Here is a 42,423-nt window from a genome sequence, read left to right on the forward strand (position 1 = left end):
TCGATGTAGTGGACTTCCGAGCCCTCCTCGGCGATGATGAGCGTGTGCTCGAACTGGCCCATCCCCTCGGAGTTCATCCGGAAGTACGCCTGGACGGGCATGTCGACGGTGGTGTTTTCGGGGACGTAGACGAACGAGCCGCCGGACCAGATGGCGCCGTGGAGCGCGGCGAACTTGTTGTCGCTCGGGGGGACGCACTTGGTCATGAAGTGCTCGCGGACGAGCTCTTCGTGCTCTTGGACGGCCTCGTCCATGTTACAGAAGATGACGCCCTTCTCCTCCCAGCGCTCCTGCATGTTCTGGTAGACGACCTCGGACTCGTACTGGGCGCCGACGCCGGAGAGGGCGTTTTTCTCGGCTTCGGGGATGCCCAGCTTGTCGAAGGTGTCTTTGATTTCGTCGGGGAGTTCGGTCCAGTCGTCGACGCCGGCGCGGACGTCGACGTCCGGCCGAATGTACGGGATAATCTCGTCGACGTCGACCTCGGAGAGGTCGGGCTGGCCGGGCCAGTCGGTGGGCATCGGCATCTCCTGGAACTGCTCGAGCGCGCGGAGGCGGCGCTCGAGCATCCACTCGGGCTCGTCTTTGTCCTCCGAGATGACGCGGACCGTCTCCTCGGTGAGGCCCTTTTCGGTCTGGAAGGCGGACTTCTCCTCCTTCTTGAACTCGAAGCGGGCCTCGGTGTCTGTCTCNCGGACCGTCTCCTCGGTGAGGCCCTTTTCGGTCTGGAAGGCGGACTTCTCCTCCTTCTTGAACTCGAAGCGGGCCTCGGTGTCTGTCTCCCTGAGGTCGTCTTGTTTTGAACTCATCAAACTATTCTTCAGAGACCACGAAGATAAGTGTGATGCGTATAAACGACTGTTCGTAACTTATTATGGTTTCTTTAATAAATGAGGGTAACCTATTCAGATTTAATCTTCTAGTAATATTTGATGTATTATACTCCGATACTGGGCGCGCCGCGCTCCGTGATCGCGGCCGAAACGGGAATCTCGACGACCGCCCGCCGGGCCACATCTGCCGGCGCCCGGCACGCTGAAACCGAACGTCCTTCGAGACCGCGTCGCCGCGCGGCGGCGATTTCGCATACTGAGAGGATTTATATGGCTCCCGTCGGCCCGCTCATCCGTCCCCCGCGAGACCGGTTTATATATTTATGATCCGAACTTGTTCGGGCGCATTTCGCGGCCGTGGGAACCCGCGAAACCGGGTTCGGTGAGTCGTGCGTACTCCGGGTATGGTCGAGAAGACGGACCGAACCGGCGGATCGGACGGGGCACGCTCCGCGGACGGCCGGCGCTTCGAGGTGTTCGTCCGCGAGGAGGAGGCGGACCCGCTCCGGCACGTCGGCACCGTGGCGGCGCCGACGCCCGACGCCGCCCACGAGGAGGCGAGCAAGCTCTTCGCGTGGTACGCCCGCGACGTGTGGGTGTGTCCTGCCGAGGAGACGCACCGGTACTCCGCCGAGTCGCTCGCGAGCGACGAAGCGGACGCCGAAGCGAGCCGCGACGGGGGACCCGGCGGCGTCGACGCGGGGGGAAGCGATTCCGACGAGCCGCGCGTCTACGAGGAGACCGAGGGAACCCCGACCGTCTCGTGCGGCGGGGCGCCCGTCGACGACGCGGAGGAGTCCGAATGATCTCCGTCAGCAAGCTCCTCTGCGGCCTCGACGCCGAGAGCGACGGGCTCCGGTACGACGCGGCCGGCGACTCGAAGAAGCCGCAGATCACGGACGACAAACAGCGGCGCCCGGTGGTCGTCTGGAACACCACGAAGCGGTGTAACCTCTACTGCGAGCACTGCTACGCCGCCGCCGACCAAGAGGGGGCACCGAACGAGCTGTCGACCGCGGAGGGGAAGGCGCTCATCGACGACCTCGCCGCGTTCGGCGTGCCGGTGCTCCTCTTCTCCGGCGGGGAACCGCTCGTCCGAGAGGACCTTCCCGAACTGGTCGCCTACGCCGCCGACAGCGGGGTCCGACCCGTCCTCTCGACGAACGGCACCCTGCTCACGCGCGAGAACGCCCGCGAGCTGAAGGAGGCCGGGCTCAAGTACGCCGGCGTCTCGGTGGACGGCCTCCCGGAGCGCAACGACCGGATCCGGGGCGAAGACGGGGCGTTCGACGCCGCCGTCCGCGGGATCGAGGCGTGTCTCGACGTGGGGCTCAAAACGGGCCTCCGGTACACGATCACCGAACACAACGTCGACGACCTCGCTGGCGTCGTCGACCTGCTCGTCGACGTGGGCGTCGACCGGTTCTGCTTCTACCACCTCGACTACGGCGGGCGCGGCGCCGACATCTCCGACGTGGACCTGAGCCCCGAGGCGACGCGGAAGGCCGTCACCGACCTGTGCGATCTCACGCGAGAGTACCACGACGCCGGCGAGGAGATCGAGACGCTGCTCGTCGGCAACTACGCCGACGCGGGCCACCTCGTCGAGTACGCCGACCGCGAGATGGGGACCGACCGGGCGCGGCTCATCTACCGGTACCTCGAACGCAACGGCGGAGACCCGACCGGCGAGCGCGTCGCCGACGTCGACCCGGTCGGCAACGTCCACCTCACGCAGTTCTGGCAGGGATACTCGCCCGGAAACGTCCGCGACCGCTCGTTCGGCGCGATCTGGTCGGACGAGTCGAACCCGCTGCTCGGGGCGCTCCGCGACCGCGAGGACCACCTCTCCGGGAGGTGTGCCGACTGCGCGTACCAGAGCGTCTGCCGCGGCGGCTCGCGGCTCCGCGCGCTGGCGGCGCACGACGACCCGTTCGCGCCCGACCCGAAGTGCTACCTCACCGAGGCCGAACGCGACGGGGACGCCGCCCTGAGCCGCATCCGCGGCGGGACTGCGGCGGACGCGGACTGAGCTACCGGTCGGGTCGCTCGCCGTCGGCGGGCGTCGGATCGCGCTCGCCGGTCGGGTCGGTCGCGGTGCCGTACTTCTCCGAGAAGCGCTCGTCGGAGCGCTCTCCGCGGGCGACGCCGATCGCGTCGCGGACGAGTTCGACGGTCACGTCGTCGCGTACCGGGGGAGGGACGCTCCCGCCGGTCTCGTCCGCGGCGTCGCGTCCGCCGTCTCGCGTCTGCGAGGTCGGAGGTTCGGTGTGGGGGTCGCACATGCGTCGACGGACGGCCTCTATCCCCCTCCGTGTCGCGATTTATTACTGGAAGATTTTAAAACCGAACGGCGCGCAACTTAGCGGTCGGCCTCGTCGAACATGTCGGTGACGAGCTTCGCCTGCGCGCTCCGGAGCCGCTGTGAGAGCGCGGACTTGCTGATGTCGAGCTCGGCCGAGAGCTCGCCGAGCCCCACGTCCCGGTCGTCGTCGAAGTAGCCGCGGACCACCGCGAGTTCGAGCCCCTCCCGCTGTTTCGGTGTGAGCGCGGAGAGGTCGAACGTCACCTGCTCGGTCGCCTCCGGCCCCTCGACGACCGCGAGCCGGACCAGCCGAACGTGATCGAGCGTCTCCCTGAGCGCGCCGACCACGTCGCGGACCGTGTCCCGGTCGTCGACGTAGGTGGTCACGAGCACCGTGCCGTCCTCGACCCGTTGGACGTGCGGGACGCAGCCGAACCGCTGGAAGACCCGACAGAGGCAATCGTCGGAGACCTCGCCGCGAGCGCGAAGCACCCCGTCGCCGTCGCTCGGTTGCACGTCGACGATACACTCGCGACCCACCGCGTTGACGGCCACGTCTGTCGCGTCGGGGGTCTCGGCGACGATCGGGCAGTCCCAGTCGTCGCTCGGGTCGATGTCGAGATCGACGCGGAGCCGGCGCCCGTCCCCTGCGACTTGGGCCATGGCGTCGCTTGCCCCCACGCCGGCTTAGCCGCCCGGCGGATCCCCAGTGTTCGAGAACGCGCGGTGCGGGCGTCGGCTCGGCCCGCGTCCCCGCGTCTCCACCGGATCCCGCGCCGTTTATGTGCCGGGCCGCGGTGCACGGAGACGACGTGCGCGAGACAGCACGCGGAGCCCTCGAACTGGCACGCCCGGGAAACTGCGTCGCCGCCGCCGCCCTCACGGCGACCGGCGCGTTTGTCGCCGGCGCCGGCGACGCCCTCGCCCCGGCGGCGATCGCCGCGGCCACCACCGCCTTTGCGGTCGCCGCCGGCAACGCGATCAACGACTACTTCGACCGCGAGATCGACGCGATCAACCAGCCCGACCGTCCGATCCCGCGCGGCGCGGTCTCGCCGCGGGGGGCGCTCGGGACCGCGGGCGCCTGGTTCGCCGTCGCCGTCGCGCTCGCGCTGGCGCTCCCCGCGCTCGCCCTCGCCATCGCCGGCGTCAACCTCGTCGCCCTCGTCACCTACACGACCGTTTTCAAGGGGACACCCGGGCTCGGTAACGCTCTCGTCTCGTACCTCGTCGGGTCGACGTTCCTGTTCGGCGGCGCCGCCGTCGGCCGCCCCGAGGCGGCCGTCGTCCTCGCGCTGCTGGCCGGGCTCTCGACGTTCGCCCGCGAGGTGATCAAAGACGTCGAGGACGTGGTCGGCGACTGCGAGGAGGGGCTCCGGACGCTCCCTATCGCGATCGGCGAGCGGCGGTCGCTGTGGGTCGCGACCGGGTCGCTCGGCGTCGCCGTCGCCGCCAGCCCGCTCCCGTACCTCTCCGGGACGTTCGGCGGGGCCTACCTCCTCCTCGTCGGGGTCGCCGACGCGGTCATGCTGTACGCCTGCTACGAGGCGTTCGCCGACCCGACGGCGGCGCAACAGCGGTTCAAGTACGGGACGTTCCTCGCGGCGGCCGCCTTCGTCGTCGGGCGGGCGGCGCTGATCGCTTAAAAATCACCTAAAAATCGGTCGACGGTGCGGCGGCTCACCGGAGGAGGTCGCTGAAAAAACCCGCGACACGAACGCGCAATTCGCTCGACGACGGACGATTAGGTGACGGTCACGCGACGTTGAAGCCTTTGTCGCGGAGGAAGTCCTCCACGCGACCCGAGTGGTTCCCCTGCAGCTCGATGGCGCCGTCCTCGACGGTGCCGCCGCAGGCGAATTTCGACTTGAGGTCTGACGAGAGAGAGCTCATGTCGACGTCTTTCGGGTCGAATCCTTCGATGACCGTTACCTCCTTACCGTACCTGCGCTCGTCGATGCGGATGCTGATCTGCTGGGACTCTTTCGCGACGTCCTCGCAGACGCAGAGTTCCTGGGGCAGTCCGCACGTCGAGCAGACTTCCGACATTACGGCCGAAACTACAGGGTGCCCGTATTAAATAGTGTCGGGAGTGCGGGCGCCGTACACGGCGGGCGGCCCGCGCTCACTCCCCGTCGAACAGCCGGCCGAGCAGGGGCGTCCGCTCCAGCGCGAGCCGCCGGACCGTCCGCTGCGCCTCGTCCGCCTCGGCGCGACTCACCGTCCCGGCGTACGCCGCCCGCTCGTACGCCTCGCCGACGGTTCGTATCCGCTCGTCGGCGCCGCGGAGCGCGAGGGCGTCGAGGTACGCCCGCGGCGTCTCGCCGGGCCGCCGCTCGCGGTAGCGCCGCGCGAGCAGGTGTTCCAAGTCCGCGAACGCCCGCCTCACGTCGTCGACGGGCTCGCCGCCCCCCCAGGGGATCCGTATCCGGACGGCGCGGCGCGCGCGCCCGGCGAGGCCGAGCCGCCGGGCCCCGGCGACGCCGACGGTCGCGACGAACAGCCAGTACGCGACCGCCTCCCGCGACGGGAGTGGGAGCCCGTCGTCGCCGGCGCCCGGGTCGGCGCCGCCGGCCGGCGTCCCGTTCCGGACCAGCCGCTCCTGCGAGAAGCCCCCTTCCGTGACGGCCGTGTCGATCCCGGCGGCGTCGCCCGCGCCGTCCCCGGCGGTCCCGTTGCTCCCGTTCGCGTCCGACCGCGCGTCGTCGGCCGCGTCCGTCTCGGGGTCCGCGTCGGAGTCCGTCCGCGTCGGCTCGTCGGGCTCGTCGGTCGGCTCCGACGCCTCGGTGTCGACGCCCGCCTGGCCAGTCTGGCGGGCCTCCGCGAGGCGCTCGCTCCGGGCCTCGTCGCGCTCGCTCGGCGGGGTCGGGTCGAACTCGACCCAGCCGTGCTCGGGGAAGTACACCTTCACCCAGGCGTGGGCGTCCTGCCCCCGGACGACGTATCGGTCCTCGCCGACCCGCTCGCCCTCGGAGTACCCGGTCGCGAACTGCGCGGGGATCCCCTGCGAGCGCAACATCGCGACCATCGTCGTGGCGAAGTACGTGCAGTAGCCCGCGTCCATCTCGAAGAGGAACGCGTCGGCCACGTCGCCCTCGGGCTTCTCGACCGCGAGCGAGTAGTCGTACTCCTCGATCAGGTACCGCTCGATCGCGACGGCCCGATCGTAGGGGTTCTCGGCGTCCGCGGCCTCGACGATCGCCTCGGTGCGCTCGCCGACGCGGTCGGGCGTGCTCTCCGGGAGCTGCGTGTACCGGTCCTCGATCGCGGGGTCGTACTCCGTGCTGGCGTTCCGGAGTTCGGCGGGCTCCGCGTCGAGCACCCGGCTCTCGACGGTCGTCGCCTCGCCCGGGCGCAGCGCGGCGCCGAGCCGGAGCGTCCCGCGGTCGTCGACCTGCACCGTCGGGGCGCCGGCGCCGCGCACGGCCACGGCCTGCCAGGGCGCGGGCAGCGCCGTCGACTCCGTCCGCGCGGTGAGCGTGACGTTCACCGTCGTCGCCTCGCCCGGCGGGCCGTCGAGGGGGCCGTCCAACGTCGACCGCTCGCCCGATCGCACCCAGCCGTCGCCGGTGTAGGTGTCGTAGGCGGCGGCGTGCCAGTTCGACGCGACCGGGCTCTCGATCTCGTACCGCACCTGAGGGGAGAGCCGCGCCGGTCCGACGACCGCCACCTCGTCGCCGCCGCCGAGCGAGGACTCCAGCGTCGTGCCGCGGTCGGCCCCCCACGGCTGCGCCGCGCCGGCCGGTAACACGGTGACCGTCGCGCTCACGAGGATCATCGCCGCCAGCACCGCGGCGAGCCGGTCGCCGTGGGTCCGGAGCGCGTCGGGCGTCGAGAGCGTCGAGAGCCCGGCCGCGACCGCGGCGCCGATGACGCCGACCAGCGCGGCCGACCCTCCTGCGTCGCCGGTGGCCACGAGGAACCCGAGCGTCCCGCCGGCCACCGCGGTCGCGCCGACGTGGCGTCCCCGTCCGGCCAGGTACGCGACGAGGAACGTCGGCGCCGGCGCGACCGCGAGGATCCACGCGTCAGCGGACGCGAGTCTGAGGATCGAGAGCCCGGTCAGAAGCGACACCACGTCGACTGCGACCGTCTCGACCGAGAAGAGCGCGCGCCGGCTCGCGGGGACCGCGAAGTAGTAGCCGGCGAGCGCGGCGGCGAACAGCGCCCCCGTCAGCCGCACGGCGGTGCGCTCGGTGACGACGCGCGCCAGCGCCGCGCCGGCGACCCCCGCGACCGAGACGGCCGCCGCGGTCCGCACCGTCCCGCCGACCACGTCGGTCGCCGCGAGGAACACGCCGAGGTACGCCGTCGTGACGAGCGCGACGCCGAGGACCGCGGGGTCCGCGAACCCGCTCCAGTCGTCCGCGGGCTCGTCGGCACCCTCGCGGCCGAGGTCCGGAAGCTCCCCCGACGCGCGCCGCCCCGCGGCGGCGACCCGCCGCCGGTCGCCGCTGCTTCGACCGCTCATCGCCCGTTCACCTCCGGCTCGGAGGCGCGAGTGGCGTCCGGTCCGCTTCCCGTCCCCGGCCCGTCGTCGCCCGCGGACGCGCGGAGGTCGTCGACGGCGACGGTTCGGCCCCCGGTCCGGTACCTCGCGCCGTCGGCGTCGGCGATCACGGTCACGTCGGCGTCGTCGACGGCGACCGACCCGGGCCCGGTCACCGCGGCCAGCTCGAGGGCGTCGCGTCGCCCCTGCGGCCCCGGGCGGACCGACACGCTCCCCGCCGGCAGCGTCAGGTCCACCGGGACGCCGTCGTCGAGGAGGGCGAGCGCGAGGCTCGCGGCCGCGCTCGCGAGGGCGTCGGCCCCCTCGCGCTCGCTGGCGGTCTCGCCGGCGATCGACACCCGCCCGCGCCGCGTCTCGGCGGCGAACTCCTTGACCACGATCTCGTCGCGCTTCGCGGTCGTCGGCCAGTGCACGTCCCGGAGGGCGTCGCCGCGCGCGTACTCCCGCAGCCGGTCGAACTCCTCGCGCTGCCGGCTCACGCCGACCGCGTCGTCGGCGTACAGCTCCCGGCGGAACCGCGCCGGGACCGGGTGACACACCGGGTACGCGGTCACCGTGTCCGTGTCGTCGACGACGACCTCGCGGTCGAAGAGCCCGAACACGTCCGTCGCGGTCACCCGAGCGGGGCCCAGCCGGCGCTCGCCGCGCCGGACGTACCGGACGCGGTACGTCACCGGTCCCTCGCCGATCGACGCGCGGATAGGGGCGTCCGGGCCCTCCAGCCCGGCGTCGGTCTCGTCGACGACTGCCCCAAGATACGTCCCCGACGCCCCCGCGGTCGCCGACCGGAGCTCGATCCGGACCTCGTGTCGCTCGCCGACGAACCCGTCTGGGGGCGGCACCCGCCGCACGTCGGGGTCCTCGACCCGGGCGAGCTGGACGTAGCCGGCGACGAGCGCGACGACTCCCGGGAGGACGACCGCGTCGAGCGCGCGCCCGCCCGCCGCCAGCGCCAGCAGACCGCCGACCACGCAGGCCGCGCCGACGACGCGACCGCGCCGGGTGAGGGTCGCCTTCGGCATCGGCTCACTCCACGGGCACCCGGTCGAGGGCGTCGGCGACGATCTCGGCGCCGTCGGCGCCGCCGGAGTCGGACCGGATCCGGTGGGCGAACACCGTCGGCGCCTCGGTCTGTACGTCGTCCGGGATCACGTAGCCCCGTCCGTCCAGCGCGGCACGCGCCTGCGACGCCCGCAACAGCGCGAGGCTCCCGCGCGGGCTGACGCCGAGGCGGGCGTTCCGCCGGGTGTGGACCGCCAACCGCGCCACGTACCGGCGCAGCTCCTCGGTCGCCTCGATCGCGCCCACCGTCGCCCGGGCGCGCCGAACGTCGTCGATCGCCGCCACCGGCTCGACCGACTCGACCGGGTGGTCGCCGGCCATCCGCCCGATGATCTCGGCCTCCTCGTCCGTGTCGGGGTAGCCGAGCCGGATCTTCTTGGTGAACCGGTCGACCTCGGCGACCGGCAGGTCGTACGTCTGGCCGGGCTCCACGTCGTTCTGCGTCGCGATTACGCAGAACGGGTCCGGGAGCCGCCGGGTCTCCCCGTCGGTCGTCACCTGCCGCTCCTCCATCGCCTCGAGGAGGGCCGACTGCGTCTTCGGGGGCGCGCGGTTGATCTCGTCGCCGAGCACCACGTTCGCGAACACCGGCCCCGGCTGGAACTCGAACTCGTCGGTGCGCTGGTCGAACACGTTGACGCCCGTCACGTCGGAGGGGAGGAGATCCGGCGTGAACTGGACGCGCTTGAACGAGCCGTCGATCGAGCGCGCGACCGCCTTCGCGAGGGTCGTCTTCCCGACGCCGGGCACGTCCTCGACGAGGAGGTGGCCGCGGGCCAGCAGGGTGACGACGACGTGCTCGACCGCCTCCCGCTTCCCGACGATCACCGCCTCGACGTTGTCGGCGATCCGCTCCGCGAGTTCGGCCACCGCCGCGGGCTCCATCGCGGCGTCTCCGGCGGCGCCGTCGTCCGAGGCGACCGTCCCTGAGTCGCTCTCCCCGACGCCCGCCCCCAGCGGCCCCGACTCTCCCGGGTCAGTCATGGCGTCGCCCGTCCTCGCGGACCGCGGTCCGCGGTCCGCGCGTGGCGGCCCCGTCCGAGCGCGCGCCGGTCTCCGCGGCGGCGACACCGCGGTCCGAGCGCGCGCCGACCCGCCGGAGGGCAACCGTGCGAGTGATCCCCACAGTCATGGATATGGAGCGGGTTAGGGTGGAAGCGGCATATGCGTTCCGCCGAGGCGTCGGCAGCGCGCGTCTCTGACCGACCCCGACGGGTTTGGAAACGGCTCTCGGACCCGCGGCACTCGTCGTCGCGTGACTCGCTCCGGCCCGACGTGGTCAGTACGGACTCAGCGGTGAGCGACGGGGAGCCGATAAAGCGGATCGGTTTGGCTGTTGTGTATACGCGAACGAGCGGCGTCACTGTCGGTCGTTTATAAGCGAACGAGCGGCGTCACTGTCGGTCGTTTATAAGCGATCGTCGCCGTCGCTCACGACGCTTTCGGGAGGCGGATCGCGACCGTCGTCCCCTCGTCCCCAGCCGTCGTTTCGAGCTCGCCGTCGAGGCTGGTGACGATCCAGTGGATCAGCCACAGACCGAGGCCCTCGCCGTGAACCAGCGGCGTCTCCACGCTCGACCGCAGGACGTCCCGTTCCGCCTGGGGGAGTCCGGGTCCGTTGTCCCTGACGGCGATCGTCACGTCCGTCTCGGTGACGGTCACGTCGATGTCGACGACTGGCGGGTCACCGCCGTGCTTCGCGGCGTTTTCGACGACCTCCCACAGCGCCGTCTTCAGGCGCTCGTGGGTCTCCGCGACGACGGCGTCGGGCGCGTCGATGGTCACCGACGCCTCGGGGTGCTGCATCCGCAGCTCCGAGACGGTGTCCTCGAGCAGCGGGACGATGTCGACCGGTTCGAGTTCGGGCGACAGCTCCCGGTACTCCTCGAGACGCTGCGCCGACTCGGTCAGGTCGAGCAGCTGGTCGGCCGTGCCCCTGATCTTCGTCGCCTTCTCGGCGTCCTCGCCGCTGAGTCGGCCTTCGAGCATCTCCGCGTACCCGGTGATGATGCCCATCTTGTTCCGCATGTTGTGGCGCAGCACGCGGTTGATGACGCTGATGAGCCCCTCGCGCTCCCGGCGTTTCGTCGCGTCACGCACCATCAACTGGACGCCGACGATGTCGTCCGTCGTTCGCTCGGCGGCGGGAACGCTCCCCTCGTAAATGGGGACGCCTCGCACGTCGGTGAACACTGTGGTCCCGGCTTTCGTCTCCAGCGGGAAGTCCCGGACCGTGTTGCGCTCGCCGTCGAATATCGGCGCGATCTCCTCCCACGCGCGTTCGACCGTCGCCTCGTCCGGGAGCGTGACCGAAACCGGTTGCCCCTCGAGTTCCGCCGGCGAGTAGCCGAGGAACTCCTCCACGGACGGCGAGGCGAAGGTGAACCGGCCCTGCTCGTCGATCCGGAAGACGAAGCCGAAACTGACGTCGATGACGCCCCGGTAGAGCTCGTTCTGCTCGTTGACTTCGGCCTCGCGTTCGGCGAGCTGGCGGCGCTGGCGCTCCGTCTGGGTCACGTCCGACAGCAGCACGATCTGCGCTCCGGCGTCGCCGAGCGTGGCGGTGCTCGTCGAGACGAAGTAGTACCGCGGGCCGCCCGCCCGCTCGCGCTCGAGGATCTGGTCGTCGCTCTCGAGGGCCTCGACGACCGACGGAACGGCCTCGGCGAGGCGGTCGCCCGTCGACTCGCCGAGCTCCGGGAACACCTCCCCGACGCTCGCCGAGTAGTCGCGGACGCGCCCCCGTTCGTCGAGATAGATGGAGAGGCCGTCATCGAACGACGCCCGCTGTACCGCGAGGAAGCGGCGTTCGAAGACGAACAGCACGCCGACCGCGAACACCGCCACGCCGATGGGCGCGTAGATGATGTTGATGAGCAGCGGCGTGAACTGAGCGGCGATGTCGAACACGACCGGGAGCCCGATCAGGACCGACAGCGCGCTGAGGGGCCGGGTGTCGTACCCCGATTCGAAGAAGAGCTGGAAGATGATGAACAGCCCCACCGCCGACAGCACGTACGACAGGCCTGTCGCGGTCCAGTGGAGCACGTTGTGTTCCACTGCGAGGTGTACGAACGGCGTCGACACCTCACTCGCGGTGAAGTACGCCCCGTGGATGGGGTTCGTGGCTTTGATCGCGACCACGGTGAGAAAGACGGCCGCACTCGCTCGTCGTAGCGACGTGTCGCGGTGGTAGGTCCGTCCGGAGTAGGCGGAACAGAAGTAGAGCCACGCCCAGACGGTGCCGAACCCGATGGTGAGCCCGACGATGTACGTCGGCACGCGGAACGGATCGGGGAGCAGGAACCCGGCGGCCCTGAGGAGCGCCCACCCGCCGGACGTGACGAGCAACCCCACGAGCCCTCGGCGGACATCGGGGTCCTGAAACTTCTGCGCCCGACCGATAGCGGCGAAACAGACGATACCGCTGAGCGCGAAGACGCCGGTGTACAGTTGTCCGACGACACCGAGATCGTGGAGCATCCACACTGACTGACTCCGTTCTGACGGTAATAAACGTCGGTTCGCGGAACACGGATCGGTCCCGCGGGAGCGTCTCGCGGATATCCGACCGGCGGATGAGTTTCACACCGCGACCCTCGTCTCAAACCCCGATCGCGACCTACCGCTCCCGCACGTTCCGGCCGACGGGCTCGCCGAACGACTCCGCACCGGTGACCGGGTCGCGCTCGTAGACGACCTCGCCGCGGACCGTCGTCAGCTCCGGGAAGACGCCCAGCAGCCCCTCGAAGGGGGTCCAGCCGGCCGCGCCGTGGAGCGCGCCGGCCTCGATCTCGCGGGGGTTCGTCAGGTCGACGAGGACGAGGTCGGCGTCCGCGCCCGGCTCGATCCGCCCTTTCCCCTCGATCCCGAAGATCGACGCGGGGTTGGCGGCGACCACGTCGCGGACGCGCTCTATGGAGAGGTTCCCCTTCCGGACGGACTCTAAGAGAAGCGGATAGAGGGTCTCGACGCCCGGGACGCCGCTCGGCGCGTCGACGAGCCCCTGCCGCTTCTCCGCGACCGTGTGCGGCGCGTGGTCGGTGGCCACCACGTCGACGTCGCCGTCGCGGAGCCGCTCGAAGACGGCCGCGCGCCGCTCCTCCGAGCGGAGCGGGGGGTTCATGCGCCCGAACGTCCCGAGCCGGCGCGCGTCCTCGCGCGACAGGAAAAGGTGGTGCGGCGTCACCTCGCAGGTGGGCGGGGCGTCTCCGGTCGCGTCCTCTCGCGCCGCGACGACCGCGTCGATCCCCTCGGGCGTCGACGTGTGCGCGATATGCACCTGCGCGTCGCTCTCGGCGCCGGCGTCGAGCGCGCGCTCGACCGCCGCCGCCTCCGCCTCGGCGGTCCGATAAGCTGACCACGCGTCGGCGTTCGCCGCGGTGCCCGTCCCGCCGAGGTCGCCGTCGAGCGCGCCCTCGTCGAACAGGGTCTCGTCCTCCGCGTGGACCGTGACGGGGGCGTCGCGCGCGGCCGCCTCTGCGAGGGCGTCCTCGAACAGGTCCAGCGCGATCCCCATGTCTCCGGTGGAGTCCGCGAGGAACACCTCTCCGAGCGCGAACAGGGGTCGCTCGAAGAGGCTCTCGGGGTCCCAGTCGCCGGTGACGCCGCCGTTGATCCCGTAGTCGACGAGCGACGGGGCGGCGAGGTCGGCCTTCTCGTCGAAGGCGTCGCCGTCGACGGTCGGCGGCGACGTGTTCGGCTGGTCGACGACGGTCGTGACGCCGCCCGCGGCCGCGCCCCGCGAACCCGAGGTCCACGTCTCCTTGTGGCTCGCGCCCGGCTCGCGGAAGTGGACGTGAACGTCGACCGCGCCGGGCAGGAGGTGGCGTCCCCGCGCGTCGACGACGCGTTCGCCCGCGTCGGCGTCGAGTTCCGCGTTCGTCGGTTCGACCGCGTCGATCGTCTCTCCCCGGACCCGAACGTCGCGGACCCGCCCGTCGGCCAGCTCCGCACCCGTGATGAGCATGGGTACGCGCTCGCGTCGCGCCGATTAAACCGTGGTGATCCGGGCCACCGCAAATCGCTCTCGCACCACCACAAAGCGTTTGACACGTCCGGCGAGAGACGGCGTATGGTCCTCGGTCTCGCAAGCGCGGCCGGCGAGGCGACCGGCTGGCTGTGGACGATCGCCCTGCTCGCGCTCCCCGGGGTCGCCGCCGCCGTCCTCTGGACCCCGTTCCTGATCGCGGCGCGGTTCCGAGCGCTGTTCGTCGCGTTACCGCCCGCGGGCCGGCTCGTCCCCTCGTACGTCGGCGTCGCGCTCGCGCTGTCGGTCCCGTACCTCGCCGGCCTGCTGCTCACGGTCGGGCTCGTCAACTCGGCGGGCCCCGGCTGGAGCGAGGGGTTCCTCGACACCGCGCTGTTCGGCGGGGTCGCCGTCGGCCTCGTCGCCCCGGCGCTCGCCGTGGTCGGGCTCCCGCGTCTCGGCGTCGACTGGGACCCGACCGGGTACGGCCCGGGGACGTGGGCGCTCCTCGTCGCCGCCGGGCTCTGGTACGCGGTCGTCGCCGCCGTCCCCCTCGTCGCGCTCGCGATCGGCATGGCGCTGCCCGGCGGGTACTGACTGGGCGCGCTCGGCGCCGCCGGAAGGCCGGCCTCGCCGCTCGGCACCGCAAGTTTTTGTTGACACGCGCGGCGAACGTCCGGGCATGCTCCCCGCACCGTTCCGGCTGTTCTTCGTCGCCGTCCCCCTCCTCGTCGCCGCGGGCGCGCTGGCGATGGCGGCGTTCCCCCGACGGATGACCGCGTGGCAGCTGCGCTCCCCCGACGGCTCGACGCAGCGGATCGAGCCGAGCGAGACGCGGATCCTGCTGATGCGGATCATGGGCGTCGTCGTCGCCGGACTCGCGCTTCTCATGGTGGTCGCGAACTTCGCGTTCATCCCCTGACGGGGACGCCGCACTGTGCCATCCGGTGCCGACGCTCCGATACGGTTTTGGGTCGCCCCGCGGAACTCCAGGCAAATGCTGTCTCGACAGTTCGTCCGGGAGAACCCCGAGGTCGTCCGCGAGGCGCTCGCCAACAAGGGCGTCGACGTCGACCTCGACCGGATACTCGACGTCGACGAGGAGTGGCGGGACCTGAAGAGCCGCGGCGACGACCTCCGGCACGAGCGCAACGAGGTCTCCTCGAAGATCGGCGAGCTGAAAGCGGCCGGCGAAGAGGAGGCGGCCCAGGAGGCGATCGAGCGCTCCCAGGAGCTCAAGTCGGAGCTGCGAGAGATCGAGGAGCGCGCCGACGAGCTGGAGGCCGAGCTGGAAGAGTCCCTGCTCGAACTCCCGCAGATCCCCCAGGAGTCGGTACCGGTCGGCGCCGACGAGTCGGAGAACATCGAGCGGCGCCGCGAGGGGTTCGACGACCGCCGGGAGCTGCCCGACGACGTGGAGCCGCACTACGACCTGGGCGAGGAGCTTGAGATCCTCGACTTCGAGCGCGGCGCGAAGGTCGCGGGCGCCGGCTTCTACGTCGCGAAGGGCGACGGCGCGCGGCTGGAGCACGCGCTGATCCAGTTCATGCTCGACGTCCACCGCGAGCAGGGGTACGAGGACGTGTTCCCGCCGATTCCGGTCAACTCCGCGTCGATGCGCGGCACCGGACAGCTGCCGAAGTTCACCGAGGACGCCTACCGCGTCGAGGGGACCAACGAGGAGGCGTACGACGACGACGACCTCTGGCTGCTCCCGACCGCGGAGGTGCCCGTCACGAACCTCCACCGCGACGAGATCCTGCTCGGCGAGGATCTTCCCCTTAAATACCAGGCGTACACGCCGAACTTCCGGCAGGAGGCGGGCGAGCACGGCACTGAGACGCGCGGCATCGTCCGCGTCCACCAGTTCAACAAGGTCGAGATGGTGAACTTCGTGCGGCCCGAGGAGAGCGACGAGCGCTTCGACGGGCTGGTCGACGAGGCCGAGGAGGTGCTGCGCCGCCTCGAGCTCCCCTACCGCATCCTGGAGATGTGCACCGGCGACCTCGGGTTCACGCAGGCGAAGAAGTACGACATCGAGGTGTGGGCGCCCGCCGACGACATGGACGAGGGGCCCGATGAGGGAGGCCGCTGGCTCGAGGTCTCCTCCGTCTCGAACTTCGAGGACTTCCAGGCGCGCCGCGCTCAGATTCGGTACCGCGAGGAGCACCACGAGTCCGCGGAGTTCCTCCACACGCTGAACGGCTCGGGGCTCGCGGTCCCCCGGATCGTCGTCGCCATCCTGGAGTACTACCAGAACGACGACGGCACCGTCACCGTCCCCGAGGCGCTCCGCCCGTACATGGGCGGCGCGGAAGTCATCGAGGGCCACGACGCCGTCGGCGAGACGAAGCTGGGCGGGGAGTAGGCGACGCGGACGGCCTCCGACGTGAACGCCGCTGCGGCCTCCGACGTGAACGCCGCTGCGGCCTCCGACATCGAACGCCGCTACTGGTTCTCCAGGGCGTCGAGGACGCACGCGGCGGCGATCACCGCCTCCTTCGGCACGTCACTCGCGTCGTCGACGGTGACGGTGTAGGCGTCGCGCATCGAGAACTGCCCCTCGATGTCGCCGACGTGGCCGCCGTCGGCGTCGAAGATCTCGTACTTGTTCGGGACGAGGTTCGCGGCGCCGACGAGGTGGCGGAGCGCCGCCAGCACCTTGTTCTTCGATCGAATCGTCGCCAGCGCCTCGCCCGTCTCGGGGTCGCGGACCGTCCAGTTCTCGACGAACAGCGAGTAGTCCTCGTCCAAGACGACGACCTCCTCGCCGGTGCCCGCGTCGACGATGGCGTAGTTGCCCGCGATGTCCATGATCCCGCCCGCCTTCACCGAGAACGCGTCCTCGCCGTCGTCGGTGACGAACGGGAACTCCTCTTTCAGCTTGAACATCTTCTGTTTCCCGCGGACCACGGCGTCGCCGGCGCTGTCGCGGACGGTGTACTTGTTCCGGACCAGCGACTGTTTGACCTCGTAGCGGTCGTCGCTGAGGTTGACGGTCGAGATGTCGTACTCGCCCGACTCGGACGGGAACATGGAGGGATCGTCCATGGGTGGCGAACGGTGTCACCGCCGGAAAAAACCACCCGTTCTCCCGAGGACGCCCGCGTCCGGACGCGACGGTTCGAGGACCCGTCGTAACCTTCGACACCCCCTTTTGAACGGCCGGCCGTCGTAACGGCGCTGTCTCGGAGCGCGCTCGTCGCGGTCGGTTTTCTCGGCGGCGTTCTCGATCGCTTCCGGGGCCGCTCTATCGGCCGCCCCCGGTTTTTCAGCGCGGCTCCGGCTGCGGTGTCACATCGGCTCCGGCTCTCGCTGCTGCTGTCGGTGGTGACGTCGGAGGACTCCGACTTTGTTCGCGACCGTCGCCGCCAAGTCCCGGAACGCCGCCGCGGTGTCGCCCTCGTCGCTGGACACGATCGGTTCGCCGTCGTCGGCCCCCGCGCGGACGGCCGGGTCCAGCGGCAGCGATCCGAGGTACGGGACGTCGACCGCATCGGCGAGCGTCCGGCCGCCGTCCTCGCCGAAGATGTCGTGCGTGTCCCCGCAACTGGGGCAGACGAACCCGCTCATGTTCTCGACGACGCCCAACACGTTCGTCTGGTACTCCCCGAACATCTCGATACCCCTGCGGGTGTCTCCCACCGCGACGGATTGGGGGGTCGTGACGACGACCGTCCCCGTGACGGGGAGGTTCTGCAGCACCGTCAGCTGGACGTCGCCGGTCCCCGGCGGGAGGTCCACGACGAGGTAGTCCAGCGGTCCCCAGGCCACGTCGTCGAAGAGGTCCGTGAGCGTGTTCTGTGCCACCGGGCCGCGCCAGACGACCGGGTCGTCGTCGTCGATCAGCAGTCCGACGCTCATCAGTTCGAGCCCGTGAGCGGTCGGCGGTTCGATCCGGTCTTCGCCGTCGACCGTCGTCACCTCGGGGTCGGCGTCGGCGCCGAGCATCTGGGGAACGTTCGGGCCGTACACGTCGGCGTCGAACAGTCCGACGTTCGCCCCGCGGTCGGCGAGGCCGGCGGCGAGGTTGACGGCGACGGTGCTTTTCCCGACGCCGCCCTTCCCGGAGGCGACGGCGATCACGTTTTTCACGCCGGGCAGGACCGACGACTCTGCCGAGTCGAACAGCGGCACGTTCGCCGAGAGTTCGGCGTCGATCCCCGCGTCGTCGGCGACCTCGCGGACGCGGTCCGCGATGGCGGCCTCGTCCGGCGCGTGCGGCGCGCCGAGCGCGAGCTCGACGGCGGCGGTCCCGTCGTCGACGGTGACGTCGGTGACGAGGCCGGCGCTGACGATGTCGGTGTCGAGCGCCGGGTCGTCGACGGCGCGGAGGCGGTCACGGAAATCGGCGGCTGAGATGTCTGTTGTTGTCATTTGTTAGTTAGTTACGAGGGTGTTGTTTCGGACGGCTGTCGGTCAGCAGGGACGACTTCCTGTGCGTCCCACGCGGTGAACGTCCGAGCGAGGCGAGCGATCGCGGCGAAAACGCCTTCGACGGTGTCGCGGCTCGCGACGGCCTCCTCGAACCGGTCGATCCACCCCAGACGAGAGAGCGTCTGAGCCTGGAGTTCGCGGACCGCCTCGAGGGTCGTTTCGGGTCCGTCGCCGTCGAGCAACGCGGCCTCCCGCTCGCAGAGCGCGCGCATGAACTCGAAGCAGGCGGCGACGTGGTCGGGGATCTCGTCCCCGCGCTCTGGCGTGAACTCGGCGGCGGCGTACAACTGCGCCATGTCGGCGGCCGGATCGCCGAGGAGCTCCCCGGCCTCCCCGGCGGTGTGATACCGGGAGTCGGACTCGAACGCCTCGCTCGGATCGGTTGCGTGGGCGGACGCGAACGGCGGGACGTAGTGGGTCCCCGGCACGACGAACAGGTTGTCGTACCCGATCGCCAGCGAGTCGGCATCGTATCCGTCGCCGCGCAGGTCCGCCGTGTCGATGTCGATCGGGAACACCTCGGCGACGGCCGCGAAGGCCCCTCGATCGAGCGCGTCAGCGGCCGTTTCGGCCTCGCCGTCGAAGGTCGCGGCCAGCAGCCCGTACAGCCGGGCGCGGGCCGTCGCCATCGCCGCCTCGTCGCGGCCGGCGTCCGCGTCTGTGTCTGTGTGTCCGGACATACGGATCACCGCCGCTCCACGTCGACGAAGGCGTCGTACTGCGCGTTGCTCCCGCCGACCAGGTCCGAGAGGCCGGTGTCGCCGAGCTCCTCGTCAAGCGGCTGGATGTGATTGATCGCGAAGCCGGCGTCGCGCCCCTTCGCGTAGCCGGCCTCCTCGGTCATCGGCTCGTCGAACTGGTAGTCGCTGTGGCCGTCGGCCTCGACGGCCGACCGGGTTTCGCCGTCGACCGTCTCGGCCGTCGCGCCGCCGCCGGTCCGACCCCAGCCCCACATCGCGCCGACGACGCCGGGTCGGATCCCGCCCGTGACCATCGCGACCGCGTCTGCGGTCCCGCGACCCGCGTCGATGAGGATCTCGTCGCCGTTCTCGATACCGCGCTCCTCGGCGTCCTGGGGGTTGATCCAGACGGGGTTCTCCGGGCGCGTCTCGCGGAGCCACGGGCTGTTCTGGGTGCGGTGCATCCCCTGCGTCCGCGGCTTCCAGTTGATCAGCCGGAGCGGGCGCTCCGGCTCGTCGTCGCCGCTCACCGCGGCCTGGACGGTCCCGTCGTAGTGCTCGACGTCGTCGACCCGCGGGAGCGGGTCGAACCGCTCGCCGGTGAAGGAGTGTTTGCCCCTCGGGACGACCTCGCTGTAGAAGTCGACGCGCGATTCGAGCTTGTACCGCATGTGCTCGCCGTCGTAGGCGTTCGAGTCGTCTTCGCGCTCGGCGTAGTCGTACCCGTGACCGTGCTCGGTGAACGCCTCGTCGTAGCCCTCGGTCGGCTCCTCGAAGCGGCCGCCCCGGTTCAACACGGTGACGACTTTCGGCCACTCCTCGTCGGTGACGGCCGCCCGCCAGCGGTCGAGGTCGAACTGCTCGCCGAGGCCGCTCTCGTGGCTCTCGCGGAACACCCGCCGCTCGTCATCGCTCGCGTCCGCGACCGGGTCGCGAGCGTACGCGATGTTGGCGGCGAGCTTCAGGTAGAAGTCCTCGGCCTGTTCGAGCGGCCACAGACCGCCGTCTGCGTCGGGGATGGCGTCCTCGCCGACGCCCGGCAGGTCCAGCTCCGACCACAGCTCGATGAGCACGTCTTCGAACGGACGCGCGTTGGGGACGACCGAGACCGCCGGCTGGCTGATCTTCTCGTCGGCCAGCCGCTTGTTCGGGTACGTCCCGAAGTTCTCCCACCGTTCGAGGTAGGTCGGCTCGGGCAGGATGTAATCGGCGTACTGACTCGTTTCGCCGATGACCGTGTCCGAGGCGACGATCAGCGGGATCGTGTCGGTGTCTTTGAGGATCGCCGGGATCTCGTCGCCGCCGGCGACGGCCATCACGTGGTTGTTCGAGTACGGTCGGATGAACAGCGCCTCGACGCCGTAGGGGTACTCGTCGGCGGCGCTGCCGTAGAGCTCCTGGGTCGCCTGCGGCGGCGCGACGGGGAACCACGGGCGCTTCGCCGGGTAGCCGCCGTCGCGGTCGAACAGCGAGGTGTCCTCGTAGTTGACGCCGCCGCGAAGCAGCGGGATCCCCCACGGCGAGTGGCCGTCGGGGACCGAGCCGAGCTCGTACCGGCCGGACATGGTGTCGTAGCCCGCGTAGGGCGTGATCTGGCCGCCCTTCCAGTCGTAGTTCCCGATGAGGTGCTGCAGGGTGGCGATCGCCCGCGTGTTGTAGAAGCCGTTGGTGTGCTTCGCCGGACCGCGGTAGGCCATGATCGCCGCCCGCTTGCCGTGGCTGGTGAACTCGTCGGCGATCTCGGCGATCTGATCGGCCGGCACGCCGGCCATCTCGGCGTACTCCTCGACGGTGTGTTCGAAGACGCGCTCGCGGTACTGGCTCCAGACGCTGCGAACCGCCGTCCCGTCGATCGTCACGTCGACGTCGAGAACGGCCGTGTCGACCTCGCTCGCGGGTCTCGGCTCGCCGGTCGCCGCGTCGACGGCGACGAAGTCGTCGGCGGTCTCGGCGTCCTCCGCGACGAGCCCGAGATCGGCGGCGCGCGCCTTCGGTCCCGCCGGCTCGTCGACGAGGACCAGGTGCGTCGCGTCGCTCCACGTGGGTTCGTCGTCATCGCCCGCGGCCGACCGCGAGGGGTTCTGGAGGTACGCCAGGTCGTGGCGGTCGTTCTCGATGATCCACCGCGCCATCCCGAGCGCGAGCGCCCCGTCCGCGCCGGGTTCGACGGGCACCCACGTGTCGGCCTTCTCCGCGGTCTTCGACAGGCGCGGGTCGACGACGTCCATCCGCATCCCGTCCTCGATGGCGTTCGTCAGCTTCGGTGCGAGCCACGTCGGACCCTTGTTGGCGACCATGGGATTGGTCCCCCACGCGATGAGGTACTCGCAGTTCTCGATGTCGGGGTACTGCCGCTTCTTCTTGGCGCCGTGGGAGCGGACGTTGCCCATCACGCTCGAGACGCCGCAGGTCCCGGCGTGGTGGACGCTGTTTATCGACCCCAACCCTTGGTGCCAGAGCCGCGTCCGGATGAAGTTCCGGCGGAACCCGCCGACGTCGACGATCTGGTTGGACTTCGGGCCGAGGTCGGGGTGGTCGGTGTCGATGAGCTCGTCGGCGTACCGGTCGTCGAATTCCGACTTGGAGAGCTCGCCGTTCTGGACGGCCTCCCAGTCGCTCATCACCGCCTCCTGTGGGGCGTACCCCCAGATCTCCTCCAGTCCGGGGTGGCCGAGGTCCTCGTCGCCCTCGACGATGTCCCGGATCGCCTCGTCCCACGAGACGGTCTTCCACTCGCCCGAGCCGCGCGGACCGACGCGCTTCATCGGCTGTCGGACGCGGTAGCTGTCGAAAGCCGTCTGAATCCCCGCCTGTCCTTTTAAACAGATCCGGCCGCCGGAGAGCGACCAGCGGTCGGTGGCGACGTCGCCGCTCCCCTCGACGTCGCCCATCGCCACGTCCTCCGGGTCGCTCTCGTAGGGCACCTGCGAGAACGGCTGCGTGTTGAGGAACGAGTACGGGTTCCCGGCGAGCTTCCGGACGAGCGAGCTGTACTCGCCGGTGCCGCTCCCGTCCGCGAGCTGGACCTTGATCGGACAGAACGTGTTACACTGTCCGCAGGTGGTGTGTATCACGTCGCTCGCGCCGTACTCGCCGTACTCGTTCCCGACGTAGTGGTGTTCGTCGTCCGTCCACAGGTCGTCGACGTCCACGTTGACCGCGGCGTTGCTCGCCGCCGCGATGACTCCGATACTCCCGGCCGCCTTGACGAAGTCGCGGCGCGAAACCCTCGCGCCGTCCTCGCCCGAATCGTCAGTACTCATTCGTGGTCACCTCCGGTAAGCGGCGTCAACGGCAGCGTCTCCGCGCCGAGCGTGTACAACAGCAGGCCGACGCCGATCATGCCGACGCTCGTCCCCCACTCGACGAGCGTCGGGAAGTACGACCCGTGAGGGAGCCCCTCCATCACCGGCATGACCTGCGCCGGGACGACGATGTTGAACCGCACCGCGACGATCCCGACGACGACGCTCAGTCCGGCGAGCACCATCACCGCCGGCGTGCGCCGCCACGACTTCTTGCTCAGCAGGACCATCGGGAACACCCAGCTGAAGCCGATCATGAACCACCAGAACGACCAGGACATCGGGCCGTACATGATGACCTGCCAGGTCTCGATCTCGTGGGGGTGGACGCTGGCGATCGCGATGAACGTCTCGATGGCGGTCAGGGCGGCGTCGATGACGATGAAGCCGATCAGCAGCTGTGCGAGCCGGTCGAGCAGGTCCGGGTCGACCGACTCGCCGTCGAACAGCCGGGTCCGAAGCACGTAGATCACCATCACGAGCGCGGTCCCGCTGAGCAGCGCCGAGATGACGAATATCACCGGGAACAGCCCGCTGTTCCAGTACGGGCGGGCCTTCGAGACGGCGAACAGCACGCCGGTGCCGCCGTGGACCATGAAGATCGCCAGCGGGATACCGAGGACGCCGGCCCGTTTGAGCCAGCGCCGGTCGAACGCTTGGGACGCCTCGCTCGTGTCCAGTCGACCGAGCGCGAGCGCCGCGTAAAACCGCTTTCTGAGCCCCGACGTGCGGTCGGCGACCCGCGCGAGGTCGATCCGCATCGAGAAGTACAGCTCCGTGACCAGAATCCCGATGTAGGCCACATAGGCGTGGACCTCCCACGAGAGCGCCGAGGTCAGCTGGCGCCAGAGGAACGGGAAGTACATCCGGTCCATCCGGCCGAGGTCGATCCAGACGAACAGCAGCGCCACCGCCATGCTGATGACGGCCGCGAACAGCGCGTCGCGGTCGATCCGGTGCATCCCCTCGACCTCGAAGACGTTGGCCATCGTGCTCACGAGGAACGCGCCGGCGGAGAGGCCGACGAAGTAGATGTAGAAGGCGACCCACGCGCCCCACGGGACGATGCTCGTGAGGTTGGTACTCGCCATCCCGCCCGTGAGCCGCAGGTACGTCGCGTACGCGCCGACGGCGACGAGGACGGCGACGACCGCGTACCAGGCGGCGCGCAGCCGGTCGTCTTCGAACCCCGGGTCGAACTCGATGTGTGAACTCTGTGTCGCCATGGGTCTATTTGAGGTAGTAGACGTTGGGGTCGGTCCCTTCGTCTTCTTTCAGTTGGAACGCGCGCGACGAGTCGGCCATCTTCGCGACGTCGCTGTCGGGGTTCTCGAGGTCGCCCATGTTCCGGGCGTCGCCGACGCAGGTCTCGACGCACGCGGGCTCTTCGCCGCGCTCTAACCGGTGCGTGCAGAAGCTGCACTTGCGGATGTTGCCGATCGGCGACTTCCCCTCTTCGCGCGGGCCGCGGTCGACGCCGTACTCTGGGCTCGTGATTTCGCCCGCCTCGTCGACCTCGTCGTCGTAGTTCTCGCCGAAGTCGAAGTACCGCGCGCCGTACGGACAAGCGATGTTGCAGTACCGGCAGCCGATACACCGGTCGTAGTCGATGTTGACCACGCCGTCGTCCATCTTGTACGTCGCGGAGACGGGACACACCTGGACGCACGGCGGGTTGTCGCACTGCATGCACGGGCGCGGCACGTTCGTCCGCGTGACGTTCGGGAACTCGCCGTGTTCCTCCTCCATCACGACGTTGTACGAGACGCCCGGGGGCGTCCGGTTCTCGGACTTGCAGGCGACCGTACACGAGTCGCAGCCGACGCACTTCTGGAGGTCGATCACCATCCCCCACTTCTGGTCGCCCGCGCCGATTCCGCCCTCCGGCCCGTCGCCCTCGACCTGCGCCGACTCCGTGGAGACCGTGTCCATCGAGCCGACGGCGCAGCTCAGCGACTCGGCCGTCTCCGTCGAGACGGTCTGGTCGCCGGCGTCGACCGCCGGGTTCGGCGTCTCGCGGTACGCCTCGCCGAACTCCGCGGCGGCGGCCTCGTCGTGCTTCTCCCAGTACTCGTCGCCGGACAGCTCACCGCGCGCGACGCGCTGTGCGTCTTCGGCCATCTCGACGCCGAGGTCCGTGTCCGCCTCGACGTCCGCGAGCTCGTCTCGCGGGTCGGGTCGCTCGTTCTCCACCATCGCGTCGAGGTCGGCCTTCCCGACGTTCGGGATGCCGGGGAGGGTGTCTCCGTCGTCAGCGGTGCTCATCGCCACCACCCGTCGCCGGTCGTCTCGCCGACGAGCGGTCCGTTCCGCGCCGGCCGGTTGGTCCTGGAGGTCATACACGTAACTGTACGTAGAGACCGGTGGAAAGGGCGATACCCATACAGTTTGATTCGGGGTCTCCCCGGGGAGACACCCCATAGTGCGCGTACCAATACTGTTTGGATCGGGGTGATCGCCCCCCGGATCGGTCCGTTCCCCGCCGCGCGCCAGCGACCGCCGACATTATCAACGAGAACGGACACCTCTCGGGTATGAACGGGTCGCGCCGAGACGGACGAACGGTCGGCGGGCCGGCGACGCCGGTCCGCCCGGGGGGCAGAGCGGTCGTATGAACTGGATCATCGCCCTCTCGATCGGGCTCCGGCTGCTCGGCGTCGGCTACTCGATCCTGCTGCTGGCGAGCACCCGCGACCGGCGGTTCGGCTTCCTGACGCTGCTTCTGACCTTCATGACGCTCCGGCAGCTGCTCACCGTGCGGACGGCGACCACCGGGATCGAGGAGCTCCCCGGGCTCGTCGTGAGCGCGCTCACCCTGTTGACGGTGTATTACCTTTCCGAGTACGTCGACGAGGAGAACGCCGTCAAAACGCAGCTGCAGCGGGCGAACGAGCGGCTCCGGGGCTACCGAAAAGCCATCGAACACGCCGGGCACGCGATCTTCCTCACCGACCCGGACGGCACCATCGAGTACGCGAACCCGGCCGTCGAGACGGTCACGGGCTACGAGCCGGACGAGGTGATCGGAGAGAACCCGCGGCTCTGGCAGTCGGGGAAACACGACGAGGAGTTCTACGAGGGGCTCTGGGAACGGATCGCGTCCGGGTCCGTCTGGGAGGGCGAGCTGACGAACCGCCGCAAGTCGGGGGAGCTCTGCTGGATCGACGCGACGATCGCGCCGATCACCGAAGACGGGGACGTGGAACGCTACGTCGCGATCGAGCGCGACGTCACCGAACGGAAGGAGCGCGAGCTGCGCATCGAAGATCAGAACGAGCGGCTGACCCTCCTGAACAACACGAACGCGGTGCTCCGCGACGTCAACCGGGAACTCGTCGCCGCGTCGACGCGAGACGAGATCGAATCCGAGGTGTGCGAGCGGTTCGCTTCCTCCGACCTCTTCGACGTGGCCTGGACCGGCGGACGCGGGCTCGTCGACGGCACGGTCAGTCCGCGCTCGTGTGCGGGGACCGACCCCGACTCGCTCGACGCCCACATCGAGGCGTTGTGTGCGACCGATCCGACGCCGATCGAAGCGGCGCTCGACGGCTCTCGTCCGGTGTTCACCGAGATCGACGACGAGTTCGCCGGGGCGGCCGGCGGGGCGCACTGCGTCGTGGTACCGCTCGCGTACCGCGGCGCGGAGTACGGCGTGCTCGTCGTGATGACTCGCAACGCCGACGCGTTCGACCTGATCGAACGCGACATCTTCGCCGAACTGGGTCGCACCGTCGCGGACGCGATCAGCGCCGTCGAGAGCAAGCAGACGCTCGCCGCGGACAGCGTCACCGAACTGGAGTTCCAGCTGACGGGGATCGACGAGCCGTTGGCGAACATGGCGGCGCGGCTCGACTGCACGGTCGCCGTCGAGCACGTCGGCGGCGGCGACAGCGACCGCGTCCAGTACGTCACCGTCGCGGACGCCGAGTCGGACGCCGTCTCCGAGTACGCCGCCGAGGCCGACGGCGTCGACGCGGCACAGCACGTCTACACCCACGAGGGCCGCTCCCTGTTCCGGCTCTCGCTCCGTGAGCGGTCGATCGTCGCGACGCTGGCGCAGTACGGTGCGAGCGTCGAATCCCTCTCGCTCGCCGGTACGAGCGGGACGCTGGTCGCGCGCGTCGCCAGCTCGAACGACATCCGGACCGTCGTCGACGCGCTTCAGACGACGTACGACGGACTGACGCTCGTCGCGCAGCGCGAGCGCGAGCGAGACGTGCAGACCGAGGACGGCTTCCGGAAGCGGCTGGCAGGGGAGTTAACCGACCGACAGCGCGAAGCGGCGCGTACCGCGCACTTCGCCGGGTTCTTCGAGTGGCCCCGCGAACACACCGGGGAAGAGGTCGCGTCGATGATGGACATCTCACAGACGACGTTCACCCAGCACCTCCGTGCGGCCGAGAACAAGCTGTTCTCCGCGCTCTTCGACGAGAGCGTGACGGTGTCGTAAGCGGCGGGACGGACCTTCGGCGGGCTACGGCGTCAGCCGCCCGATCGAGAGCCACTCCACGTCGGCGTCGCGGGCCGCGCCTCCCTCGGCGGTCCCGTCGCCTCCGCCGTTCCCGCCCGCCGCCGCCGTCAGCGCGAACACCATCTCCTTGCGGACGCCGCCCGCGAGCCGCACGTCGAGCGAGAGCTCGCGGGGCGAAAAGCGGTGGTCGCCCTCGACGACGCGCACGAGGTGCTCGGAGTGCGGCAGGTCCTCGACCGTCTCCACGTCGAGGTACGTCCGGAAGTCCGCGCCGAACTTGAAGCCGGTCTTCGGCACGGCGTCGGCCTCGCGGAGACGCTGATAAACGGCGAGCCGACGGTCGAACCGATCGCCCTCCACCTCGCGCCCCCGGGCGACGATCGCGGCAGCGGGGCCGTCCGGCTCCGGTGTGCCCGCGTCGGAGGGGTCGCCCGCCTCGTCCGCCGCGCCCGCCGTCCCCACCGACGCCGACAGCGACAGCACGCCGTCGGCCGCGAGCGACGCGGCCTCGACGAGGGAGAGCTGGACCGCGCCCTCCACCGCCGCGGCGCGGCCGGTGAGGGGCTGGCCGTAGAAGCCGCGCTCGTAGAGCCCCTCGGGGGCGTCCCAGACGACCACGCGGTCGGCGAGGAGGACCCCGTCGAGCCGCGCCGGCGGCTCGTAGTCGGTGGCGCCGGCGATCGACCCCTCGGTCGCCGCGAAGTACGTGATGTCGGACTCCTCGTCGACGACGGCGAGGGTGCGCCCGGCGAGCCCGGCGGCCGGGAGCGACTCGCGCTCGCCGACGACCTGCACGGGGTACTTGACGTTCCCCGTGTCGGGCGTCGAGCCGCGCTCGTAGGCGACGAAGTCGACGGCCTCGGGCGCGTCGACGCCGCCGCCGGGCCACGGCTCGCGGGCGGGCGAGAGGTAGAAGCCGCGGTCGCGCAGGTCCGCGTAGACGAGGTACCGCACCGCGAAGCGGTCGGTCGCGGCCGCGCACTCGACGAAGAAGCGCTCGAAGCCGACGGGGTCGGCGTCGGGGGCGAGGGCGACGCCGGAGAGGTCGCCGCGGAAGAGGAGGTGGGCCGCCTCGACGCGCGAGAGCGCGATCTCGTTCCCGTCGAGCGGTCGCCCGTAGCCGCGGGAGTCGTGGAAGCGCTGGCGGGCGTCGCCGGCGACGCGGACCGCGTCGCCGCGCAGGTGCCCTGTCGGTTGCATACTCCAAGGCGGGCCCGGGCGGGGTAAGGGGGTTGCGGTCGGTACTCGCGCGATTTCGGAGTCTCTGGTCGTGGAACAGACTTTTATAAGTAAATCTGCGCGCTGCCGTCGCATATTTATAACGGATCGACGGCGCTGGGACGACCGACTTCAAAACCCACCGCACAGCACCGCACCTCAAAACCTCCCCAGCCTCGTCGCGCGTGCGACTCGCGACCCTGGGGGCCGCTCGCCGGCACGCGCCACCGCAACCGCTATTTATAAGCAATCGTCGCTACCCCTCCGACCGTTTGGACCACATCCACGGTTATGAACCGACTCCCGACGGCGCCGGACAAGGGTAAAGGGTTATCGGCGAGTACGAGACGTATGAACGACACCGCCGGCCTCCGGCTCACGGTGCGTGCCGCCGAGAAGCGGGACGCGGGCCGGGGCATCGCTCGGCTCCCCGAACCCTCCAGGAAGCGACTCGGCCTCCTCAGCGGCGACACCGTCGAGATCCGCGGCGAGCGCACCGCGGTCGCGAAGGTGTGGCCCGGCGGCGCGGGCGCCCGAGAGGGCTCCGTCCTCATCGACGCCGACACCCGCGCGAACGCCGGCGTGAAGGTCGGCGACACCGTCACCGTCGCGCCCGTCGACGTGGCGGACGCCGACAGCGTCGCGCTCGCGGCGCCCGCGGAGCTCGCCGACGTCGACGTGAGCCGCGAGGTGGTCGAGCGCGCGCTCGCCCGCGACCTCCGCGACCGCCCCGTCACCCGGGGCGAGGCCGTCCACGTCGAGCGGCTCGGCGGGATCCGGTTCGTCGTCGCCGAGACGGACCCGGCGGGCACGGTCCGCGTCACGACTCGCACCGACGTGTCGGTGCGATACGGGACCGACTCCGACTCTCGGGGGAGACGCGGCGCCTCCACGGACCGGTCCGGCGGGTCCGACGGGGCTGCCGGGTCCACCGGGTCCACCGGGGCCGACTCCGCCGGAAGCGACGCCGCACCCGCCGACGCTCCCGGAACCGACGCCCGTCCGACCGGCGGCGGGACCGAGCCCCCGGCGGAGCACACCGCGGGCGCGACCTACGAGGACATCGGCGGGCTCGACGAGGAGCTGGAGCTCGTCCGCGAGACGATCGAGCTCCCCCTCTCGGAGCCCGGCGTGTTCACCCGGCTCGGGATCGACCCCCCGAAGGGCGTCCTGCTCCACGGCCCGCCGGGGACCGGGAAGACGCTGATCGCCCGCGCCGTCGCCAACGAGGTCGACGCGACGTTCATCACGGTCGACGGCCCGGAGATCATGTCGAAGTACAAGGGCGAGTCGGAGGAGCGCCTGCGGGACGTGTTCGAGCGCGCCAGCGAGGACGCGCCGGCGATAATCTTCTTCGACGAGATCGACTCGATCGCGGGCAAGCGGGACGACGGCGGCGACGTGGAGAACCGCGTCGTCGGTCAGCTGCTCTCGCTGATGGACGGCCTCGACGCCCGCGGCGACGTGATCGTCATCGGCGCGACCAACCGCGTCGACACCCTCGACCCCGCCCTCAGGCGGGGCGGGCGGTTCGACCGCGAGATCGAGATCGGCGTGCCCGGCGAGACCGGCCGCCGGCAGATCCTCGACGTGCACACGCGTCGGATGCCGCTCGCGGACGACGTGGACCTCGACCGCATCGCGGCCCGGACGCACGGCTTCGTCGGCGCCGACATCGAGGGGCTCGCCCAGGAGGCGGCGATGACCGCGCTGCGGCGCGCCCGTGAGTCGGACGCCGCGGCCCTCGACGACGTGACCGTCGCGAAGGTCGACTTCGAGGCGGCCCACGCCAACGTCGAGCCGAGCGCGATGCGCGAGTACGTCGCCGAGCAGCCCGCCACCGACTTCGCGGACGTGGGCGGGCTGCCGGAGGCCAAGGAGAAGCTGGAGCGCGCCGTCACGTGGCCGCTGACGTACGGTCCCCTCTTCGAGGCCGCCGACGCCGACCCGCCGACGGGCGTCCTGCTTCACGGGCCGCCCGGAACCGGGAAGACCCTCCTCGCCCGGGCGATCGCGGGCGAGAGCGGCGTGAACTTCATCCAGGTGGCCGGTCCCGAGCTGCTCGACCGGTACGTGGGCGAGTCGGAGAAGGCGGTCCGCGACCTGTTCGACCGCGCACGGCAGGCGGCGCCCGTGATCGTCTTCTTCGACGAGATCGACGCGATCGCGGCCGACCGCGACGGCGCCGGCGGCGACGGGTCCGGGGTCGGCGAGCGCGTCGTCTCGCAGCTGCTCACGGAGCTGGACCGCGCCAGCGACAACCCGAATCTCGTGGTGCTCGCGGCGACGAACCGGCGGAACGCGCTCGACCCGGCGCTGCTCCGGCCGGGTCGGTTAGAGACCCACATCGAGGTCCCCGAGCCCGATCGCGACGCGCGTCGGAAGATCCTCGACGTGCACACCCGCTCGAAGCCCCTCGTCGACGGGGTCGACCTGGAGCACTTGGCCGACGAGACCGAAGGGTACTCCGGCGCGGAGATCGCGTCGCTGTGCCGCGAGGCCGCCCTGATCGCCATCGAACGTGTCGCCGACGAGCACGGGGAGGCCGCCAACGACCACGCCGACGAGGTCTCGATTACGACCGAGGACTTCGCGGCGGCGCTGGAGAGCGTCCGCCCGGCGACGCCGTAGGAGGGATCGAATGCCGGGAGACGTCGGCGACCCGACGGAGCGCGACCGAGACAGTCCCGACCCGCCCACCCTCCGCGGGCTGCTCGCGGGGCTCTTCGCCGCCGTTCGGTCGCGACCGCCGGCGGAGCTGGCGCTCGTCGCCCTCCCGCTGCCGGCCCTGCTCGTCGGCGTGAGCCTGCTCCCCGGCGTCGAGGCGTGGCGGCTCTCGCTGGCGACGGAGGGCGTGTTCGAGAGCCGGTGGGCGCTGTGGACCGCGTTCGCGTCGAGCTTCGTCCACACGGACCCGGCCCACCTCCTCGACAACGTCGTCAACTACTGGCTGCTCGTCGCGGTCGCGTACCCGCTCTCGGTCGTCGCCGGCTGGCGCCGGCGGCTCCTCGGGTCGGTCGCGACCTATCTCGCGGTCGTCCCGCTGGTCTCCGCGTGGGCGACCATCGTCGCGCTCGGCGGCCTGACCGACGCTCCGACCGCCGGCTTCTCGGACGTGAACAGCGCGCTCCTCGGCTACCTCCTGGCCGTCTGGTTCGCGGCGCTGACGGCGGAAAGCGAGCGGGTCCGAAGCGAGGGGTCGCTCGGCGTCGACCCGCGGTGGTCGGTCGTCGCCGTCTTCGCGTCGCTCGCGCTCGCGTACCTCGCCCCGAGCGGCGCCGGCTACTTTCCGCCGCTGCCGGCCGTGGGGTCGCTGTTCGCGGTCGGCGCCGTCCTCGCCGCGGCCGCGCTGTACGCCGCGGTCGGACCGCCGCGGGTGGCGGGACTCGATCTCGAGCCCGCCCGCGAACTGCTGTACGTCACCGGTGCGAGCGTCGCGCTCGCGGGCGTGATCGGGTCGCTCGTCTTGGTCCCGTTCGGCAGCAACGTGTTCGCGCACCTCGCCGGCTACGTCGTCGGGTTCGCGGTGCCGTTCGCGGGCGTCCTCGCGGACGGCGGAGCCGATCGGGCAGGCAAATAGCCGGAACGACAGCGATGCCGTTCGGTCGCCGCGGTCGCGTTGCCGTTCAGTCGTCGTGGTCGTGACCGTGGCCGCGGTCGGCCGCGGTCGTGAGGCCGCCGTCGCCGAACTCGTCGACCGGCGTCACGCTGTAGTCGACCGTGAGCGTGTCCTTCGTCGCGCGGATCTTCCCGACGAACGCCGAGATGTCCTCCAGGCGCCCCTCAAGCACGAACAGCTCCATGCAGTACCGCGAGCCGACGTGGCTGTGGAAGTTGGAAGCGACGAGCCCCTCGTGTTCGTGGCGGAGCCGCATCATCCGCTCCTCGACGCTCGTGGTCTCGTAGTCGAAGAGCACCGTCACCACCGCCATCAGGTCCCTGTCCTCCAGCTTCGCGTCCTCGAACTCGCCGAGGAGGTTCCGGGACGCCTCGCGGACGACCTCGCTGCGCCCGGTGTAGCCGTGTTCGTCCGCGAACCCGTCGATCCGCTCTAACAGCTCCTCCGGCATCGAGACGCTGACGACCGTCATATATTAACTAAACGAGCCGATCTTGTTAATCTTTGAGGTTCGGGTCGGCGTCGCCGGCCGTCGGGGGCCGGTCGGACGGTCCGCCGTCGATCCGCTCCGAGAGCCACGCGTAGTGGTCGAGCAGGGCGCGCTCGCCGGCGTCGGTGAGCGCGTACACGTCGGCGATCCCCTCCGTTCGGCGGTCGAGGAACCCCGAGTCGACGAGCGACCGCAGCGTGGCGTAGAACGACCCCGGGTCGATCCGCTCGTCGTAGTGCGATTCGAGCCGGCTCTTCAGCGGCTGGGCCCGCAGCTCGCCGGCGTCGTACAGCAGCGCGCACAGGTCGCGGCGGCGGCCGCTGTGGAGCCACTTCGTCATACGCCCGGTTCCCGCCGGCGCCTCAGGACCGTTTCGGTCCCGGACGACGGACGCGATTCGTTTTGGGGACCCGAGGTTATGTAAATATTTGCCTTTATTTGCTATGAACTCGTTAGCATCCAACTCTCAAGCGATTCGATTGACGATTGACGTGTATTATGTGTATAAATGTGTGTCTACGGTACTTTCTTCACTCGGGCCGTCGCTCGTCCCGATATGCACGCGTCGATCGAACACTTGGTCTGTCGACACCGGTACGAGCGCCGAGCGGTGGTGGTCAACCCCGACGAGGTCGTCGAGCGCTGTTCGAAGTGCGGCAAAGAGCGTATTCGGGGGGCTGCGGGCTCGTAGCGGTTCGACCGCGGTCCGTTTCCGTCGACCGCGGCCGCGACCCTCACGTCGGTCCGAGCAGTTCGTCGAGCCGGCTGACGCGGCGGTCGCCGAGGACGCACCGCCCGCGGTCCTCGTGGCCCACGCGCTCGACGTGGACGGCGTCGAGGCCCGCGTTCCACGCCGCGCCCACGTCGCTCTCGCCGTCGCCGGCGTAGTAGCCGCGGTCGGTCCGGGGGTCGACGCCGAGGTCCGTCATCGCCAGCTCGATGGGGTCGGGGTCGGGCTTCCACCCCGTCTCGTCGGTGCAGCAGACGACGGCGTCGAACCGGTCCTCGAGGTCGAGCCGGTCGAGCACGGGGTCGGCGAGGAACCGCTGGCAGTGGGTGACGAGCCCGGTCGGGCCGCCGGCGTCGTCGACGCGGTCGAGCAGGTGGGCGGCGTCGTCGTGGAGGTACGTCGCCTCTGCGCGGGCGAGCGGGTCCTCCTCCGCGTGGAACGCCGGCCAGAACGCGTCGGGGTCGACTCCGAGTTCGCGGAGGGTGTCGCCGCGGGCGCCCCCGAGCCCGTGCCAGAGGACGTACGCCTCCCGGTCGGAGAAGCGGCGACCGAGCCGGTCGCCGACGCGGTCGAAGACGCCGCGAGTGTACGACCACTCCGCGTCGACGAGGGTCCCGTCGAGGTCGAACAGGTGGAAGTCGTAGTCGGCGACGGGCATGGGCCCGCCCGTAGGCGGTCGGCCGATAAGTGCGTTGTGGGGCGGGCGCCCCGTTCGGATCGGGACAGGGCCGGTCTCACTCTTCCCGGACGTGGATCGACGACCCGAGGTACTTGTGCAGGACTTCGTCGACGGCGTCGGCGTTGAATCGGTCGAGGTCGTCGGCGATCGCCGAGCGCAGCGCGTCGAGGTGCTCTCGGTCGGTCCGGAGCTCCCGGAAGTCGGCGGCGACGACCTCGACGCCGAGCCGGTCGCTCGCGAGCCGCCGGAACGACGATTCGTCCCCGATCTCCGCGCGCCAGAGGCGGTCGCGGAAGAAGAGCCAGCCGTCGGTGTCGGGCTCGCTCGCGGGGACCTCCATCGTCGTCTCGAACCGGTCCGGGTCGACGACGGCGCCCTCGGGGGCGAGTCGGAACTCCACGCGGAAGACGTAGGCGGCGTCCATCGGCGGGGACTCGTCCCGTCAGAGGATAAAAGTACATACCCCTCGGTCGAGTCAGTTGTCACATATGTTGGACCGCCCCCGCGACCTCATCGAGCGTGCGTACCGCCGACACCTCCACCGGGAGATCGAGGACGTGCCGACGCACGTCGCGATCATCCAAGACGGGAATCGACGGTACGCGCGCGAGCGGGGCGACGACGCGCCCGACGGCCACCGCGCCGGCGCCGCCACCACCGAGCGCGTGCTCGACTGGTGCGCGGACCTGGGCGTCGCGGAGCTGACGCTGTACGCCTTCTCCACCGAGAACTTCGAGCGCCCGGACGAGGAGTTAGGGCCGCTGTTCGACCTGCTTGAGGACAAGCTCCGCGACTTCGCCGACGCCGACCGCGTCCACGAGCAGGGGGTCCGCGTCCGCGCGATCGGCGACGTCGACCGGCTCCCGGAGCGCGTGCGCGACGCGGTGGCGTACGCGGAACGCCGCACCGCCGACAACGACCGGTTCACGCTGAACGTCGCGCTGGCGTACGGCGGCCGGACGGAGCTGCTTGACGCCGCGAGGGCGATCGCGCGGGACGTCGACGCCGGCGACCTCCACCCGGACGACGTCGACGTCGAGACCGTCGAGGACCGCCTGTACGACCGGCCGGTCCGGGACGTCGATCTCATCGTCCGGACCGGCGGCGACGAGCGCACCTCGAACTTCCTGCCGTGGCACGCCAACGGCAACGAGGCGGCCGTCTACTTCTGTGCGCCGTACTGGCCGGAGTTCTCCGAGGTGGAGTTCCTCCGCGCCATCCGCACGTACCAGTCGCGCGAGGAGTCGTGGCGGCGGGCCCGGGCGGAGCGCGCGGTCGCGCTGGTCCGGGCGGTCGCCGAGGTCGAGATCGCCGAGGCGCACGCGGTCGCCGGGCGGCTCCGCGACCGGCTCCCGATCGACGCCGACGCGCTCGCCGCCGCGCTCCCCGGCGACGCGCAGCGGCGGACCGAGGCCGGAGACGACCCCGCCCCCGAGGCCGTCGCCGGGGATGCGTCCGGGAGTTCCGCCGGCGAGACGCAGGCGGAACCGGAGTCGGCGGACTAGGAACGGGCCTGACAGAACAGAAGGCGTTTCGTCCGCGCTACGCGGGGTTCTTCCGGGTCAGATCGCTTCCGCAGATCGGGCACCGCTCCTTGTTCTCGTCGAAGGTGCGGTTGCAGCCGACGCATTGGAACCGCCACTCGCGCTCCTCGGAGATGCCGTCTCTGGCGATCGGCTCGACGGTGAGATCGAGCCGCTCGGCGACGTTCTGCATCGCGTAGTCGTCGGTGACCAGCGTCGCGCTCAGCTCCAGCGCGGTCGCGATAAGCCGGGCGTCGGTGTCGGACAGCTCCGCGGCGTCGCCGGAGCCGCGCGCGGCGCGCCGCACGTTGTCGAGGACCTCCGGAGCCGGGACGTGGATCGCCATGCCGGACCCCTCCATTGCGTCGAAGCGGAGCGCGCCCTCGCCGGTGAGCTCCTCGTGCACTTCGGGCACCGAGACCACGTCGTCGTCGGTGGTGTACTCGTGGATGAACGCCGATGTGTCGAGGACTTCCATCAGCGGGCGACGACGATGTAGTCTTTCACCGCCTGCACGTTCGCAACCGGCACTTTCAGACGCCCCATCTCGTCGACGTCGAAGCCCGAGCGCTCCGGACTGAGGTGCTCGTGGGGGCTCACGAGGAGGTCGGAGAGCTCGCCCGACTTGAGGTCCATCGTGATGTTGTACAGGTCCCCGAGTTCGGTTCCGTCCGCGCTCATCACCGCCTTCCCGGAGAGGTTCTCCGCGAGGATGTCGACCATGTGCGCACGGTCCCGGGCAACGGTCTTAAACTCCACGGGGGCGTCCGACGGACGACGGACGCGCCGTTCAGCGGGCCCCGCTTCCGTCGCGGTCCGGACGGGCGCATTTTGAAAGGCTTAACTGACGTCCGGGCCGAACGGTAGACAACCGACCTTTTCGGGGCGATCACTGATGACCGACCACACAAACGCGGACACCCTTCGGACGCCGATCGTCGCCGTGCTGGGCCACGTCGATCACGGCAAGACCAGCCTGCTCGACAAGATCCGTGGCTCCGCCGTCAGCGAGGGCGAAGCCGGCGCGATCACGCAACACATCGGGGCGACCGACATCCCGCTCGACACCATCTCCGGGATGGCGGGCGAGCTCATCGACCCGACCGACTTCGACCTCCCCGGGCTCCTCTTCATCGACACGCCGGGCCACCACTCCTTCTCGACGCTGCGCGCCCGCGGCGGCGCGCTCGCCGACATCGCGGTGCTCGTCGTCGACGTCAACGACGGCTTCCAGCCGCAGACGGAGGAGGCGATCGACATCCTCCGCCGGACGGGTACCCCCTTCGTCGTCGCCGCCAACAAGGTGGACACGACGCCGGGCTGGAACCCGCAAGCGGGGCAGCCGATCCAGCGGAGTCTGGAGGCGCAGTCGGAGCGCGCCGAGTCGATGCTCAACGAGAACCTCTACGAGATCATCGGCCAGCTCTCCGACGCCGGCTTCTCCGCCGACCTCTACTGGCGCGTGCAGGACTTCCAGAAGAACATCGGCGTCGTCCCGCTCTCGGCGATCACGGGCGAGGGCGTCCCCGACCTGCTCACCGTCCTGATGGGCCTCTCTCAGCGCTTCATGAAAGAGGAGATGGCGATCGACGTCTTCGGGGCGGGCGAGGGGACGGTCCTGGAAGTGAAAGACGAGCGCGGTTTCGGCGCCACCATCGACACGGTCGTGTACGACGGAGTGGTGCGCAACGGCGACCGGATAGTCGTCGGCGGACAGGAGGACCCGATCGACACCGAGATCCGGGCGCTGCTCCAGCCGCGACCCCTCGAGGAGATCCGCACGGAGAAGCAGTTCGAGAAGGTGGCGGAAGTCGGCGCCGCCGCCGGGGTGAAGATCGCCGCGCCCGACCTCGACCGGGCGATGGCGGGCGCGCCGGTGCGGGTCGTCCGCGACCGCCCGGTCGAGGAGGTCGTCGAGGAGGTGAAAGCCGAGCTCGCGGAGATCGAGGTCGAGACCGCAGAGAACGGCGTCGTCGTCAAGGCGGACACGCTCGGCTCCCTGGAGGCGATGGCGAACGCCCTCCGCGAGGCGGAGGTCCCCATCCTGCGCGCGGAGGTCGGCGACATCGCGCCGCGCGACATCGCCGTGGCCGAGACCGCGAACCAGGACGAGCACAAGGCCATCCTCGGGTTCAACGTCGACCTGCTCACGAACGCCGAGACGGAGCTGGAGAACGCCGACGTGAAGCTGTTCACGAACGACGTGATCTACCAGCTGATCGAGGACTACGAGACGTACGTCGAGGAGAAGCAGCGCGCCCAACAGGAGACGGTGCTGGACAAGGTCGTCCGCCCGGCGCGCTTCCGCATCCTCCCCGACCACACGTTCCGGCAGAACGACCCCGCCGTCGTCGGCGTCGAGGTCATCTCGGGCACGCTCCAGAACAACCGCAACGTCGGGCTGTTCGAGGGCAACGAGTTCGAGCGCGTCGGCCAGCTCTCTGGCATTCAAAAGCAGGGCGACGACGTCGACGAGGCGCGCGCCGGCGAGCGCGTGAGCATCGCCATCGACGGCCCCACCGTCGGGCGCGGCATCGAGGAGGGCGACACGCTCTGGACCGAACTCCCCGAGAAGCACGCCAAGATCCTCGAACAGGAGCTGAAAGAGGAGATCACCGCCGACGAGCGCGAGGCGCTCGCGGCGTACTTGGAGACCAAGCGGAAGCGGGACCCCTTCTGGGGGAAGTGAGGCGGTCCGCCGTCACAGCGTCTTTTCGCAGCTCGGACACTCGGGACCGCGGTCGCCGGTGACCGGCTCGACCGCGATCCGACAGTTCTCGCACCACCGGCGTCCGCCGCCCTCGTCGCCGGGCACGTCGTGTGTCACGCCACTCACCGCGGCAGCGTCCAGTTCACGTCGACGCCGCGGTCCGGGAACGGCGGCGTGGAGACGACTTCGAACGTCCGATTCGCCGCGCCCTCGGTCGTCGGCGCCGCGGTCATGAGCCACGCCACGTCGGCCCGCGAGACGCTCCCCCACAGCTTCTCGCCCGGCTCGGCCGTCGTGACGAGCCCCGTCCGTCGACCGTTCGTCAGGACCCCCGGGCGGAGGATCGTGTGACGGATCGGCGCGTCGCGGATCGCGGCCTCCGCCTCCCCCTTGGCCTCTTGGAGCGGACCGATGAACGCGTCGAAGGCCGACGCGAGCGGGCTCGCCGGCTCGGGGCCGACGCCGATCGCCGACTCCATCACGAACGCGTCCACGCCGGCCTCGACCGCCGCCTCCAGCAGCGCGCGGTTCCCCGCCCCGTCGACGAACGGCGGCCCGGTTCTGACGGCCGATCGGGCGCTCCCAACGGCGCTTATCACCGCGTCCACGCCGTCCACGGCGGCGCCGAGGTCAGTCGGATCGAGGAGGTCGTCTACCACGACCTCGTCGGCCCCCGCCGCGCGGAGGTCGGCGGTGGCCCCCGGCGACCGGGTGAGCGCGCGAACGGTGTCTACCCGCGGCCCGGCTCGCCGGAGCGCCTCTTTGCCCGTTCCGCCGGTGGCGCCCGCGACGAGGACCGCGTCGATGTCGGTCGGTGTCATGTCAGACCATCGGCGTCGTAGCGCAAAGAGCCTCTGGGTCGCCACCGCACGATGCGGGCCGCCGGAGTGCGCTCCGACGAAGCGAACGGGGTTATGAAAAGGCGCCTTGCGGCGCGGACGGAACAGCGGCGGCTTTCAGCCCGCACCGCCCGAGACCGTCAGCCTGAGAGCGTCAGCCTGAGCTCCACTGCCCGGAGGTCGGCGGCGAACGCGGGGTGGTGCTCGGCCGCGCGCCGACGGACTGGCCGCGCTCCTTCTCGCCGCGATCGGCGCGAGGTCGCCGCGACTCCCCTACTCGCGCCCCGACGTCGTCGACTGACTGACGACCCGCGTCGCGGTCGCCTTCCAGCGGATCGCCACCGCGTCGCCCGCGTCCAGATCCAACCGCGCCGCGCTCTCGCCCGTGATCAGCACCCGAAACGCCACTCCGTCAGCCCCGCCCACCGCGACCCGTACCGTCGAAACGGTCTCGCCGGCCTCGATCCCGACCACCTCGCCGCGGAGCCGGTTCCGGGCGCTCGTGGAATCCGGGTCGACTCGCTCCCCGCCTTTATAAATCGTCACCGCGTCGGCGCCGATTCGCACCTGCACCGCGTCTCCGACCGCCGCGCCCTCGGGGTCGTCCGCCGTGCCGTCCACCCCGCCGTGCAGACCGCGCACCCGTCCGACCGCGGTGTCGACGTCGGCCAGCTCGCCGTCGACGCTCGCGACGGTCCCGTCGAGCACCGTCTCGGGGACGCTCGCGGTCGCGGCGAGCACGGCCTGGAGCCGGTCGTACCGGTCGAGGAGGGTGCGACCGCCCGACGAGAGCCGACTCCCGCCGCCCCCCGACCCGCCGCGTCGGCGCTCGACGAGTGTCCCGAACGCCGTCTCCAACGCCTCGATCCGCGAGAGGGCGCGGGCGCGGGAGCGACCCAACTCCGCGGCCGCGCCCGCCACCGACCCCGCCTCGTGGACCGCCCGCAGAAGCGCGGCGTCGCGGCCGTCGAACTCGACGCCGTCCTCGATGAGCGCGGCTCGCCCGCGCCCCGCGGCGCCGCCGGTCTCGTCCATACCCCGACGGTCGCCCCGCGAGGTGTTGGCGTTTTCCCTCCACACGCGGTCGTCCGGTACCGCCGGGGACCGCGCACGAAGCCGCTTCGGCGACGTAACCGGTTCCGGAACGTAACCGCCCCCGGACGTAGTCGGGCTCAGAGCGGGGCCGGCCGGCCAAGCGGATCCATCGCCGTCATCGCTTCCTCCGGACGCTCCCCACCACACGGTCCCGCGAACGCATAACCGGTTCTGGTTACCCCGCGACAGAAGCTATATCCGGTATCGCTCCGTCGGTGTATCTATGTCGATACATCGACGCCGGCTTCTTGCCGCGCTCGGTGCTGGCGCCGCCGCGGGCACCGCCGGTTGCGCACAGCTCGTCGGTGGGGGCGGCGGGAGCACCGGCGGCGGGAGCGCCGATGGCGACGGCCCCTCGGTCGCCGGCCAGACGCTGACGCTCACGACGACCACGAGCACGTACGACACCGGACTGCTCGACGAGATCCACGTCGACTTCGAGGAGATGTACGGCGTCACCGTCGACGCCGTGGCGAAGGGGACCGGCGCGGCCCTGGAGTCGGCCCGGAACGGGAACTCGGACGTGGTGATGGTTCACGCCCGCGGGCTCGAAGACGAGTTCCTGCGTAACGGATACGGCACCAACCGTCGGGACCTGATGTTCAACGACTTCGTGATCGTCGGGCCCGAGAGCGACCCGGCGGGGATTCAGGAGGTGAGTTCGGCGACCGAGGCGCTCACGACGATCGCCGCTGCGCAGGCAGAGTTCGTTTCTCGCGGCGACAACTCCGGCACGCACACCAAGGAGCTGAACCTCTGGGCGGCCGCGGGCACCGAGCCCGGCGGCGACTGGTACCAGGAGACCGGCTCCGGCATGGGCGAGGCGCTGAACATCGCGACCCAGCAGGGCGCCTACACGCTCGCGGACCGCGGCACGTTCATCTCCCAGCGCTCGACGATCGACCTCGCGATCCTCGTACAGGGCCCCATCGAGGACGGGCCGGAGATCCTCTCGAACCCCTACGGGATCATGGCCGTCAACCCCGGCGTCCACGACGACGTCAACTACGACCTCGCGATGGCGTACATCGGGTGGATCACGAGCCCCGGGACCCAGGACGCGATCGCCGACTACCAGACGAACGGCGAACAGCTGTTCTTCCCCGAGGCCGTCTCCGAGGACCCCGACTTCCAGCAGTACGTTCCGGAAGGTTGGAGTGGCGACTCGGCCGACGAGTGAGCGTGCCGATCGAACCAGTCGTCGGCCTGCTCTCCGGGGTCTTCGACCTCCCGTTCAGGGACGGCTACGTCTGGAGCGTCATCTACGTCTCGCTGTACGTGAGCCTCACCGCCGTGGCACTGAGCACGCTGTTCAGCGTCCCGGTGGCCGTTCTGATCGGGTTCGCCGACTTCCCGGGCAAGCGGTTCGCCAAGTCGGTCATCAACACCGGGATGGGCTTTCCGAGCGTGGTCGTCGGGCTCGTCGTCCTCTTCGCGGTCTCGAACCGGGGGCCGCTCGGACCGCTCGACCTCGTCTTCACGAGGGAGGCGATGATCATGTCCCAGTTCGTGCTGGCGACGCCGCCGATCACGGCGATCACCCTCGCGTCCGTCTCGGGGGTGGACGACGGGGTTCGCGACGCCGCGCGCGCGCTCGGCGGCACGCGCATCGACGCGGCGCTCGTGGTCCTGAAGGAGGCGCGGTACGGGATCGCCACCGCGGTCCTGGCCGGCTTCGGCCGCGCAGTCAGCGAGGTCGGGTCCGTGCTCATCGTCGGCGGGAACATCACGAGCGCCGACGGCATCTCGAAGACGCGGACGTTGACCACCGCCATCCAGCTCGAGGCCCGTCAGGGACAGTACGAGACGGCGCTCGTGCTCGGCGCGATCCTCGTCGCGCTCGTGTTGACCGTCAACGCCGTGGTCGTTCACTTCGGACACGGAGGGGTGAACCGCTGATGCTCCGGGCGACCGACGTCTCGCAGTCGTTCGGCGACGAACAGGTGTTCCGGGACCTCTCCGTCGCGGTCGACGGCGGCGAGGTCCTCGGCGTCATCGGCCCCTCGGGCGTCGGCAAGACGACGCTGCTCCGGACGCTCGCGCTCTCGCTCGAACCGGACGCGGGGACCGTCGCGCTCGGCGACACCGACGCGTGGGCCGCCGAGGAGGCCGCCCGGCTCGCCCTGCGTCGGCGGGTCGGGATGGTGTTCCAGGAGGCCAGCCTCTTCGACGCGTCCGTGGCCCGCAACGTCGAATACGGGCTCCGGGTGCGGAGCTCGTGGCCCGACCGGATCGCGGCGGCCCTGGGGCTCGCCGACAGGCCCGACGCGGTTCGCGAGTCGCTGGACGTCGTCGGACTGACGGACAAGGCGAGCGAGCACGCCGCCTCGCTCTCGGGCGGGGAGGCCCAGCGGGTGTCGTTCGCCCGCGCGCTGGCGTACGATCCCGACGCGCTGCTGCTCGACGAGCCCACGTCGGACCTCGACCCGCGGAACACGGCCGTCATCGAGGCGGCCATCGAGGAGGCTCGGGCCCGCGGCATCGGCGTCGTCGTGGCGACCCATGACATGCACCAGGCCGAGCGCGTCGCGGACCGCGTCGCGGTGCTGCTCGACGACGGCGTCACCGAGGTCGGGCCGACGGAACGGATCTTCGAGGACCCCGCCGACGAGCGCACCCGGAAGTTCATCTCGGGCGAGCTGGTGTACTGACGCGTACTTAGCGTCGGTGAACTACTGTGGTGGTGTGGATGCTTATAAATCGAATTGCGCTGTTGCTGTCGGCTGTTTATACGTCGTCGACGGCTCTGTGGTGACGACCTCTGAAGCCCCAGCCGCTCGCTTATAAATGGTTGTTGACGGCGGATCGACGGTGAACACTTCCAAAGCCCCAGCCGTGAGGACGGCGCACGCTCGTTGTGCTCCTCACTCACTCGCTCACTTCGTTCGCTCCTTCGTTGCGGTGCTTACGTCGCCTGCGCCGTCCTCACGGCTGCCCCTTTGAGTTCC

General features: G+C 70.5%; 40 protein-coding genes and 1 pseudogene. 15 read left to right on the forward strand and 26 right to left on the reverse strand.

The window, feature by feature from the left end; genetic code table 11:
* Positions 1-809, reverse strand: a pseudogene (locus tag C468_RS06470) (Fe-S cluster assembly protein SufB); the annotation flags it as partial.
* A gap of 428 nt (positions 810-1,237) precedes the next feature.
* On the opposite strand from C468_RS06470, the gene C468_RS06475 reads away from it, so the two are divergent.
* Both C468_RS06475 and C468_RS06480 read left to right on the forward strand, forming a co-directional pair.
* A complete protein-coding gene (locus tag C468_RS06475; protein WP_008848085.1) occupies positions 1,238-1,639 on the forward strand; it encodes an Htur_1727 family rSAM-partnered candidate RiPP in 402 nt (133 codons plus the stop codon).
* Positions 1,636-2,865, forward strand: a complete 1,230-nt coding sequence (locus C468_RS06480) for a TIGR04347 family pseudo-SAM/SPASM protein (protein WP_008848086.1) — start codon at positions 1,636-1,638, stop codon at positions 2,863-2,865. Before C468_RS06475 ends, C468_RS06480 begins: the two co-directional genes overlap by 4 nt.
* Position 2,866: 1 nt before the next feature.
* On the opposite strand, the gene C468_RS06485 is transcribed toward C468_RS06480, so the two are convergent.
* On the reverse strand, positions 2,867-3,118 hold the full coding sequence (locus tag C468_RS06485; protein WP_008848087.1) for a hypothetical protein: 252 nt from the start codon (positions 3,116-3,118) through the stop codon (positions 2,867-2,869).
* A gap of 77 nt (positions 3,119-3,195) precedes the next feature.
* A complete protein-coding gene (locus C468_RS06490; RefSeq protein ID WP_008848088.1) occupies positions 3,196-3,801 on the reverse strand; it encodes a helix-turn-helix domain-containing protein in 606 nt (201 codons plus the stop codon).
* Positions 3,802-3,920: 119 nt separating this feature from the next.
* Here C468_RS06490 and C468_RS06495 point away from each other — a divergent pair, with 119 nt between their 5' ends.
* Positions 3,921-4,784, forward strand: coding sequence for a geranylgeranylglycerol-phosphate geranylgeranyltransferase (locus tag C468_RS06495; RefSeq protein ID WP_008848089.1), 864 nt, complete (start codon positions 3,921-3,923; stop codon positions 4,782-4,784).
* A 109-nt stretch (positions 4,785-4,893) separates the two neighbouring features.
* Here the strand turns inward: C468_RS06495 and yciH are convergent, their stop codons facing one another.
* The 7 genes from yciH to C468_RS06525 all read right to left on the reverse strand — a co-directional run bounded on the left by yciH (position 4,894) and on the right by C468_RS06525 (position 13,679).
* Complete coding sequence (yciH, locus tag C468_RS06500; RefSeq protein ID WP_004046732.1) at positions 4,894-5,187, reverse strand: stress response translation initiation inhibitor YciH; 294 nt, start codon at positions 5,185-5,187, stop codon at positions 4,894-4,896.
* Positions 5,188-5,263: 76 nt separating this feature from the next.
* Positions 5,264-7,609 (reverse strand): transglutaminase domain-containing protein, encoded by a 2,346-nt coding sequence (locus tag C468_RS06505; RefSeq protein ID WP_008848090.1) that lies wholly within the window; start codon positions 7,607-7,609, stop codon positions 5,264-5,266.
* Entirely contained in the window at positions 7,606-8,670 is a 1,065-nt protein-coding gene (locus C468_RS06510) for a DUF58 domain-containing protein (RefSeq protein WP_008848091.1), read from the reverse strand. The genes C468_RS06505 and C468_RS06510 overlap by 4 nt, the downstream gene beginning before the upstream one ends.
* A gap of 4 nt (positions 8,671-8,674) precedes the next feature.
* Positions 8,675-9,694 (reverse strand): AAA family ATPase, encoded by a 1,020-nt coding sequence (locus C468_RS06515; RefSeq protein ID WP_008848092.1) that lies wholly within the window; start codon positions 9,692-9,694, stop codon positions 8,675-8,677.
* On the reverse strand, positions 9,687-9,842 hold the full coding sequence (locus C468_RS18360) for a hypothetical protein (protein ID WP_161609724.1): 156 nt from the start codon (positions 9,840-9,842) through the stop codon (positions 9,687-9,689). Before C468_RS18360 ends, C468_RS06515 begins: the two co-directional genes overlap by 8 nt.
* Before the next feature lie 299 nt (positions 9,843-10,141).
* Complete coding sequence (locus tag C468_RS06520; RefSeq protein ID WP_008848093.1) at positions 10,142-12,193, reverse strand: ATP-binding protein; 2,052 nt, start codon at positions 12,191-12,193, stop codon at positions 10,142-10,144.
* A gap of 139 nt (positions 12,194-12,332) precedes the next feature.
* Positions 12,333-13,679: a dihydroorotase gene (locus C468_RS06525; RefSeq protein ID WP_008848094.1), complete on the reverse strand. Its 1,347-nt coding sequence runs from the start codon at positions 13,677-13,679 to the stop codon at positions 12,333-12,335.
* Positions 13,680-13,784: 105 nt separating this feature from the next.
* Here C468_RS06525 and C468_RS06530 point away from each other — a divergent pair, with 105 nt between their 5' ends.
* The 3 genes from C468_RS06530 (at position 13,785) to serS (ending at position 16,047) form a co-directional block, all read left to right on the forward strand.
* Positions 13,785-14,276, forward strand: a complete 492-nt coding sequence (locus C468_RS06530; protein ID WP_008848095.1) for a hypothetical protein — start codon at positions 13,785-13,787, stop codon at positions 14,274-14,276.
* A gap of 85 nt (positions 14,277-14,361) precedes the next feature.
* Positions 14,362-14,601: a hypothetical protein gene (locus tag C468_RS06535; RefSeq protein ID WP_008848096.1), complete on the forward strand. Its 240-nt coding sequence runs from the start codon at positions 14,362-14,364 to the stop codon at positions 14,599-14,601.
* A gap of 75 nt (positions 14,602-14,676) precedes the next feature.
* On the forward strand, positions 14,677-16,047 hold the full coding sequence (serS, locus tag C468_RS06540; RefSeq protein ID WP_008848097.1) for a serine--tRNA ligase: 1,371 nt from the start codon (positions 14,677-14,679) through the stop codon (positions 16,045-16,047).
* A gap of 80 nt (positions 16,048-16,127) precedes the next feature.
* Here serS and C468_RS06545 read toward each other — a convergent pair whose 3' ends face one another.
* The 6 genes from C468_RS06545 to C468_RS06570 all read right to left on the reverse strand — a co-directional run bounded on the left by C468_RS06545 (position 16,128) and on the right by C468_RS06570 (position 24,366).
* The gene (locus tag C468_RS06545; RefSeq protein ID WP_008848098.1) at positions 16,128-16,730 is read right to left on the reverse strand and encodes a hypothetical protein; all 603 of its coding nucleotides are present in this window, start codon (positions 16,728-16,730) and stop codon (positions 16,128-16,130) included.
* Positions 16,731-16,973: 243 nt separating this feature from the next.
* On the reverse strand, positions 16,974-18,056 hold the full coding sequence (locus tag C468_RS06550) for an Mrp/NBP35 family ATP-binding protein (protein WP_008848099.1): 1,083 nt from the start codon (positions 18,054-18,056) through the stop codon (positions 16,974-16,976).
* An 11-nt stretch (positions 18,057-18,067) separates the two neighbouring features.
* A complete protein-coding gene (locus C468_RS06555) occupies positions 18,068-18,796 on the reverse strand; it encodes a TorD/DmsD family molecular chaperone (RefSeq protein WP_008848100.1) in 729 nt (242 codons plus the stop codon).
* Positions 18,797-18,801: 5 nt separating this feature from the next.
* Positions 18,802-22,059, reverse strand: a complete 3,258-nt coding sequence (locus tag C468_RS06560) for a molybdopterin-dependent oxidoreductase (protein WP_008848101.1) — start codon at positions 22,057-22,059, stop codon at positions 18,802-18,804.
* Complete coding sequence (nrfD, locus tag C468_RS06565) at positions 22,056-23,327, reverse strand: NrfD/PsrC family molybdoenzyme membrane anchor subunit (protein WP_008848102.1); 1,272 nt, start codon at positions 23,325-23,327, stop codon at positions 22,056-22,058. The genes C468_RS06560 and nrfD overlap by 4 nt, the downstream gene beginning before the upstream one ends.
* 4 nt (positions 23,328-23,331) lie before the next feature.
* Positions 23,332-24,366: a 4Fe-4S dicluster domain-containing protein gene (locus C468_RS06570; RefSeq protein ID WP_008848103.1), complete on the reverse strand. Its 1,035-nt coding sequence runs from the start codon at positions 24,364-24,366 to the stop codon at positions 23,332-23,334.
* 346 nt (positions 24,367-24,712) lie between these two features.
* Between C468_RS06570 and C468_RS06575 the strand changes: the two genes are divergently transcribed.
* Entirely contained in the window at positions 24,713-26,551 is a 1,839-nt protein-coding gene (locus C468_RS06575; RefSeq protein WP_008848104.1) for a bacterio-opsin activator domain-containing protein, read from the forward strand.
* A 24-nt stretch (positions 26,552-26,575) separates the two neighbouring features.
* Here the strand turns inward: C468_RS06575 and endA are convergent, their stop codons facing one another.
* On the reverse strand, positions 26,576-27,772 hold the full coding sequence (gene endA / locus C468_RS06580; RefSeq protein WP_008848105.1) for a tRNA-intron lyase: 1,197 nt from the start codon (positions 27,770-27,772) through the stop codon (positions 26,576-26,578).
* Between the two features lie 369 nt (positions 27,773-28,141).
* On the opposite strand from endA, the gene C468_RS06585 reads away from it, so the two are divergent.
* Complete coding sequence (locus C468_RS06585) at positions 28,142-30,421, forward strand: AAA family ATPase (RefSeq protein WP_008848106.1); 2,280 nt, start codon at positions 28,142-28,144, stop codon at positions 30,419-30,421.
* 10 nt (positions 30,422-30,431) lie between these two features.
* Positions 30,432-31,370 carry a rhomboid family intramembrane serine protease gene (locus C468_RS06590; protein WP_008848107.1) on the forward strand — a complete coding sequence of 313 codons (939 nt, stop codon included), beginning with the start codon at positions 30,432-30,434 and terminating at the stop codon, positions 31,368-31,370.
* A gap of 46 nt (positions 31,371-31,416) precedes the next feature.
* Here the strand turns inward: C468_RS06590 and C468_RS06595 are convergent, their stop codons facing one another.
* Both C468_RS06595 and C468_RS06600 read right to left on the reverse strand, forming a co-directional pair.
* Complete coding sequence (locus C468_RS06595) at positions 31,417-31,881, reverse strand: CopG family ribbon-helix-helix protein (protein ID WP_008848108.1); 465 nt, start codon at positions 31,879-31,881, stop codon at positions 31,417-31,419.
* Positions 31,882-31,906: 25 nt separating this feature from the next.
* Positions 31,907-32,239 carry a PadR family transcriptional regulator gene (locus C468_RS06600; RefSeq protein ID WP_008848109.1) on the reverse strand — a complete coding sequence of 111 codons (333 nt, stop codon included), beginning with the start codon at positions 32,237-32,239 and terminating at the stop codon, positions 31,907-31,909.
* A 216-nt stretch (positions 32,240-32,455) separates the two neighbouring features.
* On the opposite strand from C468_RS06600, the gene C468_RS19090 reads away from it, so the two are divergent.
* A complete protein-coding gene (locus tag C468_RS19090; protein ID WP_275039706.1) occupies positions 32,456-32,590 on the forward strand; it encodes a hypothetical protein in 135 nt (44 codons plus the stop codon).
* Between the two features lie 43 nt (positions 32,591-32,633).
* Here C468_RS19090 and C468_RS06605 read toward each other — a convergent pair whose 3' ends face one another.
* Both C468_RS06605 and lwrS read right to left on the reverse strand, forming a co-directional pair.
* Positions 32,634-33,287: an HAD family hydrolase gene (locus C468_RS06605; RefSeq protein WP_008848110.1), complete on the reverse strand. Its 654-nt coding sequence runs from the start codon at positions 33,285-33,287 to the stop codon at positions 32,634-32,636.
* A 76-nt stretch (positions 33,288-33,363) separates the two neighbouring features.
* Positions 33,364-33,732 (reverse strand): LWR-salt protein, encoded by a 369-nt coding sequence (gene lwrS, locus C468_RS06610; RefSeq protein WP_008848111.1) that lies wholly within the window; start codon positions 33,730-33,732, stop codon positions 33,364-33,366.
* Positions 33,733-33,796: 64 nt separating this feature from the next.
* On the opposite strand from lwrS, the gene uppS reads away from it, so the two are divergent.
* Positions 33,797-34,813, forward strand: a complete 1,017-nt coding sequence (gene uppS, locus C468_RS06615) for a polyprenyl diphosphate synthase (protein WP_008848112.1) — start codon at positions 33,797-33,799, stop codon at positions 34,811-34,813.
* Positions 34,814-34,850: 37 nt separating this feature from the next.
* Here the strand turns inward: uppS and C468_RS06620 are convergent, their stop codons facing one another.
* Together C468_RS06620 and C468_RS06625 are read right to left on the reverse strand one after the other, a co-directional pair.
* Positions 34,851-35,309 (reverse strand): NOB1 family endonuclease, encoded by a 459-nt coding sequence (locus C468_RS06620; protein WP_008848113.1) that lies wholly within the window; start codon positions 35,307-35,309, stop codon positions 34,851-34,853.
* On the reverse strand, positions 35,309-35,554 hold the full coding sequence (locus tag C468_RS06625; protein WP_008848114.1) for a PRC-barrel domain-containing protein: 246 nt from the start codon (positions 35,552-35,554) through the stop codon (positions 35,309-35,311). Before C468_RS06625 ends, C468_RS06620 begins: the two co-directional genes overlap by 1 nt.
* Before the next feature lie 172 nt (positions 35,555-35,726).
* Between C468_RS06625 and infB the strand changes: the two genes are divergently transcribed.
* The gene (gene infB, locus C468_RS06630; protein ID WP_008848115.1) at positions 35,727-37,520 is read left to right on the forward strand and encodes a translation initiation factor IF-2; all 1,794 of its coding nucleotides are present in this window, start codon (positions 35,727-35,729) and stop codon (positions 37,518-37,520) included.
* A 12-nt stretch (positions 37,521-37,532) separates the two neighbouring features.
* Here the strand turns inward: infB and C468_RS19095 are convergent, their stop codons facing one another.
* From C468_RS19095 to C468_RS06640, 3 genes are all read right to left on the reverse strand, one after another.
* Positions 37,533-37,667: a hypothetical protein gene (locus C468_RS19095; protein WP_275039707.1), complete on the reverse strand. Its 135-nt coding sequence runs from the start codon at positions 37,665-37,667 to the stop codon at positions 37,533-37,535.
* Positions 37,664-38,362 carry an SDR family oxidoreductase gene (locus C468_RS06635; protein WP_008848116.1) on the reverse strand — a complete coding sequence of 233 codons (699 nt, stop codon included), beginning with the start codon at positions 38,360-38,362 and terminating at the stop codon, positions 37,664-37,666. The genes C468_RS19095 and C468_RS06635 overlap by 4 nt, the downstream gene beginning before the upstream one ends.
* Before the next feature lie 291 nt (positions 38,363-38,653).
* Positions 38,654-39,415, reverse strand: coding sequence for a TOBE domain-containing protein (locus C468_RS06640; RefSeq protein WP_008848117.1), 762 nt, complete (start codon positions 39,413-39,415; stop codon positions 38,654-38,656).
* A 283-nt stretch (positions 39,416-39,698) separates the two neighbouring features.
* On the opposite strand from C468_RS06640, the gene C468_RS06645 reads away from it, so the two are divergent.
* The 3 genes from C468_RS06645 to C468_RS06655 are packed head-to-tail and all read left to right on the forward strand — an operon-like array spanning position 39,699 to position 42,126.
* A complete protein-coding gene (locus C468_RS06645) occupies positions 39,699-40,655 on the forward strand; it encodes a substrate-binding domain-containing protein (protein ID WP_008848118.1) in 957 nt (318 codons plus the stop codon).
* Entirely contained in the window at positions 40,652-41,374 is a 723-nt protein-coding gene (locus C468_RS06650) for an ABC transporter permease (RefSeq protein ID WP_008848119.1), read from the forward strand. Before C468_RS06645 ends, C468_RS06650 begins: the two co-directional genes overlap by 4 nt.
* Positions 41,374-42,126 carry an amino acid ABC transporter ATP-binding protein gene (locus tag C468_RS06655; RefSeq protein ID WP_008848120.1) on the forward strand — a complete coding sequence of 251 codons (753 nt, stop codon included), beginning with the start codon at positions 41,374-41,376 and terminating at the stop codon, positions 42,124-42,126. The genes C468_RS06650 and C468_RS06655 overlap by 1 nt, the downstream gene beginning before the upstream one ends.
* Positions 42,127-42,423: the final 297 nt, after the last annotated feature.

The organism is Halorubrum kocurii JCM 14978, from assembly GCF_000337355.1.
GTDB classification, from domain to species: Archaea; Halobacteriota; Halobacteria; order Halobacteriales; family Haloferacaceae; genus Halorubrum; species Halorubrum kocurii.

Bases quoted from the DNA above. Each gene is read 5' to 3' on its own strand.
- C468_RS06575 (WP_008848104.1), top strand. From the start codon at position 24,713: ATGAACTGGATCATCGCCCTCTCGATCGGGCTCCGGCTGCTCGGCGTC.
- C468_RS06535 (WP_008848096.1), top strand. From the start codon at position 14,362: ATGCTCCCCGCACCGTTCCGGCTGTTCTTCGTCGCCGTCCCCCTCCTC.
- C468_RS06570 (WP_008848103.1), bottom strand. From the start codon at position 24,366: ATGAGCACCGCTGACGACGGAGACACCCTCCCCGGCATCCCGAACGTC.
- infB (WP_008848115.1), top strand. From the start codon at position 35,727: ATGACCGACCACACAAACGCGGACACCCTTCGGACGCCGATCGTCGCC.
- C468_RS06635 (WP_008848116.1), bottom strand. From the start codon at position 38,362: ATGACACCGACCGACATCGACGCGGTCCTCGTCGCGGGCGCCACCGGC.
- C468_RS18360 (WP_161609724.1), bottom strand. From the start codon at position 9,842: ATGACTGTGGGGATCACTCGCACGGTTGCCCTCCGGCGGGTCGGCGCG.
- C468_RS06485 (WP_008848087.1), bottom strand. From the start codon at position 3,118: ATGTGCGACCCCCACACCGAACCTCCGACCTCGCAGACGCGAGACGGC.
- C468_RS06520 (WP_008848093.1), bottom strand. From the start codon at position 12,193: ATGCTCCACGATCTCGGTGTCGTCGGACAACTGTACACCGGCGTCTTC.
- C468_RS06490 (WP_008848088.1), bottom strand. From the start codon at position 3,801: ATGGCCCAAGTCGCAGGGGACGGGCGCCGGCTCCGCGTCGATCTCGAC.
- C468_RS06515 (WP_008848092.1), bottom strand. From the start codon at position 9,694: ATGACTGACCCGGGAGAGTCGGGGCCGCTGGGGGCGGGCGTCGGGGAG.
- endA (WP_008848105.1), bottom strand. From the start codon at position 27,772: ATGCAACCGACAGGGCACCTGCGCGGCGACGCGGTCCGCGTCGCCGGC.
- C468_RS06555 (WP_008848100.1), bottom strand. From the start codon at position 18,796: ATGTCCGGACACACAGACACAGACGCGGACGCCGGCCGCGACGAGGCG.
- C468_RS06625 (WP_008848114.1), bottom strand. From the start codon at position 35,554: ATGGTCGACATCCTCGCGGAGAACCTCTCCGGGAAGGCGGTGATGAGC.
- C468_RS06510 (WP_008848091.1), bottom strand. From the start codon at position 8,670: ATGCCGAAGGCGACCCTCACCCGGCGCGGTCGCGTCGTCGGCGCGGCC.
- C468_RS06550 (WP_008848099.1), bottom strand. From the start codon at position 18,056: ATGACAACAACAGACATCTCAGCCGCCGATTTCCGTGACCGCCTCCGC.
- C468_RS06590 (WP_008848107.1), top strand. From the start codon at position 30,432: ATGCCGGGAGACGTCGGCGACCCGACGGAGCGCGACCGAGACAGTCCC.
- C468_RS06645 (WP_008848118.1), top strand. From the start codon at position 39,699: ATGTCGATACATCGACGCCGGCTTCTTGCCGCGCTCGGTGCTGGCGCC.
- C468_RS06620 (WP_008848113.1), bottom strand. From the start codon at position 35,309: ATGGAAGTCCTCGACACATCGGCGTTCATCCACGAGTACACCACCGAC.
- nrfD (WP_008848102.1), bottom strand. From the start codon at position 23,327: ATGGCGACACAGAGTTCACACATCGAGTTCGACCCGGGGTTCGAAGAC.
- C468_RS19090 (WP_275039706.1), top strand. From the start codon at position 32,456: ATGCACGCGTCGATCGAACACTTGGTCTGTCGACACCGGTACGAGCGC.
- C468_RS06525 (WP_008848094.1), bottom strand. From the start codon at position 13,679: ATGCTCATCACGGGTGCGGAGCTGGCCGACGGGCGGGTCCGCGACGTT.
- C468_RS06475 (WP_008848085.1), top strand. From the start codon at position 1,238: ATGGTCGAGAAGACGGACCGAACCGGCGGATCGGACGGGGCACGCTCC.
- C468_RS06655 (WP_008848120.1), top strand. From the start codon at position 41,374: ATGCTCCGGGCGACCGACGTCTCGCAGTCGTTCGGCGACGAACAGGTG.
- C468_RS06505 (WP_008848090.1), bottom strand. From the start codon at position 7,609: ATGAGCGGTCGAAGCAGCGGCGACCGGCGGCGGGTCGCCGCCGCGGGG.
- C468_RS06605 (WP_008848110.1), bottom strand. From the start codon at position 33,287: ATGCCCGTCGCCGACTACGACTTCCACCTGTTCGACCTCGACGGGACC.
- C468_RS06530 (WP_008848095.1), top strand. From the start codon at position 13,785: ATGGTCCTCGGTCTCGCAAGCGCGGCCGGCGAGGCGACCGGCTGGCTG.
- yciH (WP_004046732.1), bottom strand. From the start codon at position 5,187: ATGTCGGAAGTCTGCTCGACGTGCGGACTGCCCCAGGAACTCTGCGTC.
- C468_RS06640 (WP_008848117.1), bottom strand. From the start codon at position 39,415: ATGGACGAGACCGGCGGCGCCGCGGGGCGCGGGCGAGCCGCGCTCATC.
- C468_RS06585 (WP_008848106.1), top strand. From the start codon at position 28,142: ATGAACGACACCGCCGGCCTCCGGCTCACGGTGCGTGCCGCCGAGAAG.
- C468_RS06545 (WP_008848098.1), bottom strand. From the start codon at position 16,730: ATGGACGATCCCTCCATGTTCCCGTCCGAGTCGGGCGAGTACGACATC.
- serS (WP_008848097.1), top strand. From the start codon at position 14,677: ATGCTGTCTCGACAGTTCGTCCGGGAGAACCCCGAGGTCGTCCGCGAG.
- C468_RS06480 (WP_008848086.1), top strand. From the start codon at position 1,636: ATGATCTCCGTCAGCAAGCTCCTCTGCGGCCTCGACGCCGAGAGCGAC.
- lwrS (WP_008848111.1), bottom strand. From the start codon at position 33,732: ATGGACGCCGCCTACGTCTTCCGCGTGGAGTTCCGACTCGCCCCCGAG.
- C468_RS06495 (WP_008848089.1), top strand. From the start codon at position 3,921: ATGTGCCGGGCCGCGGTGCACGGAGACGACGTGCGCGAGACAGCACGC.
- C468_RS06560 (WP_008848101.1), bottom strand. From the start codon at position 22,059: ATGAGTACTGACGATTCGGGCGAGGACGGCGCGAGGGTTTCGCGCCGC.
- C468_RS06600 (WP_008848109.1), bottom strand. From the start codon at position 32,239: ATGACGAAGTGGCTCCACAGCGGCCGCCGCCGCGACCTGTGCGCGCTG.
- uppS (WP_008848112.1), top strand. From the start codon at position 33,797: ATGTTGGACCGCCCCCGCGACCTCATCGAGCGTGCGTACCGCCGACAC.
- C468_RS06595 (WP_008848108.1), bottom strand. From the start codon at position 31,881: ATGACGGTCGTCAGCGTCTCGATGCCGGAGGAGCTGTTAGAGCGGATC.